Origin of the sequence: Micromonospora sp. CPCC 206171 (assembly GCF_036906755.1) — a bacterium.
Lineage (GTDB): Bacteria > Actinomycetota > Actinomycetes > Mycobacteriales > Micromonosporaceae > Micromonospora > Micromonospora purpureochromogenes.
Genome location: NZ_JBAKHT010000003.1, coordinates 1 through 57,671, shown reverse-complemented (window position 1 = coordinate 57,671; position 57,671 = coordinate 1). Strand labels below are relative to the sequence as shown.

Genomic DNA, 57,671 nt, shown 5'->3' with positions numbered 1-57,671 from the left:
GGAATCTTGCTGCCATCTTCGCTACTGAATTCGCGGCAGACAAGGCCTGTGGCGACTGTTTCCGTGCGGCCGGTCGTCGTCTACGCTGCCGACGTGGAGCCGAGAGCCTTCTATGTCGCCGGTCGCCCCGTTCACGGTGAGGGCGAGCTGACCGTCACCCACCCGTACGACGGCCGGACGGTGGGGCGTACCACCCTCGCCACGGCCGACCAGGTCGAGGCCGCCGTCGCGGCGGCGGCCGGCGTGGCGGCGCAGGCCGCGGCCCTGCCCGCGCACGTACGGGCGGCGGCCCTGGACCACGTCTCCCGGCGGCTGGCGGAGCGGGCCGAGGAAGTCGCGGCGCTGATCACCGCCGAGAACGGCAAGCCGGTCAAGTGGGCGCGGGCCGAGGTGGGGCGCGCGGTGTCGACGTTCCGCTGGGCGGCCGAGGAGGCGCGGCGCTTCTCCGGCGAGTTGCAGCGCCTGGACACCGACCCGGCGGCGACCGGGCGGATCGCCCTGGTGCGCCGGGTGCCGCGCGGCCCCGTGCTGGGGATCGCGCCGTTCAACTTCCCGCTGAACCTGGTGGCGCACAAGGTCGCCCCGGCGATCGCGGTGGGCGCACCGATCATCGTGAAGCCGGCCCCGGCGACGCCGCTGTCGGCGCTGCTGCTGGGGGAGATCCTGGCCGAGACCGAGCTGCCCGAGGGCATGTTCTCGGTGCTGCCGCTGCCCAACGAGCGGGCCGCCGAGCTGGTCACCGACCCGCGGCTGCCGGTGGTGTCGTTCACCGGTTCCGGCCCGGTGGGCGCGGCGATCCGCCGTTCCGTGCCGGAGAAGCACGTGACGCTGGAGCTGGGCGGCAACGCGGCGGCGGTGATCTGCGAGGACTGGGCCGCCGACGAGGACCTGACCTTCGCCGCGCACCGGATCGCGATGTTCTCCAACTACCAGGCCGGGCAGTCGTGCATCGCCGTGCAGCGGGTCTTCGTACACGAGTGGCTGTATGACGGCTTCCTGCCCCGGCTGGTCGCGTCGGTGCAGGAACTGCGGGTGGGTGACCCTGCCTCCGGGTTGACCGACGTCGGGCCACTGGTGTCGGAGGAGGCAGCGCAGCGGGTGGAGGCGTGGGTGGACGAGGCCGTCATCGCCGGCGCCACCATCGAGGTGGGCGGCCGGCGCGACGGCGCCACCTACCCGCCGACCGTGCTCTCCGGCGTGCCGTCCTCCGCGAAGGTCTGCACGGAGGAGGTCTTCGGGCCGGTCCTGGTGGTCGCCCGGGTCACCGACGACCGCGCCGCGTTCGCCGCCGTCAACGATTCCGCGTACGGGTTGCAGGCGGGCGTGTTCACCCACCGCCTGGACGTGGCGTTCGAGGCGGCGCGGGTGCTGGAGGTCGGCGGGGTGATCGTCGGGGACGTGCCGTCGTATCGCGCGGACCAGATGCCGTACGGCGGGGTCAAGGGGAGTGGCGTGGGGCGCGAGGGGCTGCGCAGCGCAATGGAGGACTACACGGAGCCGCGAGTGATGGTGCTGACCGGGGTGGCGCTTTAGCCGCCGGTGCCGGTCGGTGTGGACTCGCCTGGAGCGGCGCTGGCCGGGTGTCGGTGCTCGAAGCGGTCACCACGTTGAGCGGTATGCCTGTCAGGCATATTTATGCCTCTGAGGTATATCGCTCAGGCGGCATATAACCGCCGCTCACCAGGTGCCGTCGTCGCAGACCCGGGCCGGGGCCAGGCCGAGCAGGAGCGTGGTGAGCGCGGCGTCGATGTCGTCGCCGAGGAACCACTCACCGGCCTGGTCCAAGGCGAAGATCCGGCCGTGCTCGTCCACCGCGAGGATGCTGTCCTGCCGTTCGGAGCCGATCGGGAACAGTCGCACGCCGAGGACGGCACCGAAGTCGGCGAGGGTGTCGGCGGTGTGCGCCGCATGGAGTGGATCGATGCCGAACCAGGAAATCCACACCTCCCGCCCCGGGCCGCGACGGCCGGACGTCAGACCCGGAAACCGCGTGAGCGCTTCCTGAGCAGCCGGAAGTTCCGGATGCCCACTGGATCGCTCCAGCGTCTCGAGGATCGCGATCCTGGCGATGTCTGCGTCTCCGCGGCCCGGCCGCCAACCGCCATCGACAAGCGCACTCGCCACCTCCGCCGGGAATCGGCCCGGCTCCGGTGAGGTGCGGGTTTCTGGTCGCAGCTCCCGCGTGTACGCCAGATCCGACCACCCGATCACCCCGAAGTGCACCAGGAAGTTCAGGCAGGAATCGCATGCTCGCTCCGCCGGACCGGCGGCCGGGTCTCCCGGTTCCCTTATGCGGAAGGCCTGGAACGGGGATTCGAAGAGAAGCAGCTCCGCCTCCCGCATCGTCAGTGGGGCCTCGCCAGCGGCGGCGCGGCGGTGGTCGTACTCGTGGAGGACGTCGGAGACGACGATCAGCTCGGCGTGGCGGTCGCCGCCCCGTACCAGGTGCCCGGCCGGCAGGTCGTCCAGGTACGCGCGAACCAGCGGGTGGTGCCGTAGCTCGACGTCGCCCTTGGCGCCGTGGCCGAGGTACGTGCGGCCCTCGACGGTGAGGTGAGCGACCGTGGCGGGCGTCGGCAGCCGCCGGATCTCGCGGAGCAGCTGGCTGGCCGGGTTGACGGTACGCGGCGCCGGGCCGCCGGCGGGGCGACTGCGGCGGTACATCTGCTCGACTGCGGCGACCGGCACCCGTGGCCAGGTGGAGACCTCGCCGGTCTCCTTGTCCACCACCGTCGTCGGCAGGTCACCCGGCACGGTGTCGACGTCGGGGGCCACGACGGAACGGATCACGTACCCCAGGTCGAACTCGTCGATTCGCGGACGGCACTCGTAGCCGAGGCGCTGTGAGTCGCGGCGGGCCCACACCGTGGCGAGCTGCTCGGCCTGCTGGCGATCGATCACGAGCTGAAAACTACCGGACCCCCACGACTTCGTGGCACCCGGTATGGTTCGCCTGACTGAACGTGACCGGGGGAGGGTGACGTTGGCCGAAAGCGTTGACCGGGAAGCCAATCGCGCCCTCCGGGCGCGGTTCGACGAGGTGTACGGGCAGTACCGGCGGCTGCGGTCCGGTTTGGACGAACTGCAGACCAGGCTGGCGGAGCTGCGGATCACCGAACGCTCCGACGACGGGCAGGTGACCGCCACCGTGGGAGCCCGGGGCGAGTTGATCGCGGTGGAGCTCAGTTCGGCCGTCTACCACGACCGGGACGCGAAAGCGCTGAGCCGGAAGATCACCACGACGGTCCACCGGGCCACCGCTGCCGCCGTCGCCGCCACCCAGGAGTTGGTTGCCGGCTACCTGCCGGCGGGGTCCGGCTCGGTGGACTTCCTCCGCAGTGGCGACTTCGGCGCGCTGCTCGGCCGGGCCGACGCGGCGTTCGAGGGTGAAGGAGAACGGCGTGGCTGAGAGTCAGCTCTGGCTCGACCCGGACCGGGCCCGGCGCGGCGGCATCGACCTCCACCTCGCCGGCGAGGCGGTCGGCACCCGGTGTGAGCAGGTCGGCGGTCGCATCGCGGCGGCGAGCGCACAGCGCCCGTGGGGTCGCGACGACATCGGCACCGCGTTCGAGAAGAGCTACCGCGGTTACGAGGAGACGCTGCTGCGCGCGTGGGAGGGGGTCGGCCGGGCCTTGGCCGGGCTCGGTGCCGACGTCGTGTCGTCCGTCGAGGCCACAGTGGAGACCGACGCCGCGAGCGGCCGGCGGCTCGACGGGGTGTCCGGCCCGCACGACTACCGACGCTGACCTGCGGAGGACTGAGCCGTGAGCCTGCTGCCCAGCCCGATCCCGCACCCGCTCGACTACAGCCCCTGGGACCTGCCGGGCTGGGTCTACGAGGCACTCGACTGGGCCATCGGGGTGGAGTGGCCGGAGGGGGACGAACGCGCCGTCTGGGATCTCGCCGACCAGTGGTACGCCGTCGCCACGGCGCTCGCCGGGCCGCGCGACGACGCGATCGCCGCCGCGGCCGAGGTACGCAGCGGGTACGGCGGCATCGGCCTGGTGGCCGAGGCGTTCGACACCGCCTGGCGGCGGGTTGCCGAAGGCGACGAGGCGCCCCTGGTCGTCCTGCTCGCGGTCAGCGGCGAACTCGGCCGGCTGGTCGAGGAGTGCGGCTGCGACATCGAGGGCGCCAAGCTCGAGGTCTGGATCGAGTTGGGCATCCTCGTCGTCGAGCTGCTGGCGATCGCCGTGGCCAGCGTGGTGACCGCCGGTGCCGCCTCACCCGCCGTGGGGGCGGCGACCGCCGGCAGCCGGCTGGTGATCCAGCAGATCTTCAAGCGACTGCTGGCTCAACTCGCGAAGAAGGAACTGAAGCGGGGCCTCAAGGAGGCCGGGGAGCGGGCCGCCAAGGAGGTGGCTCGGGGCGGCATGCGTGGGCTGGGCAAGCGCGCCGTCAGGGGCGGCCTGGAGGAAGCGGCCGAGGAGTCCGGGATCAGCCTGGCTACGCAGGCGTACCAGAATTCCACCGGACGTCGGCACGGCCTGGACCTGGCCGACCTGGGCACGTCGGCGGTCGGTGGGCTCGTCGGCGGCGCGGTGGCGCCGCTGGCGGGGCTCGGCCGGCACGCCCACGGCCGCGGTGCGCGGATCGTCGAACACTTCGGCCGGGAGATGACCGGCGAGACCCTCGCCGAGGGCGCGGCGGGCCTGGCCACCGGCCAGGGCGTCATGTCGCTGGAGGACGCCGCCCGGGCTGCCGTCTCCGGCGCCACCGGTTCGGCCACCGGCCAGGTCGACGCGGCGGTGCGCGCCCGCGTCGACGGACAGTTGAGCGCGCTCGCCGCGCCGCTCCCGCCCACGGAGCTGCCTCTCGTGTCGCCGGCGGCGGCTGCGGGCGACCTGCCCTCGCCCCGCGACGGATCGTCCTCCGAGGCGGGCGCTTCGGCGTTGTCCGGCGGATACGGAACGGGCGCGCCGGTTGCCGCCTTGCTCGCGGATGCCGCTCCGCCCGCACCGCAGCCTGACCGGGATCCAGTGGCGGTCAGTCGGGGGGACACAGTCCCGGCTGGGGAGGACGGGTCGGCGTCGGGTCGCGGGGTGTCGGCGACCGTCACCGTGGATGCCGGGGGGCCGATTCAGGCGGGGCACGGACCGTCGTCGGACAGCCCCACGCTCTCGTCGGTCACCGCCGAACGCCCGCCGTCCCCGCAGATCGGCGAGCTGCCTGCCACCGTGGCTCACTCCACCACCACATCGACGGCTGTCAACCCGGCGACCTCCGCCCCGGTGACCACCGGCCCCGTGGCCACCTCCGCCGCCGCGGTGACGCCCACCACGCTTACCTCTCCGGCCACCATGGCGACGTCCGGCACAGTGACGACGTCCGCCACCGTGACGTCGTCCGGCACCATGATGTCGACCGGCAGCGTGGCGACCAGCGTCTCTCCGGCCAACGCGAACGGGTCTGCCTCGATGCACCCGCCGGTGGCTGCCGCCCACGGCAGCCCTCCGGCCGTCACCCCGCCACCGGTGCAGCGGCCCACCCCGGTGGGTGCGGAACCGCCGCCTCGGCAGGGTCCAGGGAGGCAGCAGGACGGTGACGTCGGCAGCCGGAACCCGTTTTCGTCGCTGGAGGCGCTGGCGCCGGAGACCTCGTCGCTTCCCGAGGCGCAACCCTCGCCAGGTCCACCGGGACCGGCCACCGAACTGCCGCTTCCGAGGACCCCCGAGTGGTACGCCGCGAAGTGGGCGGCCGAGCGGGAAGCCCTTGAGCGACGCCGCTACCAGGGCTACTTCGAGTCGCAGCGAGCCTGGTACGAGGACAAGCGGCGGTTCGACGCGGCCAGCCGCCGTCAGGATGTGGCTCGGACCCACGAGGAAAGGGCACGGCGGTCTGCCCGTCGCGCAATCGAGTTGCAACGCGAGGGTCGCGTCGAAATGGCGGACTGGTTCCAGCGGCTTGCGAACCAGGACCAGCGCGACGCGTTCGACGAGCAGGGTCTGGCCGATGACATCCTGGCCGGCAAGGTCGTGCCGGACGAGGTCTTCATCGACACCCCGGCCGACTTCCAGCGGATCAACGACGACGTCGCCGACCTGGCCCTCGGTGCGGTCGAGACGAGCGACCGGTCGGCGCTGACCGGTGCCGACGACGACCCGCCGCCGATCGACCGTTCCCGCCGGTACGGGCAGTGGGGTGGGCTACGCCCGCCGCTGGCACTGCACCAGACCGACCTCGAACGGCAGATGCCCCGCCACCCCGACGGCAGCGTCGTGCGTACCGCCGATCCCCGGCAGGGCGGGTGGTTCGCGCTCGCCAACGACGGCGGGCCGCAGGCCGACCCCACGCGCGGCATCAACTGCCTCGACTGCACGCTGTCGCTCTTCGAGACCTGGGTACACGGCCGGCCGCGGGTCTCCGCGCCGCGTACCTTCGACGGCTACGCCGCGGGCGACATCCGCTCTCCGATCATGGGCGAGAAGAACGGCCCGCGGCGGGTGGAGCAGATCACCGGTGGACGTTTCCAGCAGCTGGTGGGCCGTCGGGAAGGGGCGACGGACAGTTCGGCTCTGCGCGACGCGGTCGACCGGGGCTTCGAGAACCTGCGCGTCCAGCTGAAGATCGGCGGCCACGGCAGCTACGCGTTCCTCATCACCGAGTGGGAGAACGGCGGGTCGCACGCCTGGGTCGCCCTCAACCAGAACGGCACCATCCTCTACCTCGACCCGCAGAGCGGCGCGGTGTACGACCAGCCCCTCTACCGCCACCGAGGTGTCGCCGACCCGGACAACGTGGTCAGCGTCGACGCCCTCGTGCTCGGCGGCGACGGCCGGCCGATGCCGTTGGGTGGGCTGGCCCGGGGACAGTTCAGCGTCCTCCCCGACTATCCGCCGACACCGGAGGACGAGGCCGGGTACGGCGACCCGTACCTGAACCGCCTCCACCTGCTGGACGGTCCTCGTGGAGCGGATAGCACAGGGACATCACACGGTGCAGGGGGCGAATCCGCCCCCTCGCCGCAGGTTTCTGCCGAGCAAACCGCCGATCCAATGGCCCAGCTCGCCGCTGTTGACCGGAAGGTGTTGAATGACCTGCGTCGGCGGGCCGAAAGTGTGGCTGATGCGGTTGAAGCCAGTCTTGGCGCAGTTTGTGAGCGTGTCACCGCGGTACTTGGCGGCGATTGTGTTGTCACAATGCGCGATCAGGAGTTCAGGCTGAAGTCGTCGCACTCTCTGGCCCGCAAATTCCTCGACGAGGCGGTAGCGCTTGGAATGACGGCAGAGGAATTCAGCAACGAGGTCAACGACGTGCTGAGATTCTGTCTGGTTTTGCCTGCTGCTGACCACTACGCTACTGCAATCGGGCAGGTTCTGGACGAGTTGCGGCGTGATGGCTTCCATGTGGAGGACCAATCATGCAAGAACTTCTGGCGTGCCGGGAACCGCTTCTACGGCTTCAACTGCACGGTGCGCTCACCAGCAGGGCAAGCATTCGAGCTGCAGTTGCACACCGAGTCCTCCAGGGCTGCTTGGCTAGGGACGCATCACGCCTATGAGGTTCTCCGTCGTTCTGATAGCCCGGCAGTCGACCGACTCGAGGCACTTCTTGAGATGCTGGCGGTGAACAAGCGGGCTGGACTGCCCGACGAGGTCCCGTCTGAGTTGGAGGCAAGGTTTCCGACGAAGGACGGTAGCTTCGCGAAGTGGATCACCGCGTACCCTGCGACATGGTCGGCCTATCGGAGGAGTCTCGAAATGGAGGGATTGACCTTCACGGACGTGGCTCATCGCTTGGGGCTGACACGGCTCGATTTTCCCATCGCGCCGGAGCTGGAACATCGAATGGAGCAGGCCAGTGTTGACCTACTACGTTCTCTACCGTGACGAGGAGCGGACCAAGCCTTCGGGCGTTTTCGTGGTCGACGAGGCGAAGGGGCACGCCGTGATTTGGGATCACCGACAGGGGTGCTGGTCATACAACCCCGACCTTGCCTTCCGCTTCCTAGCCGACTATCGGAATATTGACCGTTTTAATACGCTCGATCGCGCGGCCATGGAGCGTGTTGCCGTCCAGGTAACTGGTGGCTCCGCTCTGCCAAGCTCAGAGGCGATCAAGCGCATGTTCGAGGCTGCGGGCTGAGGTTGAACGCGGTACCCATTCTTGGGCAGTTCGGCGGCTTGCCCTGCGTGCGAAAGCGGGAACTCCGGGAAAGTGCCTGCCTCCGGTGCCACGCGTTTCTTAAGAGGCTGCGGCGCCTTCGGGTGGCAACTCATTTCCGGATTCTCCTGATCCGAGCGGGCGGAAATGCCTTGCCAGCGCCCGATGGCTGGGCCAGGGTCGGCCCATGACGGACCCGCACGCCGACCCCCCGCCGCCCTCCCCACCCGCTCCTTCGGCTGGTCGGACATGTTCCTCAAGCCCGAGGACGACCCCCGCTCCACCGGCGGCTTCGACGACGAGCGGAGCGTCCTGGTCGGCTACCTGCGTGACCACCGGCTGACCCTGGAACTCAAGTGCGCCGACCTCGACGCCGAGGCGCTGGCCCGGCGCAGCGTGCCGCCGTCGACGATGTCGCTGCTCGGCCTGGTCCGGCACATGGCCGAGGTGGAGCGGGGCTGGTTCCGCCGCACCATGGCCGGCGAGGACGCGCCGCGGATCTGGTGCACCGAGGAGGAGCCCGACGCCGACTTCGACGGCGCGGTCGCCGACCCGAAGGTGATCGAGGAGGCGTGGGCGGCGTGGCGTGCGGAGGTCGCGTACGCCGAGCGGTTCGTCGACGAGGCTGCCCACCTGGGCGTCAAGGGACACCGGGGAGATCTGACCATCTCGCTGCGCGAGCTGCTGGTGCACATGATCGAGGAGTACGCCCGCCACAACGGCCACGCCGACTTCCTTCGCGAGCGAATCGACGGCCGCGTCGGCCAGTGATCTGGACGAGCGGTGCGGGCGGCCCGCGCAGCAGGCACGGCAGCGGGTGGTGAGATCCACATAGGCTCGGGTCATGACGAACTCCGGCATGTCGAAGCGACAGTCGACGGCATGGGCGAGCGGCCTTCTGCTGGGCCTCGTCATCGGCTTGGCGATCTTCGGGGACACTGGCGGGGTGGCCTTCGGCGTCGCGATCGGTGTCGCCTTCGCGGTCGCCTTCGGCGGCACCCGCACGGACGAGCGGCCGGACAAGGCCGGCACCGGCGAATAGCGACGGCCACCAGCTCCCGCCACGCGGCGGGAGTCGGAATGATCCACACCAGGTACGCGATGTTGCGGTGTCCGTCGCTGGGAACACCGCAACATCGCGTACCTGGAGTCGATCAAGTCCGAGCAGCAGGCGCAGCCCGGAGCGGAGACGCCCAGCGGGAACGGGAAGGGGCGCCGGTGCGGGTGGACACGCCGAGGACGGTCGCGGAGGCGGTGGCCGTACAGGATCGGTTGCGGCCGCTGGCGGACCTGGTCGGGCCCGGTCCGCGCCGGCCCGCGACGGTGGCCGGCCTCGACGTCGCGTACGCGGAGAGCGGTAACCTGCTCGCGGCGGCCGTCACGGTGCTGGACGCCGCGACCCTGGCGGTGGTGGACCGGGCGGTGCGCGTGGGGCGGCCGGCGTTCGAGTACGTGCCGGGGCTGTTCGCCTTCCGGGAGCTGCCGGCGTTGCTGGCCGCCCTCGACGGGCTGACGGTGCGGCCGGAGCTGCTGGTCTGCGACGGGCACGGGCTGGCCCACCCGCGCCGGTTCGGGCTCGCCTGTCACCTGGGGGTGGTGACCGGGCTGCCGGCCATCGGGGTGGGCAAGACGCGGCTGGTCGGTGAGTCGGCGGAGCCGGGGCCGCGGCGCGGTGACAGCACGCCGCTGGTCGACGGGGGCGAGACCGTGGGGCGGGTGCTGCGGACCCGGGACGGCGTCAAGCCGGTCTTCGTCAGCGTCGGGCACCGGATGAGCCTCGACAACGCCGTCGACCAGGTGCTCGCGCTCACCCCGCGCTACCGGCTGCCGGAGACCACCCGCACCGCAGACCGGCTCTGCCGCGAAGCCCTGGCCGCCGCCCGCACCTGACTCCACAGGAAGGGCGCCCGGCGTGATCCAGGACACGGCGGGCAGGGTAATCCGGCACACATCTGGGGCGCTCAATGGCAAGAGGCCCACTCGGCCCGGTAGTAGCCTGAGCGCCGGACTCCAGCGGGGGAGAGACGGTGAGGTGGAGATGTCCGTGCGTCGGCAGGTCGTACGGCTGGTGACGGCTGCTGCGCTGCTCGGCGGCCTGCTCGTCGTCGGCGCCGCCCCCGCGTACGCCGACTCCGACCGGGTCGGGGTTCGCGCGGCGAGCAGCTTCAGCGCGGGCGGTTCCCCGGGCGGCGTCTCGATGGAGGTGCGCAAGCGAACGGAGGGCTGCGTGCTGCTGCGCAGTTCGCTCGGGTTGCAGCTCACCGGGTTGAATCCGGACCAGGTGCGGGTACAGGTCAACATCGGGGGCCGCTGGTTCCCGGTGGCCGTCTCCGGCGGCGGTGGCAGCGTCGCCACCGGCCGTACCTCGCCGGCGAATGCCACGTTGTGCAAGGGGAAGAGCATCACCGTTCGCTACCGGGTCGCATTCGTCGCGGGCGCGCCGGCGGGCAGGTTGGAGGTGGTCGGTGAGGCGACGACCGCCGTCGGCCGGTTGATCGGCCGGGGCGCCGACACCTCCCGGGTGGGTGGCCGCCTCGCCGCGAGCCCGTCGCCGACCCGCAAGCCCACCCCGACGCCCACCCCGAGCGCGACCGAGACCCCGGCCGCCGTCCCGGACGAGCCGACCCAGGCCGCCCTCGCCGCTCCGAACACCGGCCAGGCCACCGCCGCTGCCGAAGAGTCCTCCGGAGGATCCATGATCATGTGGTTCGGCATCGCCCTGGTAGCCATCGGCGCCGGGTTGATCGCTCTGCTCATCCGCAACAACCGCAAGGACCGCGGGCCCGCCGACGAGCAGGCGTACCCGGCCGTCCCGCTGCCCCGCAACCCCGGCCCGACCACCTACCGCTCCGGCGGTCAGGTGCCGGGCGCGACCCCCGCGCCGACCCCCCAGGGGTACGGCCAGCAGCCCGCCCCCGCGCGCCCCGCCGGCCTGTACGGCGGCGCCGGCGCGTACCCGACCGTTCCGCCCGCCCCCCGTCCGTCCGGCGGGGTGTACGGCGCGCCGACCTCGGGCCCGCCGGCCACCACGCCACCGGCGCCGCAGCAGCCCGCCACGCCGCCGGCGCCACAGCCCGCCACGCCGCCGGCCGCCCCGCCCGACGGTGAGGCGACCACCTTCATGCCCCGCCTCCCCGGCTAGGACGGGGCGGACCCGGCCGCTCCGTTAGGCTCAGGTTCGTTGACGACCTGCTGTCGAGGAGTGAACCCGGTGTCTGACCTGTCCCAGATCGTGAAGGCGTACGACGTCCGAGGGACGGTGCCGGACCAGTGGGACGAGCGCACCGCCGAGGCGCTCGGAGCCGCCTTCACGCAGGTGCTCAACGACACCGCCGAGCCGGGCGACGCCGTGCTGATCGCGCACGACATGCGAGCCACCGGCCCCGCCCTGGCCAGCGCCTTCGCCACCGGCGTGCGCGCCGAGGGCCGTACGGTGATCGAGCTGGGGCTGGGCTCCACCGACATGCTCTACTACGCCTCCGGCGCGCTGGGCCTGCCGGGCGCGATGTTCACCGCCAGCCACAACCCGGCGCAGTACAACGGCATCAAGATGTGCCGCTCCGGCGCCCGCCCGATCGGCCAGGACAGCGGCCTGGCCGACATCCGGGACCGGGCGCAGGCGCTGCTCGCCGCCGGTGAGCGGGTGGCCGGCGAGCCGCCCGCGCCGGCCCAGCGGCGCGACCTGCTGCCGGACTACGCCGCGCACCTGCGCAAGCTGGTCGACCTGTCGAGCATCCGGCCGCTGAAGGTGGTCGTCGACGCGGGCAACGGGATGGGCGGCTACACCGTGCCCACCGTGCTCGGCGAGGCCGCCCTGCCGGCCCTGCCGCTGGAGATCGTGCCGCTCTACTTCGAGCTGGACGGCACCTTCCCCAACCACGAGGCCAACCCGCTCGACCCGAAGAACCTGGTCGACCTCCAGCGCGCGGTGGTGGCGCACACCGCCGACATCGGGCTCGCCTTCGACGGCGACGCCGACCGCTGCTTCGTGGTCGACGAGCGCGGCGAGCCGGTCTCCCCGTCCGCGATCACCGCCCTGGTGGCGGCCCGGGAGCTGGCCAAGCACCCCGGCTCCACGGTGATCCACAACCTGATCACCTCCCGCGCGGTGCCGGAGATCATCCGCGAGCACGGCGGCCAGCCGGTGGTGGCCCGGGTCGGCCACTCGTTCATCAAGGCCGAGATGGCCCGCACCAACGCCGTCTTCGGCGGCGAGCACTCGGCGCACTACTACTTCCGGGACTTCTGGTTCGCCGACACCGGCATGCTCGCCGCCATGCACACCCTGGCCGCCCTCGGCGAGCAGTCCCAGCCGCTGTCGATCCTGGCCAGCATCTACGAGCGGTACGCCGCCTCCGGTGAGATCAACTCCACCGTGGCCGACCAGGCGGCGAAGGTCGCCGAGGTACGCGCCGCGTACCCGGAGGCGGAGGTCGACGAGCTGGACGGCCTCACCCTGCGCTTCCCGGACGGCGCCTGGTTCAACCTGCGCCCCTCCAACACCGAGCCGCTGCTGCGGCTCAACGTGGAGGGCCCGACCGAGGAGCGGATGATCTCGCTGCGCGACGAGGTGCTGGAGCGCGTTCGCCGATAAGATCGCCTGCGCCGGTCGGCACCGCCGACCGGCGAGACCGCACACGTGGAAGGAGCCGCACCGTGGCCCTGGACCCGCAGTTGCTCGAGATCCTCGCCTGCCCGGACACACACCACGCCCCGCTGGACTACGACGCGCAGGCGCAGACCCTCACCTGCACCGAGTGCGGTCGCGTCTTCGAGGTACGCGACGACGTGCCGGTGCTGCTGCTGGACGAGGCGCGCGGCGGCCCGGAGGCGCAGCGGTGATGGACGGTACGGCCGGGGTCAGCGGCCGGCGGGTGGCCGACGAGTCGGTGCTGGACAACCCGGACACCTTCAGCGAGCAGGACCCGGGCGGCATGCTGCGGTTCACCGCCTCGGCCGGCGCCCAGGTGCGCGAGTCGGCCGCCCTGGCCGCCGAGGCCAACCTGTCGCTGCTGGAGGACGACCTCCGCCCCCGGGCGGTCGTCATCGCCGGCATCGGCACCGCCGGGCGTACCGGTGACGTGCTCGCCACGGTCGCCGGTCCGCGCTGCCCGGTGCCGGTCATCCCGCACCGCAGCGCCGGCGTGCCCGGCTGGGTCGGCGCGGCCGACGTGGTGATCGCGGTCAGCGCCTCCGGTCGCAGTCCCGAGGCGCTCGGCGCCGCCGAGGCCGCGCACCGCCGGGGTGCCCGGCTGGTCGCCGTCGGGGCGCCCGACTCGCAGCTCCAGTCGGTCGCCGAGCGGGCCCGTGCCCCGTTCATCCCGGTGCCCCGGCGTGCCCCGGCCCGGGCCAGTCTCTGGGCACTCACCGTGCCGGTTCTGCTCGCCGCCCGTACGCTCGGCCTGGTGAAGGTCAACGAGGCGGATCTGGCGGAGACCGCGGCCCGGCTGGACGCCGACGCCGACCGGTGCCGTCCCACCGCCGAGTCCTTCGTCAACCCGGCGAAGTCGCTGGCCCTCGGGCTGGCCGGGTCGATCCCGATCGTCTGGGGGTCGTCCCCGCTGGCCACCGTCGCGGCCCGGCGCTTCGGCGACACGCTGTCCGCCAACGCCCGCTACCCGGTGGTCACCGGGGCGCTCGGCGAGGCCGGCCGCGGGCGCGTCGGCCTGCTCGACGGCGTCTTCGGCGGCCTGGTCGAGTCGGCGCGGGACATCTTCGCCGACCGGGACGAGGCCGAGGGCGACCCGACCCGGCTGCGGCTGGTGCTGCTGCGCGACGGCGGGCTCAACGCCGAGGACGACACCGACGAGCCGCTCGCCGTCGAGGAGCGTCGCGCCGAGGCCGTGCAGACCCTCGCCGAGCGGCGCGGGGTGCGCTGCGACGTGGTGACCGCCGAGGGCGGCTCCGCGCTGGAGCGGCTGGCCTCGCTCGTGGCCGTACCCGACTTCGCCTCGGTCTACCTGGCCCTGGCCCACGGCCTGGACCCGATGGCGGTCCCGGCGATCACGGAGATGAAGGAGCTGTCGAACCAGTGAGCGAACGCAAGGGGCGAACTGTCCTGCTCAGCGGCGTGGCGACCGATGTCGCGCGGCGGAACGGAGCGGGAGCGTGAGCGCGAACGGCGGGACCAAGGCGATCGTCGCCGCCCTGCTGGCCAACGTGGGCATCGCCGTCACCAAGTTCATCGCGTTCCTCCTGACGGGTTCCTCGTCGATGCTGGCGGAGTCGATCCACTCCGTCGCCGACTCCGGCAACCAGGGTCTGCTGCTGCTCGGCGGTAAGCGGGCCAAGCGCGAGGCCACCCCGCAGCACCCCTTCGGGTACGGCCGGGAGCGCTACATCTACGCGTTCATCGTGTCGATCGTGCTGTTCAGCGTCGGTGGTCTCTTCGCGCTCTACGAGGCGTACCACAAGTGGCACGAGGGCGGTGGCATCGAGGAGTACAAGGCGGTGCCGGTCGTCGTGCTGGTGATCGCGATCATCATGGAGTCGTTCTCCTTCCGGACCGCCATCAAGGAGTCGAACCACATCCGGGGCAACCAGTCCTGGGTGAAGTTCGTCCGCCGGGCCAAGGCCCCCGAGCTGCCGGTGGTGCTGCTGGAGGACCTCGGCGCGCTGGTCGGTCTGGTCTTCGCGCTCTTCGGTGTCAGCATGACCCTGATCACCGGTGACGGGGTGTGGGACGCCCTGGGCACCGCGATGATCGGTGTGCTGCTGGTGACCATCGCGATCATCCTCGCCATCGAGACGAAGAGCCTGCTGCTCGGCGAGGGCGCGGAGTCGCACGACCTCGCCGCCATCGAGAAGGCGATCACCGAGGGCCCCGAGGTCGAGCGGATCATCCACATGAAGACGCTCTACCTCGGCCCCGAGGAGCTGATGGTCGCCGCGAAGATCGGCGTGCCGGCGTGCGACACCGCGGAGGAGCTGGCCCGGGGCATCAACACCGTCGAGGCGCGCATCCGCGCCGCCGTGCCGACCGCCCGGGTGATCTACCTGGAGCCGGACATCTACAGCGCCGCCGCGGAGCGCGCCGGCACCGGTGCGGCCTCGCACACCGCCGTACCGGGGTCGGAGACCGAGCCGGGCGACGTCGCCGGGCGGGCCGGAGGCTGAGCGTGGAGCTGCTGCACGGCCCGATCCGCGACTACGCCTGGGGGTCCCGCTCGGCCATCGCCGAGTTGCAGGGGCGCCCGGTGCCCAGCGACGGGCCGGAGGCGGAGCTGTGGCTGGGCGCCCACCCGGGCGCCCCGGCCACGGTCGAGCGCGGCGGCGAGCGGGCGAGCCTGCTCGACCTGGTCGCCGCCGAGCCGGGCCACTGGCTGGGCGAGCAGGTGGTCGACCGGTTCGGCACCCGGCTGCCGTTCCTGCTGAAGGTGCTCGCCGCCGACGCTCCGCTGAGTCTCCAGGCCCACCCCGATCCGGAGCAGGCCCGGGCCGGGTACATCGCCGACGGCGCGCGCGTCCAGGGGCGGCGCAACTACGTCGACCCGTACCACAAGCCGGAGCTGCTGGTCGCGATCGCGCCGATGGAGGCGCTCTGCGGGTTCCGCGACCCGGCGGACTCGGCGGACGTGCTCGCCGCGTTCGGCGTACCCGCGCTGGAGCCGGTGGTGGCCGCGCTGCGCACCGGACCGACGGGCCTGCGGGACGCCGTGCGCCTGCTGTTGACCTGGCGGGCGGCGCAGCGCGCCGGGCTGGTCGACGCGGTGGTGGCGGCGCGGGTCGCCGGCCCGGACGCCGAACTGGCCCGGTCGCTGGCGGCCGACTACCCGGGCGACCCGGGGGTGCTGGTGGCGTTGCTGCTCAACCATGTGCGGCTGGCGCCGGGGGAGGCGATCTGGATGCCGGCCGGCAACCTGCACGCCTACCTGCGCGGCACCGGGGTGGAGATCATGGCGGCCAGCGACAACGTGCTGCGCGGCGGGCTCACGCCGAAGCACGTGGACGTCGACGAGCTGCTGCGGGTGCTGCGCTTCGAGGTGCTGACCGAGCCGGTGGTCACGGCGCGGCCGGTGGCGCCGGGCGTGGTCTGCTGGCCGGTGCCGGTCGAGGACTTCGCGCTGCACCGGGTGACGGTGGACGCGGGCACGCCCGAGGCGCGGCTCCCGCTGCCGGGGCCCCGGGTGGTGCTCTGCCGGGCCGGCCGGGTCTCGGTGGACGACGGGACCGGCCCGGTCACCCTCGCTCCCGGCCAGGCCGCCGTCGGGCCGGCCGCCGCGGGCCCGCTGGTCTTCACCGGCGAGGGTGAGGCGTTCGTCGCCACCGCCGGCCTCCGCTGACGCGTTGTCGAGCTGGCTTCCGAGTCCCTGCGCCCACGACACGAGTCCGACTTTTCCGAAATAGCTTGACTCGCCTCTGGCGCAGTGTGACTCTATGGGTACGCAGCGTTGTCGCGACGAAGGTCCGGTAGCGCGCGGGGAACCAAACCGGGGGGATGCACGGGGCGGCCGGCTCGTGGACGGAAAGTCTGTCCATCACCGACCGCCCCGTGCGCTGTCTCCGGCGGCCGCCCGTGCGGGGCTGGACCATGCGCGTAAGGTGGAAGGTCGCGCAGCACACCCGTTCGACAGGAGCTTCCATGACCAGCACCCTCCCGGCGTCCACCAGTGGCGCGCGGCCGAGCACCCTCGCCGAGGGCGACTACAAGGTGGCGGATCTGTCGCTCGCCGAGTTCGGGCGCAAGGAGATCCGGCTCGCCGAGCACGAGATGCCCGGCCTGATGGCGATCCGCCGCGAGTTCGCCGACGCCCAGCCGCTCGCCGGCGCCCGGATCACCGGCTCGCTGCACATGACCATCCAGACGGCCGTCCTGATCGAGACCCTGGTCGCGCTCGGCGCGCAGGTCCGCTGGGCGTCCTGCAACATCTTCTCCACCCAGGACCACGCCGCCGCCGCGATCGTCGTCGGCCCGAACGGCACCCCCGAGGCCCCGGCCGGCGTGCCGGTCTACGCCTGGAAGGGCGAGAGCCTGGAGGAGTACTGGTGGTGCACCGAGCAGGTGCTCGCCTGGCCGGACGGCGCCGGCCCCAACATGATCCTCGACGACGGTGGTGACGCCACCCTGCTCGTGCACAAGGGCGTCGAGTTCGAGAAGGCCGGGGTCGTCCCGCCGGTCGAGTCCGCCGACTCCGAGGAGTACGCGGTCATCCTCGGGCTGCTGCACCGCTCACTCGCCGAGGACGGCCAGCGCTGGACCCGGATCGCCGCCGCCATCAAGGGCGTGACGGAGGAGACCACCACCGGCGTGCACCGGCTCTACGAGATGCACCGCGCCGGCACCCTGCTCTTCCCGGCCATCAACGTCAACGACTCGGTGACCAAGAGCAAGTTCGACAACAAGTACGGCTGCCGTCACTCGCTCATCGACGGCATCAACCGGGCCACCGACGTGCTCATCGGCGGCAAGATGGCGGTCGTCATGGGCTACGGCGACGTGGGCAAGGGCTGCGCCGAGTCGCTGCGCGGCCAGGGCGCCCGGGTCGTGGTGACCGAGGTCGACCCGATCTGCGCGCTCCAGGCGGCGATGGACGGCTACCAGGTCGCCACGCTGGACGACGTGGTCGAGCAGGCCGACATCTTCATCACCGCGACCGGCTGCTTCGACGTCATCACCAACGAGCACATGGCCCGGATGAAGCACCAGGCCATCGTCGGCAACATCGGCCACTTCGACAACGAGATCGACATGGCCGGCCTGGCCAAGCGCTCGGACGTCACCCGGGAGAACATCAAGCCGCAGGTCGACCTCTGGAAGTTCGACGACGGCCACGCCATCATCGTGCTCTCCGAGGGCCGCCTGCTGAACCTGGGCAACGCCACCGGCCACCCGAGCTTCGTGATGTCGAACTCGTTCGCCAACCAGACGATCGCCCAGATCGAGCTGTTCACCAAGACCGACGAGTACCCGATCGGCGTGTACGTGCTGCCGAAGCACCTGGACGAGAAGGTCGCCCGGCTGCACCTGGACGCGCTGGGCGCCAAGCTCACCCAGCTCACCAAGGAGCAGGCCTCCTACCTCGGTGTCGCCATCGAGGGCCCGTTCAAGCCGGAGCACTACCGCTACTGAGTTCCGCCTCGACGAGGACCGGGTCGGCCGCCGCGCGGCCGACCCGGTCCTTTTTCGCGTACGCCCACGGTCGGGTCCCCCGGCGCTGCGCGCCGGGCATGGCGGGGGGTCAGCGCGGGGTGCGGCGGGTGGGTCGGATCCAGGTCCACACGCACCAGGCCAGCCAGGCCAGTGACACCGCGGCGGCCAGCGGCCGCAGCCGCAGCGCGCTGAGCACCACGACCAGCGCCAGCACCGCCAGTCAGGGCAGCAGGCCTCTCACGATCGGCGTCCGGTGGCGTGCGGCTGGTCGGTGGTGGAAGTCATCAAGGGGCCTCGTCCCGTCCGTGAGCATCCGGCCGATCCTGTCACGGGACGGACAGGTGAACTCGTGGCGATCGACTTGACGGCACCCCGCGAGCAGGAGGAAGGTAAGTCTGCCCTAAGTTAACTGAGGCAACCCTCATCAACCCGGAGCATCGATGTTCGCCACGTACCTGATCGGCCTGCGTGAGGGCCTGGAAGCGACCCTGGTGGTCAGCATCCTGGTCGCCTTCCTGGTGAAGTCGCAGCGCCGGGACCGGCTGCCCCAGGTGTGGGCCGGCGTCGGTCTGGCCGTGGCGCTGTCGGTGCTCTTCGGCTGGCTGATCGAGTACACCTCCACCTCGCTGCTCGCCCGCTCGGAGGACCGCGAGCTGTTCGAGGCGGTGACCTCCGTCGCGGCCGTGGTCTTCGTGACCTGGATGATCTTCTGGATGCGCAAGGCCGCCCGGACGATCGCCGGCGAGCTGCGGGGCAAGCTCACCGAGGCGCTCGCGGTCGGCTCGCTCGCGGTGGCCGGCATGAGCTTCCTCGCGGTGATCCGGGAGGGGCTGGAGACCGCCCTCATCTTCTACTCCGCCGCCCAGGGCGCGGCGGGAGACAGCGGCCCGCTGCTGGCGCTGATCGGCGGCATCGCCACCGCCGTGGTGATCGGCGTCCTGCTCTACGCCAGCGCACTGCGGATCAACCTGTCGAAGTTCTTCACCTGGACCGGGGCGCTGCTCATCCTCGTCGCCGCCGGCATCCTCAAGTACGGCGTGCACGACTTCCAGGAGGCCGGTGTCCTGCCCGGCCTGAACGACCTGGCCTTCGACATCACCTCGGTGCTCGACCCGAGCACCTGGTACGCCGCCCTGCTCGCCGGGATGTTCAACATCACCGCAGCCCCGAGCGTGCTCGAGATGGTCGCCTGGGTCGCCTACGCCGTGCCGGTGCTGTTCCTCTTCCTCCGCAAGCCGGCGGCCGCCGGCAAGCCGGCCGCCCCGGCCGCGACGCCGACTCCGCCCGCGACCGGCCCGGCCGGTGAAGCCGCCCCGGCCACAGCCGCCGCCCCGGCCGGTGAACCCGCCGGTTCCGACATCGACCGCCCGGCCTCCGCGCCGCAGCGCGCCTGAACCCACCTGCTCCGAGGAGACAGAAACTGATGCGTACCACCCGCTTCCTGGTGCTCGCCGCCACCGGCGTGCTGGCCGTCACCGGTGTGACCGCCTGCAGTGCCGACAAGGAGCAGGACGGCGCGAAGGGCGCCAACGCGGTGAAGGTCAAGGCCAGCGACACCACCTGCGAGGTCGACGTCACCGCCCTCGACGCCGGCCAGGCGACCTTCACCATCACCAACTCCGGCAGCAAGGTCAACGAGTTCTACGTGTACGCCGCCGGTGACCGGGTGATGGGCGAGGTGGAGAACATCGCCCCGGGGCTCAGCCGCGAGCTGCGCGTCGAGCTGCCCGCCGGGACGTACGAGACGGCGTGCAAGCCCGGGATGAGCGGCCGGGGCATCCGGGGCGCGCTGAAGGTCAGCGGCACCGCCGCGACCGTCGCGCCGGACGCCGCGCTGGCCCAGGCCACCGCCAGCTACCAGCGGTACGTGGCCAGCCAGACCGGTGCCCTGCTCACCAGGACCGAGGAGTTCGTCGCCGCGGTCAAGGCCGGCGACGTGGCCAAGGCCAAGGCGCTCTACCCGGTCGCCCGCACCTACTGGGAGCGGATCGAGCCGGTGGCGGAGATCTTCGGCGACCTCGACCCCAAGATCGACGGCCGCGAGGAGGTCATCGAGGAGGGGATGGAGTTCACCGGCTTCCACCGGATCGAGAAGGACCTCTGGCAGTCCGGCGACATCAGCAAGGACGGCCCGATCGCCGACCGGCTGCTCGCCGACGTCAAGGAGATCGTGGCCAAGGCCAACGCCGAGAAGCTCAACCCGCTCCAGCTCGCCAACGGCGCCAAGGAGCTCCTCGACGAGGTGGCCAGCGGCAAGATCACCGGCGAGGAGGACCGCTACTCGCACACCGACCTCTGGGACTTCAGCGCCAACCTGGAGGGTTCGAAGGCCGCGATCGCCGCGCTGCGCCCGGCCCTGGAGCAGCGCTCGCCCGAGCTGGTCACCCAGCTCGACACGGAGTTCGCCAACGTCGAGAAGGCGCTCGGGCAGCACCGGGCCGGCGACGGCTGGAAGCTGCACACCGAGCTGAGCAAGGACCAGCTCAAGGAGCTGTCCGACAGCATCAACGCCCTCGCCGAGCCGATCAGCAAGGTCGCCGCCGTCGTCGCCCGATGACGGCCGGTCCGACAGGAGAACCGATGAGCGAGCAGAGCAGCGCGTCCACCACGTCCGCCGAGGCTCCCCGGGGCGGGTTGTCCCGGCGGCGGGCCATCACCCTCGCCGGGGTGGGGGTCGCCGGGGTTGCCGGCGTCGCCGCCGGCGCGGGTGCCCTGCTGGTCCGCGACGCCGACCAGGCGGTGGCGGGCGACGTGGCGGCCGGCGCGGTGCCGTTCCACGGCGAGCACCAGGCCGGCATCACCACCCCCGCCCAGGACCGGCTGCACTTCGTCGCGTTCGACGTGATCACCAAGGACCGGGCCCGGCTGGTGGCGCTGCTCCAGGAGTGGACGGCCGCCGCGGCGCGGATGACCGCCGGCCGGGACGCCGGGGTGATCGGCGCGGTCGACGGCATGCCGGAGGCCCCGCCGGACGACACCGGTGAGGCGCTCGGCCTGCCGCCGTCGCAGCTCACCCTCACCATCGGCTTCGGCCCGACGCTGTTCCGGGACGCGCAGGGCCGGGACCGGTTCGGCATCGCCGACCGGCGGCCCGCCGCCCTGGCAGACCTGCCGCACTTCGCCGGGGACGCGCTGCGCCCGGAGATCTCCGGTGGCGACCTCTGCGTCCAGGCCTGCGCCAACGACCCGCAGGTGGCGGTGCACGCCATCCGCAACCTGGCCCGGATCGGCATGGGCGTGGTGAGCGTCCGCTGGTCGCAGCTGGGCTTCGGGCGTACCTCGTCGACCTCGCGGGACCAGGCGACGCCGCGCAACCTCTTCGGCTTCAAGGACGGCACCGCCAACCTCAAGGCGGAGGACGCCGCGCTGCTGCGCGAGCAGCTCTGGGCCCAGCCCGGTGACGGGCCGGACTGGATGACCGGCGGGTCGTACCTGGTCACCCGGAAGATCCGGATGCAGGTCGAGACCTGGGACCGCACCTCGCTGGTCGAGCAGGAGCAGATCGTCGGGCGGACCAAGGGCGTCGGCGCGCCGCTGGGCCGCCGCGACGAGTTCGACGAGCCGGACTTCGACGCCAAGGGCGACGACGGGGAGCCGGTGATCGCCGACAACGCGCACGTGCGGCTCGCTCACCCGAGCCGCAACAACGGCGCCCGGTTGTTGCGCCGGGGCTACAACTTCGTGGACGGCTCCGACGGGCTGGGTCGCCTCGACGCCGGGCTCTTCTTCATGGCGTACCAGCGGGACCCGCGCAAGCAGTTCGTGCCGATCCAGACTCAGCTCGCCCGCAACGACGTGATGAACGAGTACCTGCGGCACGTCTCCAGCGCGCTCTTCGCCTGCCCGCCCGGCGTCCGCGACGCCGCCGACTGGTGGGGCCGCTCGCTCTTCAGCTGACCGTTTCCCGCCGCCGTCCGGCCGAGCGGGCCATCGTGCCCGCCGCCGCTCCGCAGGGGCGTCAGGCCGGGGGTGCCGGCGGGCCCGATGCGGGGCGGGGGGCCGGGACGGCGGGGCGGAGGCCGGCCGGAGTGGCGTCCGAGGTTGCCGCGACGGGTACGGCGGGTGTGGCCGGGGCCGGTGCCAGCTCGGGCCAGAGGCTGGCGGTGAGCGTGCGGGCCCGCCGCAGCCGCAGCGCCCCGCGGCGGTTGCGTTCGGCCAGCACGGCGGCCAGCAGCAGCGGCTCCGGTACGCGGGCCGGCGGTGGCGGCGTCGTCACCGCGGCCACCTCGCTCCACAGTGCCCGCGCCAGCAGGGTTCGCGACGGCTCGGCGAACCGGTGCGCCCGGGTCAGGTACTGCCGCAGGGCCAGGGCCAGCGAATCGTCCAGCCGGGTCAGGTCCAGGCGGACCGCCCAGCCGGTCAGCGGCGGGATGATCATCGGGGCCGGCAGCCAGGGCTGCTGGGTACGGGTGTGCACCACCATCGTGCCGGCCACCAGGTCACCCAGCCGCCGGCCGCGCCGGTCGGTGAGCATCACCGCCACGCCGGCGACCCAGCTCAGCAGCGGCAGCACCAGACCGGGCCATTCCACGGAGACCCCGACCAGTGCCCGGCTCAGCGACTGCCGTACCCCGACCGGGCCGCCGTCGGCGCTGACCACCCGCAGCCCGACGGCCATCTTGCCCGGCGTACGGCCGTGGTTGAAGCGTTCGAAGAGCACCGGGTAGCCGACCAGCAGCAGCACCAGCAGGACGGTCGCCAGCGCGTTCAGCAGGGCGCCGTCCACGCCCGGCAGCGCGTTGAGCGACAGGCCCGCCAGCGCCATCCCGAGCAGCACCACCAGGACCAGCTGGACCGCGACGTCCAGCAGCAGCGCCAGCACCCGGGAGCCCAGCCGGGCCGCCCGCACGTCCAACTGGACGGCCTCGCCGCTGACCAGGCCGGCGTCGGCGCCCGTCGGGGAACGGTCGGCCGCGCCGGTCGCGGCGGGCACCGGTGGTTGCGCTCTCACCCGCACAGTGAACACTATGAGCGCCGGACGGGGGAGGACGAGTGGATCTCGACGCGTACGTCGCCGAGCACCAACACGAGTGGCGGCGGCTGGAACAGCTCTGTGACCGGCGGCGGCTGGACGCCGACGAGGTCGACGAGCTGGTGGCGCTCTACCAGCGCGCCGCCACCCACCTGTCCGCACTGCGCAGCCGCTCACCCGATCCGGGTCTGGTCAGCCGGCTCTCCCAGCTGGTGCTGCGCGCCCGGGCCCGGGTGACCGGGCGTCCCGGCGCGTCCTGGTCCGCAGTGACCCGGTTCGTCACCGTCGACTTCCCGGGCGCCGTCTACCGCGCCTGGCCGTGGTGGTGCGCGGTGGCGACCGGGTTCAGCCTGCTCAGCGGCTTCCTCATCTGGTACGTCGCCGGCCACCCCGACACCGCCGCGGCGTTCATCGGCCAGCAGGCGGCGGCCGACCTCGTCGAGTCCGGCTTCGCCGGCTACTACACCGAGTTCTCCGCGCCGACCTTCGCCTTCCACCTGTGGACCCACAACGCCTGGATCGCCGCCCAGTGCCTGGCGTCCGGTGTACTGGTGGTGCCGGTGTTCTACCTGCTCTGGCAGAACGCGCTCAACGTCGGCGTGGTCGGCGGCGTGATGGTCTCCTACGGCCGGGCCGACGTCTTCTTCGGACTGATCACCCCGCACGGCCTGCTGGAGCTGACCGGGGTCTTCGTCGCCGCCGGGGTGGGCCTGCGGACGGCGTGGGCGTGGATCTCCCCGCCGGCGCACCTGACCCGGGGCCGGGCCGTCGCCGAGGCGGGTCGCTCGGCCATCCTGGTCGCCGTCGGCCTGGTCGGGCTCTTCGCGGTCTCCGCGCTGCTGGAGGCCTTCGTCACCCCGGCGCCGGTGCCGATCGCGCTGCGCGTGGCGCTCGGGGCCACGGTCTGGCTGGGCTTCCTCGGGTACGTGGTGGTGCTCGGCCGTCGGGCGGTCGCCGCCGAATCGGTCGCCGCCGAGCGCACCGACCCCTGGCTGGCCGAACTGTGGCCCTCCACCGACCCCGCCCGCGCCTGGCACCGACCGACCCCGACCGCCGACCCCGCCGGTCGCTGACCTGACCCACACCACCCGGACCGTCGGGGAGTGCCGGGTGGGTCAGAGTTGGCCGAGGGCCTTGAGGCGGAGGTAGGTGTCGGCGACCATGGGGGCGAGGCGGTCCGCCGGGGCGTCCACCACGGTCACGCCGTACCGGGCGAGGGCGGCGCGCACCCGGTCCCGCTCGGCCAGCGCCCGCCAGCCCGCCGCCGCCGCGTAGGCGTCCTCGGGCCGGATCGGCGCGGCGGTGGTCAGCCGGGTGAGTACCGGGTCGTGCACGGCGGCCACCACCACCCGGTGCCGGGCGGCCAGCCGGGGCAGCACCGGCAGCAGGCCCTCGCCCAGCGCGCCGGCCTCCAGGGCGGTGAAGAGCACCACCAGGCTGCGCTGCCGCTCCCGGCGGAGGATCTCCCCGACGATCAGCTCGAAGTCCGTCTCCACCAGCGCCGGTTGCAGCGGCGCCAGCGTGGTCACCAGCTTGCCGAGCAGGGCGGGGCGTCCGCTGCCGGTGACCGTGGCCCGGATCGCGGCGTCCGCGGCGATCAGGTCGACCCGGTCGCCGGCCCGGGCGGCGAGCGCGGTGAGCAACAGCGCCGCGTCGATCGCGGTGTCCAGCCGGGGCTCGTCGCCGACGCGTACCGCCGAGGTGCGGCCGGTGTCCAGCACGCAGACCAGCCGGCGGTCCCGCTCCGGCCGCCAGGTGCGGACCAGCACGTCGGCCCGCCGGGCGCTGGCCCGCCAGTCGATCGAGCGGACGTCGTCGCCGACGACGTACTCGCGCAGGGTGTCGAACTCGGTGCCCTGGCCGCGTCCCCGGGTGACCTGCATGCCGTCGATCACGCGCAGCCGGGAGAGCTTCTCCGGCAGGTGCCGCCGGGAGTCGAAGCGCGGCAGCACCCGCAGGGTCCAGGCCGGGGTGACCGGCCGCCCGGCGCGCTGCCGGAAGGCCAGCCCCAGCGGGCCGAGTGAGCGCACCGCCAGGGCCACCGCGGGCCGGTCGCCGCGCCGGGTCGGGGTGAGCCGGCTGGGCAGCAGCGCGTCGCCGCCCGCCGGTACCGGCACGACCCGCTCCGGTGGGACGTCCGGCCGGGACCCGGCCGAGGGCACCCAGGCGTCGCGGACCTGGGCGCGCAGCGTACGGCCGGAGGTGTTGGTCAGGCGCAGCGCGACGGTGGCGGTGCCGCCGAGCCGGACGGTCCGGTCGCCCTCACGGGTGGCGGTGACCGCGTGCAGCGGGGCGGCCAGCGCCCAGTCCAGGGCGCAGAGCAGCAGCACCGCGCCGGTCATCGCGACGACCCCGAGGAACGGGTCCGGCCACGCCGGCAGGGTCAGCGCGCCCGCCAGCAGCAGGACGGCCGCCCGCCAGGTCATCGCGGCGTCGGCACGGTGGCGAGCACCGTGTCCAGCACCGCGTCCACGCCGACGCCCTCCAGCTCCACCTCCGGGCGCAGCCGCAGCCGGTGCCGCAGCGTCGGCCGGGCGGTGGCCTTGACGTCGTCCGGGGTGACGTGGTCCCGCCCGGCCAGCCAGGCCCACGCCTTCGCCGTGTTGAGCAGGGCCGTCGCGCCCCGGGGCGAGGCGCCCAGCTCCAGCGCCGGGGTGGCCCGGGTGGCCCGGCACAGGTCCACGATGTAGCCGAGGACGGGCTCGGCCACGTACACCCGGCCGACCGCCTCCCGGGCGGCGGCCAGGTCGGCGGCGGTGGCGACCGGCCGTACGCCGGCGGCGGCCAGGTCCCGCGGGTCGAAGCCGGCGTGGTGGGCCCGCAGCACGCCCAGCTCCTCGTCCCGGGTGGGCAGCGGCACGGTGAGCTTGAGCAGGAACCGGTCCAGCTGCGCCTCCGGCAGCGGGTACGTGCCCTCGTACTCGATGGGGTTCTGGGTGGCGGCGACGATGAACGGGTCCGGCAGCGGCCGGCGGGCGCCCTCGACGGAGACCTGCCGCTCCTCCATGACCTCCAGCAGCGCCGACTGGGTCTTCGGCGGGGTCCGGTTGATCTCGTCGGCGAGCAGCAGGTTGGTGAAGACCGGCCCCTCCCGGAAGGTGAACGCGGCCGTGTGCGGGTCGAAGATCAGCGACCCGGTGACGTCGCCCGGCATCAGGTCGGGGGTGAACTGCACCCGCTTGGAATCCAGGTCCAGCGCCGCGGCGACCGTCCGGATCAGCAGCGTCTTGGCCACTCCCGGTACGCCCTCCAGCAGCACGTGCCCCCGGCAGAGCAGCGCGATCACCAGGCCGGTGACCACGGCGTCCTGCCCGACGACCGCCTTGGCCACCTCGGCGCGCAGCCGGTGCAGGGCGGCACGGGCGTCGTCCGCGCCGGCGGTCGCGGTCGCGGCGGATGCGACGGGGTGGGTCACCGGAGGTCTCCTTCGGTCGGGTGGTCGGGGGGTGCCGCGACCGTACGGGTCACCCGGTCCAGCGACCGGGCCAGTGCCAGCAGTTCGGCGTCGGAGGACGGCTCCCCGCCGTACAGCAGCTCGTGCGCCTCGTCGATGGTGTCGCCGGTCCGCGCGGCGACCAGCGCGGCCACCTCCGCGGGCGGTGCGGTGGCGGGCAGGTTGAGCCGGGCGGCGAGCCGGTCGAGCGCGGCGGCGCGCAGCGTGTCGGCGGCCGGGCCACGGGCGCGGGCGCGCTGGTAGAGCCGCGCCCGGCCGAGAACCGTCTCGGCGGAGCGGACCCGCACCGGCAGCGGCTCGGCGACCGGCGGACCGAGCCGGCGGGCCCGCCAGAGCACCACCAGCAGCGCGGCCAGCGCGAGCTGCACCAGCAGCGCCCAGAACCAGGCGGGGAACGCCGCCCAGAGCGGGTTCTGCGGGTCCGGCGGTTGGGCCTGTCCCTGGTCCTGCTCGTCGCCGTCGGCCGGGTCGTCGCCCTCCGACGGGTCGCCGGAGTCGCCGGAGCCGCCCGGGTAGCCGTCACCGGGCTGCCCGCCGTTGCCGTCACCGCCGTTGTAGGTGGTCGAGCCGCCGGGAGTGGGCGACCAGGCGGGTTCGCCGCTGCTGCCGGTGCCGAAGTGCGGGGGCGGGGCGGGTCCGTCCAGGTCGAGCCAGACCACCCGGCCGTGGCCGCCGAGCAGCCCGGTGGCCAGCGCCTGGTTGCCCCACTCGCCGATCCGGTCGTTGCGGAACGGGTCGCCGGCGCCGATCACCACCACGTCGGCCGCCCACGGCAGGTGCACCAGCCCACCGGAGTAGCAGGTGCGCAGGGTGGCCGCGAGGTCGGCCCGCGGGGCGTACCGCTGGAGCCGGGCGGCGGCGGTGCCGGCCCGGGCGGCCTCGGGCAGCGGGCACGGCACCCCGTCGGCGTCCGGGGCGACGGCCCGGGTGGCCCAGCGCCGGTCGGCCCGCGCCACCGGCAGGTCCACCGACTCCAGCACCCGCAGGGACGGGTCGACCAGGACCAGCCGGCGGCCGGCCGGCAGCTCACCCAGCGCGCCGACGGTGTCCGGGTGCAGCAGCTCCGGCTGCGGTACGAAGAGCGTCGCCGGCCCGCTGTCGAGCGCCACCAGGGCGCGCAGGGTGTCCGTCTCCCGCTGCACGGTGACGCCCTGCCCGCGCAGCGCCTCGGCCAGCCGGCTGCCGCCGTCGTCGTTGGTCGCCACCGGGGAGAGGTAGCCGCGCTCGGTGGCGTCCGGCTGGTCGACCGCGTGGGTGACCACGGTGATCGTGAGCAGCACGGCGGCCAGCGCGAACGGGATCACCAACCGGTGCCAGCGGCGTCGCCGCCGGGGCGGGGGCGGGGCGGTCGAGGTGGCGGCCGGCGGTGCGGCGGTGGCGGTCATCGCGGCTCCTCCGGACCGCCGGCCAGCACCCGGTCCAGTTCGTCGGCGAGCTCCCGCATCCGCCGGTCGTGCTCGGCGGAGGCGGTACGCCGGGCGTACCAGAGCTCGGAGAAGATCGTGCCCGCGGCGCGGAGCGTCGGGTCGACCGGGGGCCGGTTGCGGGCCGCCGCCTCGGTCAGCTCGGTGACGGTCATGCCGGGGCGCTGCTCGACCGCCCCGGTCGCGACCAGCCGGCGGACCATGCCGCGCAGCCGTTCCCGTACCGCCTCGGCGAAGCGGCCCTCGGCGGCCAGCCGGTCGGCCAGGGAGAGCGCCGGCCCGGGGGTCGGTGCCGCGTCGCCCGCCCGGGGCCGGGGCAGCTCCGGGGTCCCGGCGGCGGGCCGGGTCGGCCGGCGCCGTCGCCAGCGGGGCAGTCGGAAGCGGAGCCGGGGCAGCCGGAGCCGGGGTGGCCGGAAGCGGAATCGGGGCAACCGGAGGCGGAGTCCGGGCAGCCGGAAGCGGCGTCGGCGGCGCCGGAGCCGGGGCAGCCGGCGCGGCACCCACGCCGGCCAGTGGTACCAGGCCAGCGCGGCCAACCCGGCGGCCAGCAGGAGCAGGAGCGCCGCCAGCGGCAGCGGCAGCAGGTCGCCGAGCGCGGCGGTGGCCTCGGTCCACCAGCGGCTGAAGCTCATCGGTCGGCCGCCAGCAGGACGGGCTCGGCGAGGCCGGCCGGGGAGCGGGCGAGCCGGATGTCGAGGCCCTCGGTGCGCATCCGGTTGTCCAGGTGGATCACCGCGTCCAGGCAGGCCAGCGCCGGGTAGGCGACGGTGTTCACGCCGGCCCAGACCGTGATGGCGGCGACCTGGGCCAGGGCCGGGTCGTCGAGATCGATCAGGTCGAGGGAGTCGAGCCCGGTGAGGACGCCCAGGCCGAGGCCGACCCGCAGGATCCACCAGCCGAGGTAGCCGAGCAGCCGGACGGCGCCGGCCTGCCCGCCGCCGCGCCCGGCGAGCCGCGCCGCGCGGCCGACCGCCCGCTCCACCGGCACCCGGTCCACCGCCAGCGCGGCCGCGACGGAGCCGAACAGGGCGTATGCGAGGAACCAGAGGGGGCCCATCAGGCCGGCGAGCATGACGACGAGGCCGACCAGGAGCGCGAGGAGCAGGGTGGCGCCGTAGCGGGCGTCCCGGGGGCGGAGCAGTTCGCGTACGCCGGCGCGGCGGCCGAGCAGCGCGGCGCCGGCGGCCCGGGCGGCCGGGTTGCCGAGCAGCGTGACGATCACCGCCTCGCTCGCCGCGCCCAGCGCCAGCAGGAACCACAGCGCAGGGAACCCGTCGACGCCCAGCAGCCAGCTCGGCGGCTCGACGCCGGCGGCCAGCCGCAGCGGGTGGAGCAGGAGCTGCTCGCCGACGGCGAACAGGGCGCCCAGCGGGAGCAGCAGCCGGCCCTGGGTACGCAGCAGCAGCACGGCCGAGTCGAGCAGCTCGCCGACGGTGAGCGGGCGCCTCGGGAGCACGGCGGTCGGGCCGACGTCGGGCACGCGTACTCCTGCTCCTGACGGGTCTCGGTGGCGGGCGGCGGGGCACCCGGGGGATCATGGTGACACGGCCCGTCCGATCGGGTGGACCCGCACGCCGCGCGGCCCTCACAGATGACCTTCGGCGGCGGTCTTCCGCGTGGGACGTGCGGTGACACCACGCTCGGCAGTACCGTGCCGGGTGACGCCGATCCCACCGAACTGAACGGGGATGGAAACATAAATCCCATGAGAGCCCGGGTACTGGTGGTCGACGACGACCCCGCGCTCGCCGAGATGCTCGGCATCGTCCTGCGCAGCGAGGGTTTCCTGCCCTCGTTCGTCGCCGACGGGGAACGGGCGTTGGCCGCGTTCCGGGACAATCGACCCGACATCGTGCTGCTCGACCTGATGTTGCCCGGTATGAGCGGTATCGACGTGGCCCGGGCGATCCGGACCGAATCCGGCGTGCCGATCGTGATGCTGACCGCCAAGAGCGACACCGTTGACGTGGTCCTCGGCCTGGAGTCCGGCGCCGACGACTACGTGGTCAAGCCGTTCAAGCCCAAGGAGCTGGTCGCCCGGATGCGGGCCCGGCTGCGGCGCGGCGAGGACGTCGCCCCGGAGATGTTGACGATCGGGCCGCCCGGCAACCAGATCACCATCGACGTGCCGGCGCACACGGTCAGCCGGGACGACGAGGAGGTGAAGCTGACGCCGCTGGAGTTCGACCTGCTGGTCGCGCTCGCCCGCAAGCCGCGCCAGGTCTTCACCCGCGAGGTGCTGCTGGAGCAGGTCTGGGGCTACCGGCACGCGGCCGACACCCGGCTGGTGAACGTGCACGTGCAGCGGCTACGCGCCAAGATCGAGCCGGATCCGGAGCGCCCGGAAATCATCCTCACCGTTCGGGGCGTGGGCTACAAGGCGGGTACCGGATAGCCTGGTCGCACCGTGACCAGCTCCCCGACCCCCCACTCCCGCACCCCCGCCGGCTGGCGACCCGCCGCGCGGGTGCTCTGCCGTGCCCTGGTGGCTCAGGGCCTCGGCCTGCACCAGACCTGGCGGCGGTCGTTGCAGGTGCGGGTGGTCACCATCACGCTGGTGGCCTCCAGCCTGCTGGTCGGCGGCTTCGCCTACCTGATCGCCGACAAGATCACCAACATCCTGGTGGAGAACGCCCAGACCGACGTGCTGCTGCGGCTGCGCAGCGGCAGCGACTACTCGGCGAAGCAGTTCAACCTCTACAGCCAGCCGCAGGAGGCCCAGCTCCAGGACACCATCGAGGGCACGGTCAACTACCTGGCCGGGGGCGACCCGCAGCAGGCCAGCGGGGTGGTCGTGGCGATCACCGCGGACAGCTACGCGGGGATCATCGAGACCCGGACCTCCCCGGCGACGGACGTCCGGCCGCTGATCAGCCGGGAGCTGCGGGCCGCCGTCGCGGACGGCAAGGTCGCCCACCAGGTCCGCACCGGCCGGCTCGGGGGCCCGAGGACCAAGTACCTGGTGTACGGCTCGCCGGTGCCGACCCGCTTCGGCCAGCTGGAGCTCTACTACCTGGTGCCGCTGACCCGGCAGGACGCCACCGCCGCCGACGCCCGGGCCACCGTGCTCGCCACCGGGGTGGCCCTGGTGCTGCTGCTCGGCCTGCTCGCCGCCCTGGTCACCCGCCTGGTGGTGACCCCGGTACGGGTGGCCGCCCGGACCGCGCAGCGACTCTCCGCCGGCCTGCTCGACCAGCGGATGGTGGTCAACGGCGAGGACGACCTGGCCCTGCTGGCCGCCTCGTTCAACCAGATGGCGACCAACCTGCAACGGCAGATCCTCCGGCTGGAGGAGATGTCCCGGTTGCAGCGCCGGTTCACCTCGGACGTGTCGCACGAGCTGCGTACCCCGCTCACCACCGTCCGGATGGCCGCCGACCTGATCTTCGCGGAGCGCGACGAGTTCGACCCGGCCGTCGCCCGCAGCGCCGAGCTGCTCCAGGCCGAGCTGGACCGGTTCGAGGAGCTGCTCACCGACCTGCTGGAGATCAGCCGCTTCGACGCCGGCTTCGCCATGCTCGACGCCGAGCCGACCGACCTGGTGCCGGTGGTGCACCGGGTCGCCGACCGGCTGGCCGGCCTGGCCGAGCGGGCCGGCGTGCCGATCCACCTCGACGTGCCGACCACGCCGGTCATCGCCGAGGTCGACCCCCGCCGGGTCGAGCGGGTGCTGCGCAACCTGGTCGGCAACGCGGTCGAGCACGGCGAGGCGAAGCCGGTGTTGATCACCCTCGGCATGGACCAGACCGCCGTCGCGATCACCGTGCGCGACCACGGCGTCGGGCTCAAGCCGGGGGAGGAGAAGTTGGTCTTCAACCGCTTCTGGCGGGCCGACCCGTCCCGCGCCCGGCAGACCGGCGGGACGGGCCTGGGCCTGTCGATCAGCCTGGAGGACGCCCGGCTGCACGGCGGCTGGCTGGAGGCGTGGGGCGCGCCCGGGCAGGGCGCCCAGTTCCGGCTCACCCTGCCGGCCCGCGCCGGGGACCGACTGACCACCTCGCCGCTGCGGCTGGTGCCGGCCGACGCCGCGTTGCCGTTCGGCGGCCCGCGCCCCGGCGAGCTGCTGGCGATCGGCCCCGTCGGCGAGGGCACCCTGGCCATCGGGCCGGCCCCGGCCGCCGGCGACGACCGGTCGGAGGTGCGTTCGTGATCCTACGGATGGCGGCACCGCGCGGGCGGACGCTGGCCGGGGCGCTCTGCGCCACGCTGCTGGCCGTGGCCGGTTGCGGCATCCCGGAGCACACCGAGGTGCAGGTGGACGGGTCCGGGCCGGCGGTGGCGGCCGGCTCGTCCAGCTCCCGCCGCAGCGAGCCGCCCGCCCGCGCGGCCGCCGGCAACGACCGGGAGACCTTCGTCCACAACTTCCTCTCCGCCGCGGCGGGCGAGCCGGACCGGGCGTACGCCCGGGTCAAGCAGTTCATCGCGCCGGAGAACAAGAGCCGCCTCCAGGACAAGCAGGGCAGCGAGGTCGCGGTCAACGTGATCCGGCTGACCGAGAACCCGGTGATCACCGAGAACGCCAACGGGCTGTTCTTCGTGCTCCTGCGGGTGCAGCAGATCGGCGTGCTGCGGTCCAACGGCGTCCTGGCGCCACCGGTGGCGACCGAGCGGGAGTACCGGTTCACCCTGCGCGGCGCCGTCTCGCCCGGGCAGCAGGGCACCGAGGAGGCCGGCCTCTTCGTCACCGACCCGCCGAACGTGCTGCTGCTCAGCGAGCGGGCGCTGCGGGAGTACTACCAGACCAGGCCGGTCTACTTCTGGAACTCCGACCAGACCCGCCTGGTCGCCGACCAGCGATACCTGCCGCTGGCGGTGCCGGACGAGCGAAGGGTCAGCGAGGTGGTCAAGTGGCTGCTCGCCGGCCCGTCGGAATGGCTGCGTCCGGCTGCCCGGCCCCTGCCGGACCGCACCGCGCTGATCAACAACGCGATCGAGACGGGCGGCCGCTGGGAGGTCACCCTCGAACTGCCGGGTGACGACAACCGCGAGCTGGGCAGGATCGGCATCCAGCTCGCCTGGTCGCTGCCGGAGCTGGACGGCCAACTCCAGCTCACCACCCGCAACCAGTCCCGGGTGGCGATCGCGGACCTCGAGCAGCACCGCCTGGCGCACCCGCTCTACCCGGTCGACGTCACCCCGCAGCGGTTCACCGTCTACGACGGCGCGGTCCACGGGCTGAACTTCCCGGGCGAGGCCAGCGGGGTGGTGCCGCTCATGCCGGCCGACAACCGCAACGTCGTCTCGGCCGGGATCAGCCGGGTCGAGGACAGGACTTTCGCCGCTCTGGTGGTCAGCGCCCCGGGCGGCCGGCAGCGGCTGGCCGTCGGATCCGGCACCGCCACGGTGGAGGGCGTCCACCGGGGCACCCAGACCTTCGGCGCGATGGGGCGCCCGATGTGGCTGCGCTCGCTCGACCCCGGCCAGCCGTACGGGCTGGTGGCCGCGGACGGCCAGCTCTACCGCTTCGACGACCGGGCCCGGACGGTCCCGGTGCCGCTGACCGTCTCCGGCCGGGTGACGGCGGTGGCCGGCTCGCTGGACGGGCACCGGCTCGCCCTGGTGATCGGCGGCCGGCTGCACCTGGCGGCGGTGAACCTGGCCGGCGGCCTGGTCTCGGTCGGCCCGGCCCGCGCGGTGGCCACCTCGCTGCGCGACCTGTCCGCGGTCGACTGGGCGGACGAGAACACCCTGGTCGTGGCCGGTACGGCGGACCGTTCGGCGGTCTACTACGTGAGCACCGACGGTGCGCTGGAGACCGCGCTGGTGGCCGACGTGGGCGCCCGGGTGACGCACCTGGCCGCGTACCCGACGAACCCGGTGGTGCCGCTGCCCAGCGCGCTGATCATGTACGAGGCGAACGGAGTCGCCTACCGGTATCCCTCGCCGGACACCATCCGGCGCGACCAGGTGCTGGAGGTGGCGCCGCCACCGGCCGGCGTCCGCCCGGGCAGCCCGACCGCCCCCTTCTTCCTGTACTGAGGGCGTCGTGCGGGCGGTGGGGCTCTGGGCGGACCTGACCGACCTGGTGCTGCCGAGCGGCTGCGCGGGCTGCCGGCGGACCGGTTCGGCGAGCCGGCGGGGGTTCTGCCCGGCCTGCGCCGACGCGCTCGGCGCGCTGCGCCCCGCCCCGGCGCGCCCCACCCCCGCCCCGCCCGACCTGCCGCCCTGCCACGCCCTCGGCCCGTACGCCGGGCCGTTGCGGGAGGCGCTGCTGGCGTACAAGGAACGGGGTCGGCACGGCCTGGCCGGGCCGTTGGGCGCGCTGCTGGCCGAGGTGGTGGCCGACGCGGTAAGCCCGGCGCGGCCGGTGCTGCTGGTGCCGGTGCCGGACACCGCCGCGGCGGCCCGGTCCCGCTACGGCGACCACCTGGGTCGGTTGGCCCGGCACGCGGCCCGGCGGTTGCGCGGGGCGGGGTGGGACGTGCGGACGGCCCGGCCGCTGCGGGCGCTGCCCCGGCCCGACTCGGTGGCGATGGACAGCGCCGGGCGGGCGGCCGCGGCGGCGTCGGCGTTCCGGGCCCGCGCGGGCCGGGGCGGGCGCGAAGCCGCCGGGCGCAGCGTGGTGCTGCTCGACGACATCCTCACCACCGGGGCCACCCTGGCCGCGGTGGCCCGCACATTGCGAGGCCTGGGAATAACGCCAAACGTCGCGGCGGTGCTCGCCGCAACGCAAAAACGACGCCATTGGTAACGCTTCGTGTTTCCGTTTCACCCCTTGGTGTATGAGGTGTGAAATTCCTGAGCGTTCTCGACAACTGGGGGTGACTGCCGGCCGAACAGGAGTTAGCGTTTTCCTGTCGGGGGTAGGAGGTTTCAAACCCGCCCCCGGCGGTGGAAGGAGGCGTAGCCGTACCTGACCGGTCGACGCCGAAGGGATGCTCCCAGGGTCGGTCGACCGGATTGAAGATCAGACGACCATCCGAAAAAGGGAGGTCACGTGGACATCGTGGTCAAGGGCCGAAACGTCGAAGTGCCGGACCATTACCGGGTGCACGTAGCTGAGAAACTCGCAAAAATCGAACGCTACGACCACAAGCTCATCCGAGTCGACGTGGAGTTGTTCCACGAACGCAATCCCCGCCAGTCCGACACCTGCCAACGCGTGGAGATCACCTGTGTCTCCCGAGGGCCGGTGATCCGGGCGGAGGCCTGCACGAGCGACTTCTACAGCGCGCTCGACGCCGCCATCGCCAAGCTGGACACCCGGCTGCGCCGGGCGGCCGACCGCCGCCGCGTGCACCGGGGCCGGCACGCGCCGCTCTCCGTCGCCGCCGCCACCGCCGGTCTGCCGGTGGCCGAGCTGGCCGCGCCGCCCGGCGGTACGGCCACCGCGGTGGCCGACCGGGCCGAGGAGCCCGCCGACGAGTACGACGACCAGCCCTGGCACATCGCCCGGGCCAAGGTGCACCCCGCCGAGCCGATGACCGTGGACGACGCCCTGTTCCAGATGGAACTGGTGGGGCACGACTTCTACCTGTTCCACGACAAGGAAACCGGCCGGCCGAGCGTCGTCTACCGGCGGCACGCGTACGACTACGGCATCATCTCGCTCGACATCTGACCCCTGTCCACCCCTCGCAGCCGGTCACGGAGCCGGGTGGTTCGCCCATCCCGGCTCCGGTGGCCGCCGCGCGTTCAGCGCGGCTCGTCGGCGAGCAGCGCGTAGAGCACCGCGTCCGCCCGGACCGCGTCCCGGCCGGGGAGCCGACCCCGCATCAGCCCCTCCCGGCGGAACCCGGCCCGCTCCAGCACCCGCTGGGAGCCGACGTTGTCCGGCGCGGTACCGGCCCAGAGCCGGGCCAGCCCGACCGGCCCGAAGGCCCAGTCGGCGACCAGGCGCACCGCCCGGGTGGCCAGCCCCCGGCCGCGCGCCTCGGGCAGCAGGCTGTAGCCGAGCATCGCCTGGCCGGTGGCTGGCTCGTCATAGATCATCGCGCAGCCGCCGGCCAGTTCCCCGGTGCGCGCGTCGCAGAGTGCGAAGTCGGCCGAGCTGCCGACCAGCCATTCGCTCTCCGCGACGGCGCAGCGCCGCGCGATCGCCGCCCGGGTCGGTGGGGCCTGCCGTACCCGGCTCGCCACCACCTCGGGCAGCGTGTGCAGCCGGTACAGCGCGTCGGTGTCCGCCGGGGTCAGCCGGCGCAGCGTCACCACGCCGTCGCCGAGCCGGCCGTCCGGCAGGTCCGGCAGCGCCCGGGGCGTCGGGCCGGCGGGGTCGTCGGCGAGGCGTACCCAGGCCCACAGGTCGTGCCGCCCGCCGCCGCGCGTCGGGTTCGCGCCCCGGCGGACCCCCTCGTACCGGAAGCCGGCGGCGAGCGCCACCCGCATGCTCGGCGCGTTCTCCTCGTGGGTGAGCAGCTCCAGCCGGGCGGCGCCGGCGGCGAGGGCGTGCCCGGCCAGCGCGCGGGTGGCGGCGCTGGCCACGCCCCGGCCGCGCGCCCACGGCGCCACCCAGTAGCCGATCTCCGCCTGGCCCCGCGCCGGGACCGGCTGGCTCAGCCCGATCCCGCCGAGCAGCCGGTCGGAGGCGGGGTCCGCGATCGCGTACGCGGCGCCGCCGGTGGCCCAGGCGGCCGGCGCGCCCTCGGTGATCCACCACCGGGCGCTCTGCTCGGTGTACGGGTCGGGCATGCCGGAGATGAACCGTCGGGTGAGCGGGTCGGCGCAGGCGGTGGCGGTGTCCGCGACGTCGTCGAGGCGGAACGGACGCAGCCGGACCTCGTCCGCCTCGATCGTCTCCGGGGTCACCGGGCCAGGTCCTCGGCGGTCAGCGCGGCCACCCAGGCGTCGCCCCGGCCGCCGTCGCGGGCGGTCAGCCGGGCCCGGGCGGTGCCCTCGAACGAGAACCCGGCCTTCTCCGCGACCCGGCGGGAGGCGGTGTTGCCGACCAGCGCCAGCCACTCGATCCGGGCCAGGCCCAGGGTGGTGAAGCCCCAGGCGGCCAGCGCGCCCACGGCGGCGGGCATGTAGCCCCGGCCCCGGGCGTGCGGGGCGGTCATGAAGCCGACGTTGCCGACGAGCGGGTCGGGGCCGACGCGCAGGTCGACCGAGGCCACGTACCGGTCGTCGGGGTCGGCGACGGTGTAGTACGCCCCGGTGCCCCGGGCCCAGGCCGCGTCGACGAAGTCCCGCAGGAAGCCCTCCGCGTCCTCGCGCCGGTACGGGTGCGGCACGGTGGTCCAGCGGACCGTGTCGGGGTCCCGGCAGCTCTCGACGACGGCGTCGAGGTCGCGTTCCTCCATCGGGCGCAGCCGCAGCTCGGTGTCGCCCGCCGTGGCGAAGAGGACGGGCTGCGGCCGACCGAAGACGGCGGCCCGGCGGGCGTCGAGGGTGTCCGGGCCGGCCGGCCCGGGTTCGCCCGGCGTGGGCACCTCGCCGGGCAGCAGCGAGCCGATCCAGCCGGCCGTCCGGCCGCCCTCGGCCGGGTGGGCCAGCCGCAGCTCGCCGGAGACCTGGAAGCCGGCGCGCAGCGCGACCAGCCGGGAGTAGTGGTTGCCGACCTCGGCCTGCCAGACCAGCCGGCGCAGCTTCAGCGCGTCGAACGCCCAGCGGGCGACCGCCCGGGTGGCCCGTACGGTGACGCCCCGGCCGCGCGCCCAGGGCGCGGTCCAGTAGCCGATCTCGGCGGAGTCCAGGGCCCGGTCGATCGAGACGAGGCCGCAGGAGCCGAGCAGCTCGCCAGTGCCGGCGGCGCAGACCGCGAACGGTGCCCCGGTGCCCCCGGCCCAGGCCGTCGGGGCGATGCCGGTGACGAACCCGTGGGCGTGTTCCGGCAGGTACGGGCGGGGTACGGTGGTCCAGCGCTGGATGTCCGGGTCCTGGCAGGCGCGGTGCACGGCGTCCGCGTCGGCGGCCTGCCAGGGGCGTAGCAGCAGGCCGTCCTCGATGATCTCCACAGGCTCCATCCGAGCCATCGTGCCGGATCGTTCGCGGTGGGCGTAACCGGATAACCGCCGGTGGCGGCACCGCCTGCGCGATATGTCGGGTTCGCCGGGCCGGACCGCCGCCACCAGTGACCATCGCGCCGATGGAGCGCCTACGATGGTTCGAGACTGTCTAGGGGAGCGTTGATCCGTGTCGATTCTGGAAAAGGTCCTCCGCGCCGGCGAGGGCCGTATGGTGCGTCGGCTCAAGGCCATCGCCGCCGCCGTCAACTCGATCGAGGACGACTACGTCAACCTCACCGACGACGAGCTGCGCGGCCTGACGGAGCAGTACAGGGAGCGGCTCGCCGACGGTGAGACCCTCGACGACCTGCTGCCGGAGGCGTTCGCCACGGTGCGCGAGGCGGCTGCCCGGGTGCTCGGCCAGCGCCCGTACGACGTCCAGGTGATGGGCGGCGCGGCGCTGCACTTCGGCAACATCGCCGAGATGAAGACCGGTGAGGGCAAGACCCTGACCTCGGTCATGGCGGTCTACCTCAACGCCCTGTCCGGCAAGGGCGTGCACGTGGTCACGGTCAACGACTACCTGGCCCAGCGCGACGCCGCCTGGATGGGCCGGGTGCACGAGTTCCTCGGCCTGACCGTCGGCGTGGTCCTGCCCAACCGGCCGGCTTCCGAGCACCGCGCCGCGTACGAGTGCGACATCACCTACGGCACGAACAACGAGTTCGGCTTCGACTACCTGCGCGACAACATGGCCTGGTCGCGCGACGAGCTGGTCCAGCGCGGCCACAACTTCGCCGTGGTCGACGAGGTCGACTCGATCCTCATCGACGAGGCCCGGACGCCGCTGATCATCTCCGGCCCGGCCGAGCACTCCGCCCGCTGGTACTCCGAGTTCGCCGGCGTGGTGGCCCGGCTCCAGCCCGGCACCGACGGCGAGGGCGACTACGAGGTCGACTACGCCAAGCGCACCATCGCGGTCACCGAGCGCGGCGTGGCCAAGGTCGAGGACCGGCTCGGCATCGACAACCTCTACGAGTCGGTGAACACCCCGCTGGTCGGCTACCTCAACAACGCGATCAAGGCCAAGGAGCTCTACAAGCGCGACAAGGACTACATCGTCAGCGACGGCGAGGTCCTGATCGTCGACGAGTTCACCGGCCGCATCCTGCACGGCCGTCGCTACAACGAGGGCATGCACCAGGCGATCGAGGCCAAGGAGGGGGTGGAGATCAAGCAGGAGAACCAGACCCTGGCCACCATCACCCTCCAGAACTACTTCCGCCTCTACGAGAAGCTCTCCGGCATGACCGGTACCGCCCAGACCGAGGCGGGCGAGTTCAACAAGGTCTACAAGGTCGGCGTCGTGACCATCCCGACACACCGGCCGATGGTCCGGATCGACCGCGCCGACGTCATCTACAAGACCGAGCGGGCCAAGTTCAACGCGGTCATCGAGGACATCGCCGAGCGGCACGAGAAGGGCCAGCCGGTGCTGGTCGGCACCGTCTCGGTGGAGAACTCGGAGATCCTCTCCCAGTTGCTGCGCCGGCGCGGCATCCCGCACTCGGTGCTGAACGCCAAGTTCCACGCCCGCGAGGCGGAGATCGTCGCCCAGGCCGGCCGCAAGGGCGCGGTCACCGTCGCCACCAACATGGCCGGCCGTGGCACGGACATCCTGCTCGGCGGCAACGCCGAGTTCCTCGCCGCCAGCGAGCTGCGCCAGCGCGGCCTCGACCCGCTGGAGAACGACGAGGAGTACGCCAAGGCGATGGAGGAGGTCCTCCCCGTCTGGAAGCAGGCCTGCGAAACCGAGGCCGAGGAGGTCGCCGACGCCGGTGGCCTCTACGTGCTCGGCACCGAGCGGCACGAGTCCCGCCGGATCGACAACCAGCTACGCGGTCGGGCCGGCCGGCAGGGTGACCCGGGTGAGTCCCGCTTCTACCTGTCGCTGCAGGACGAGCTGATGAAGCGCTTCCGCGCGGGTGCGGTCGAGGCGGTGATGGAGCGCTTCAACATCCCGGAGGACGTGCCGATCGAGTCGAAGATGGTCACCCGCCAGATCAAGAGCGCCCAGGCGCAGATCGAGGGCCAGAACGCCGAGATCCGCAAGAACGTCCTCAAGTACGACGAGGTGCTCAACAAGCAGCGCCAGGTGATCTACGCCGAGCGGCTGCGGGTGCTCAACGGCGAGGACCTCTCCGACCAGGTCCGCAACATGATCGACGACGTGGTCACCGCGTACGTCACCGGCGCCACCAGCGACGGCTACGCCGAGGACTGGGACCTGGAGCAGCTCTGGTCCAGCCTCAAGCAGCTCTACCCGGTGGGCATCTCCATCGAGGAGATGGAGGAGGAGGCCGGCGGCGCCCGCGCGAGCATCGACGCCGACTTCCTGCTGGCCCGCCTCAAGGAGGACGCGCACGCCGCGTACGACCGGCGTGAGGAGCAGCTCGGCGAGGAGGCGGTACGCCAGCTGGAGCGGATGGTGCTGCTCCAGGTCATCGACCGCAAGTGGCGCGAGCACCTCTACGAGATGGACTACCTCCAGGAGGGCATCAGCCTCCGGGCGTACGCCCAGCGCGACCCGGTCATCGAGTACCAGCGCGAGGGCTTCGACATGTTCGCCACCATGATGGACGGCATCAAGGAGGAGACGGTCGGCTTCCTCTACAACCTGGAGGTGCAGGTCCAGGAGCCGGAGCCGGAGGCCGAGGAGGTCCAGCTGCTGGAGAAGCCGGTCGAGATCCGGGCCAAGGGTCTCAACCGCGCGCCGCAGCAGCAGGGCCTGCAGTACTCCGCCCCCGCCGTCGACGGCGAGGCCGGCCGGGGCACCCCGGTCATCGAGCACCCGGAGCAGCAGGCGCCCGCCCTGGGCGTCGGGCGTTCGGAGACTCCGGCCCGTCCGGCGGCGCCGGGGGCGTCCGGCGCGCCGCGTCGTCCGGCGGCCACCGGGGCGAGCGGTCAGGCCGTCGCGGCCAGCACCGCCCGGACCGGGTCGGTGCCGGCGGAGCGCGCCGAGGGCGGCAACGGCCCGTCCCGCAACGCGCCCTGCCCGTGCGGCTCCGGCCGCAAGTACAAGCGCTGCCACGGCGCGCCCAACGGCGGCGCCTGATCCTGACGCGGGGCCCCGCCCCGCCGAGTCGGTACGACGAGAGCCGCAGTCCCCCGGGACTGCGGCTCTCGCCGTCGGCTCCGCCGGCACCCTCGCGTGTCTGGAAGGGCCGGCCGTGCGGGGCCGCCTTCGCCGTTCCGGACGTGGCGGTGTCCGAGGCGCTCCGATGGCAGCATGTCGGCGTTCTGGAGTGGATCATGCCCGTCCGGGCACGCGGGCGAGGCGGTCAGAGCAGGGCGAGGTGGTCAGAGCAGGGCGAGGTGGTCAGAGCACCTCGAGGGCGGTGCAGAGCCAGCCGCCCCGGCGGTGTTCGAGGCGTACCGCCAGGGCCCAGGTGCGGCCGGCGCCGGCGAGCACCGCGGCGGCCTCGACGGCCGCCGACCGTGGCTCGCACACCCGGAGCCGGCGCAGGTGCACCACCGGCCGGCTCGACCGACGGCGGTGCGGACCGGTGCGGGCCGATGCCCGAGCCAGCTGCTCGGTCACCTCGGCGGCCCGTCCGGGCTCGACCAGGGACCGGAGCTGCCCGGGCGGGCGGTAGCCGTTGAGGATCTCCAAAAAGGTGGCGACGAACCGCTGGGCGGCCCGGCCGGCCTCGGGCGTGGCCGTGGCGAGGGCGCCGGGCGGCGGGCCGGAGCGGGGCCGTGGCGGCCCGGGGCGGGAGTCGTGCCGCCGGCCGGGCGGGCGGCCGGCGCTCTGGTGCGCGGCACCGAAGAGGTCGAGGGCGAGCTGGCCGGTAAGGCGGGGCCAGAGATCCGGCGACTCGTCGACGTAGGGCGGGTCGCTGACCGGGGCCGGGCGCAGCCGGACCGGGGGCCGGGCGGGACCGGGACGGCGGGAGTCGACCATGCTGCTCACCTCTGATCGTTACGTTTGCCTTCGTTTGCCTCCGACAGGCTTCGATAATCGGGCATGACAGTGCCCACCGTCAATGGCGGTCGGCGTCCGGGTGGCTACTCGGTGTCGCGGTCGGCGAGCGGGTTTCCGCGTACCCACTCGGCGGTTTCGGCGTACTTGCGTTGGATGTACTCCTCCAGCTGGACGCGCTCGACGCGCCACTGGCCGCGCCCGCCGATCTTGATTGCGGGCAGCTCTCCGCTGCGCACCATGTGGTAGACCTGCGAGTCCGACACGTTCAACTCGGTGGCCACGTCGGAGAGCAGGAGAAACCTCGGCTCCACGGATAACCCCCGGTGTTGACGTCGTTTGCCTCAGTTTGCCACCACCGGCCGGACCCGCCCAGCACCCACCCGGCCGACGGTGCGGTGCGGCAACTTCCACCGGGCCGGTGCGGGGTGTATGACGGTCTCGGCGTACGGCATGATCGGCGCCCGGGACCGGCAGACCCGCCGGTCCGCGAACGATCGGGGGATACGACGGTGAGCGACGAGCTGGTCCGGGTGTACGTCCCGGCGACCGTGCCGATGCTGGCCCGGCTGCGGGAGCAGGGGCTGTCGGCCGACCAGGCGCACGCCGTCACCCCCGCCCTGCGCGAGTGGTACGCCGAGGGCGACGAGGAGGAGCTGGAGTACGTCGCGTTCACCCGCGCCGCCCAGGACGCCCTCCAGTTGCTGCGGAAGGATCCGGCCGCGCCCCGGCGCCGGGTGGTGGTCTCGGTGGACCTGCCCCCGTCGGCGGTCGGCCGGGGCGACGGTGACCTCGGCTCCAGCACGGTGCGGCTCGACCAGCCGGTGCCGGTGCGGTCGGTGGCCGCGCTGCACGTCGACGGGGCGGACGCGGTGGACGACGTGGCCGCCGCCGTCGAGGTGGTCGCCGAGGCCCTGGCGGGCGACCCGGACGCCCAGTTCACCGTCGACAGTGCCGAGGACCACGAGCTGGAATGGTACGACCCCTCCGAGCTGGACCTGCTGCTCCGCGCCGCCTCCTGACCCCACCCGCCGACGGCCCACCCGTCGACCGTGTCGGCGTCGACCACCGCGGTCTCTGCCACCGCTGCGACCAACGCGGCCGTTTGCGGCGGGTTGGGGTGCCCCAGGCGCCGGAGACCCCAACCCGCCGCACACGGGGACGATCACTCTTCTCCACCGGCGACCCCGCCGGGGGCAGGGCCGGAGCGGACGCCTCAGTCCTCGGCCGGCTCCGGCTCGTCGTCGTGGGGCGCCGGGCCGAGGGTGCGGCCGAAGGCGACGAGCGCGGTCAGCGCGCCGACGAACAGCACCCAGATGCCGTTGTCGATCCTGGAGGTGCCGAGGCTGGTCTGGGCGACCGCGTCCGCCTCGCTCAGCGCGCTGGCCAGGTCGAGCAGGGTCCGGCCGCCGATCCGGATGATCACCTCGGCGAGCAGTAGGAGCAGGCCCGGACCGGCCCCGGCGACCAGGTACGCCGGCCAGCGCAGCGCCGGCGTCGCCGGGTCGCGGCCCAGCGCCCGGCGGCGGGCCCAGGTCAGGTAGCCGTAGGCGAGCAGGCCGGCGAGCAGGCCGGCGAGCAGCGACTCGGTGCGGGAGACCCACTTGGCGGCGCTCACCAGCGACGCCTGGGAGCCGTCGGCGCCGAAGAGGTCGAACAGCGGGTCACGGGCCCGGCTGAACGCCACCACGAAGACCAGCGTGCCCAGGGCGGCGGTGACCACAGCGCCGACCGGGGCGGCGTCGCGGGCGCCGGCCAGTGCCCCGCCGATGATGGCCGCGGCGGCGCTGGTGCCGGCGATCGTGTTGGTGGTCGCGTTGTCGGCGTAGGTCAGGTTGATCGCGAGGGCGGCGGCGAGCCCGACCAGCAGGCCGGTGCCGACCGCCACCACGAAGCGCAGGGTGGCCCGGTCGACGCCCCGCCGGGCCAGCAGCCCGGTCACCGCCAGGGCGACGGCGGTCCCGGCCACCAGGGCGGCCGAGATGACCCCGGGCAGGGCGAAGGCGGAGAGGCTGATCGCGGTGAGGCCGGCCGCCGCCGAGCTGATCGCCTCGCGGGTCGACCAGAGCATCGCCGCCAGCCAACCGACCGCCAGCAGGGCCAGCACGGGCGCGCCCGGAGCGCGCGCCGCGCGGGGGGCGTCGGCCACCGGCACGACCTGCTCGGCCTGGTCGACCTGGTCGGCCGGGTCGGTGCTGTCCGGCTGGTCCGACTGCGCGGCCGTCGAGCTGCCGGGCTGCTTGCTCATCGTGTCCCCTTCGACGGGCGCCCGACCGCAGCGGCGGGCCGGGGCAGGTCACCGGCCATCCAGCGTACGCGCCCGGTCCGGCTGGCCCCGCGCGCCCGCACCCGCCCCGCCGGCCTGCTTTCCTTCGGCCGAAAGGGCCGTTCGGGTACGGATCGCCGCCCGGCCCGCACCCGTACTTCTCGATCTATGGTTTCCAGGCGGGCGGGGCGCGATCGGCGGGGAGCGGGCGTGGGAGAATCGCCGGAGGTCCCGCCGCCGCGACGCCTCACCCGCGCGGTGCCCGGCGTCCGGCCGTCCGGTCGGTGCCCGCGGGTCCGATTTCGCCACCGCCGTCGAGATCGCACAGGAGCCTGTGATGGACGCCGTGTTCTCCGTACCCGAGCCGCGCAACGAGCCGGTACGCACCTACGAGCCGGGCAGCGCCGACCGGGAGCGGCTGCAGCGGCGGCTGACCGAACTCGCTGCCGAGCGGATCGACCTGCCGATGACGATCGCCGGCGAGCAGCGGATGGCCGGCGGCGAGTCGATCGACGTGGTCCAGCCGCACAAGCACGCCCACGTGCTCGGCGTCACCGGCCACGCCACCCACGACGACGCCCGCGCCGCCGTCAAGGCCGCCAAGGACGCCGCGCCGATGTGGCGCGCGCTGCCGTTCGAGGAGCGGGCCGCGATCTTCCTGCGCGCCGCCGAGCTGCTCGCCGGCCCCTGGCGGGACACGCTCAACGCCGCCACCATGCTGGGCCAGTCCAAGACCGCCGTCCAGGCGGAGATCGACTCGGCCTGCGAGTTCATCGACTTCCTCCGGTTCAACGTGCACTTCGCCCGGCGGCTGCTCGAAGAGCAGCCGATGTCGTCGCCGGGGGTGTGGAACCGCTTCGACCACCGCCCGCTGGAGGGCTTCGTCTACGCGGTCACCCCGTTCAACTTCACCGCGATCGCCGGCAACCTGCCCTCGGCGCCGGCCCTGCTCGGCAACACCGTGGTCTGGAAGCCGGGCCCGACCCAGCAGTTCGCCGCGCACTTCACCATGCGGCTGTTCGAGGCGGCCGGCCTGCCGCCCGGCGTGATCAACATGGTCACCGGGCGCGGCGAGGAGGTCTCCGACGTCGTGCTCGCCGACCCGGACCTGGCCGGCATCCACTTCACCGGTTCCACCAAGGTCTTCCAGCACCTGTGGCGGACCGTCGGCGAGAACATCGCCGGCTACCGGGGCTACCCGCGGCTGGTCGGTGAGACCGGCGGCAAGGACTTCGTGGTCGCGCACCCCAGCGCCGACGTCGACGCCCTGCACACCGCGCTGATCCGGGGCGCCTACGAGTACCAGGGCCAGAAGTGCTCGGCCGCCTCGCGGGCGTACGTGCCGCGTTCGCTCTGGGAGGGCGGGCTGCGCGACCGGCTGGCCGCCACCACGGAGTCGCTGACCTACGGCGACGTCACCGACTTCAGCAACTTCGGCGGCGCGGTGATCGACGAGAAGGCGTTCAGCCGGCACACCGCCGCGCTGGAGCTGATCTCCGGGGACGACACCTGCCGGATCCTCGCCGGCGGCACCGCCGACGACTCGGTCGGCTACTTCGTCCGGCCCACCCTCTTCGAGTGCAGCGACGCCGCGCACGAGACCTTCACCACCGAGTACTTCGGTCCGATCCTCGGCGTGCACGTGTTCGACGACGCCCGCTTCGACGACGCGGTCGCCCAGGCGGAGTCGATCGCGCCGTACGCGCTGACCGGTTCGATCTTCGCCAACGACCGCCGGGTGGTCGAGGCGGTCGCCGAGCGGATGCGGTACGCGGCCGGCAACTTCTACATCAACGACAAGCCGACCGGCGCGGTGGTCGGGCAGCAGCCCTTCGGCGGCGCCCGGGCCAGCGGCACCAACGACAAGGCGGGCTCCTGGCTCAACCTGGTCCGCTGGCTGTCGCCGCGGACGATCAAGGAGACGTTCGTGCCGCCGACCGACCACACGTACCCGCACATGGGCTGAACCGGCGACGGGCGCCGGTGGCGCTGCGCGCGCCGCCGGCGGCCGCCCACTCCGCCCGCACCTCAACGCGCCACTTTCCGGGAAAGCGGGGCCATTCGGCGCGTCATGGCCCCGCTTTCCGGGAAAGTGCAGGGCGGGTGGGGGGGTGGGGGGGTGGGGGCCGTCCGGTGGGGCCTGGACACCGTCCGGCCGGTACGCATCGATAGTCCTGGCAGCACTGTCGTCGGCCGACAGTGCACATTGGAAATCCTCCCGGGTGGCAAATCCGGAAATCCTGGACGCTGCGACGGCAAAGTGGCAGCTTAGAGGGCATGGCGGAATCCGGAGTCAACCCCACCGCGGCAGCTCTGCTGGGGCTGCTGCACGAGGGCCCGATGACTGGCGGCCAGCTGATGGCCGCCGCTGAGCGCCGACTGGCGCCGTACTGGTCGATGACCCGCAGTCAGGTCTACCGCGAGTTGCCGGTGCTGGCCGAGCGGGGTTTCGTGCGGCTGGGCAAGCCCGGGCCGCGGATGAGCCAGCCGTACGCGATCACCGCCAGCGGGAAACGGACATTTTCCCGCTGGCTGGCGGAGAACCCGGGTCGGGACACCATCCGTAACCCGATCGCGCTGCGGATCGCCTTCGGCGACCTGCACTCGGCCAGCCAGCTGAAGAACCTCTACGCCTCGGCCAACGAGTACCACACCGAGGCCCTGGCGCACGTGCGTGAGCAGGTGAAGAACGCCAAGAAGGAGGGCGACACCTACGACGCCAGCGCGCTGGAGTTCGCCGTCGCCTACCACAAGGCGGCGCTTTCCTGGCTCAAGACCGCCCCGGTCGGCTGATCATCTGCCCGGGTCGGCGGTGTGACGTGAGCGGACCGCCGCACGCACAGTACGCTTGTCTGTCGTGACCGCTGCCGATTACGCCGAACAGCTCAAGGAACTCGACGCCACCCTACGCAACATCGAGGCGGTGCTCGACCTCGACCGCCTGCACGAGGAGAAGGCCCGGCTCGAGGAGCAGGCGTCCGCGCCCGACCTCTGGGACGACCAGGCGAAGGCGCAGCAGGTGACCTCGCAGCTGTCGTACGTCAACGGCGAGATCGGCAAGCTCGGCAGCCTTCGCTCCCGGCTCGACGACGCCGGTGTCCTGCTGGAGCTGGCCGAGGCCGAGGCTGACCCGGGGGTCCTCACCGAGGTCGAGACGGAGATCGGCGGGTTGCGCAAGGCCATCCAGGAGATGGAGGTCCGCACCCTGCTCTCCGGCGAGTACGACTCCCGGGAGGCGCTGGTCGCCATCCGGGCCGGCGCCGGCGGGGTGGACGCCGCCGACTTCGCCGAGATGCTGCTGCGGATGTACCTGCGCTGGGCCGAGCGGCACGGCTACCCGACCGAGGTCTACGAGACCTCGTACGCGGAGGAGGCCGGCCTGAAGTCTGCCACCTTCACCGTCAAGGTCCCGTACGCCTACGGCACCCTCAGCGTCGAGTCGGGCACCCACCGGCTGGTGCGGATCAGCCCCTTCGACAACCAGGGCCGCCGGCAGACCAGCTTCGCCGGGGTCGAGGTGCTGCCCGTGGTGGAGCAGACCGACCACATCGACATCCCCGAGAACGAGATGCGGATCGACGTCTACCGGTCCTCCGGCCCGGGCGGGCAGAGCGTCAACACCACCGACTCGGCGGTCCGGATCACCCACATCCCCACCGGCATCGTGGTGACCTGCCAGAACGAGAAGTCCCAGCTGCAGAACAAGGCCTCCGCGCTGCGGGTGCTCCAGGCCCGGCTGCTGGAGCGCAAGCGCCAGGAGGAGCAGGCCAAGCTCCAGGGCCTCAAGACGGACGCCGCCGGCTCGTGGGGCGACCAGATGCGCTCCTACGTCCTGCACCCGTATCAGATGGTGAAGGATCTCCGAACCGAGCAGGAGACCGGCAATCCGTCCTCGGTCTTCGACGGGGACCTGGACAGCTTCATCGAGGCCGGCATCCGCTGGCGCAAGCAGCAGCAGCTCGCCAACGACGCTGCGTGATCAAGCGGGAGCGGAGCGCGTCGTCGATCTCCTGGTGGGAGGGGCAATCGATGACGCGCCTCGCACAGGTGGGGCGTAGGACTTGGCTCAGCGGTTACACCGCGTAGACTCACGACCCGTGATTCAGCTTGAGCAAGTGACGAAGACGTACCCGAAGGCGTCCCGGCCTTCGCTCGACAACGTGTCCGTCTCGATCGAGAAGGGCGAGTTCGTCTTCTTCATCGGTCCATCCGGCTCCGGCAAGTCCACGATAATCAAAATGCTGCTGCACGAGGTCAGCCCCAACAAGGGCCGGGTCGTCGTCAACGGCAAGGACGTCACCACGATGCGTTCCTGGAAGCGACCCCACTTCCGGCGCTCGATCGGCTGCGTCTTCCAGGACTTCCGGTTGCTGCCCAACCGCACCGCCTACGAGAACGTGGCGTTCGCTCTCGAGGTGATCGGCAAGACCAAGGCGGTCGCCCGCCGGGTCGTGCCCGAGGTGCTGGAGCTGGTCGGGCTCGGTGGCAAGGAGCACCGCTACCCGCATGAGCTCTCCGGTGGTGAGCAGCAGCGCGTGGCCGTCGCCCGGGCGTTCGTGAACCGTCCGCTGATCCTGCTGGCGGACGAGCCGACCGGAAACCTGGACCCGGACACCTCGATCGAGATCATGCGCCTGCTGGACCGGATCAACCGCACCGGCACGACCGTCGTGATGGTCACGCACGACTCCAACATCGTGAACCAGATGCGCCGTCGCGTCGTCGAGATCGAGAGCGGCCGCATCGTGCGCGACCAGGCCCGCGGCGTCTACGGGTGAGCCGGCGCTCCACCCCTGCCGTACACCCTGACGACGAACACCTCATGCCGGAGAGCCGGAGGAACACCCGATGCGGATGAAATACGTCCTGTCCGAGGTACTGGTCGGACTGTGGCGCAACGTCACCATGACCATCGCCATGATCATCACCATGGCGGTGTCGCTGTTCATGCTGGGCGGCGCCGGCCTGCTGTACCAGAAGGTCGGCGACATGAAGGACCTCTACTACGAGAACGTCGAGGTCTCGATCTTCCTGGCGACCGACGTCAGCGAGCAGCAGCGCAACGACCTGGACGCCAAGCTCAAGAGCGACCCCCTGGTCAAGGAGGTCCTCTACGTCAACAAGGACGAGGCGTACAAGCGGTTCCAGGAGATGTACCAGGACGCCCCGGACCTGGTGAACGCCGTCAAGGCGGACCAGCTGCCCGAGTCGTTCCGGCTCAAGCTGGTGAACCCGGAGCAGTACAAGAACATCTACGACCAGTACAAGGACACCGAGGGGGTCGACGAGATCGTCGACCAGAGCCGGCTGCTGGACAAGGTCTTCGGCGTCCTCACCGGCATCCAGACCTTCGCGCTGGTCATCGCGGTGTTCATGGCCGCCGCCGCGCTGCTCCTGGTGGCGAACACCATCCAGGTCGCCGCGTACAGCAAGCGGCGTGAGGTCGCGGTCATGAAGCTCGTCGGCGCGTCCAACTGGTTCATCCAGGCGCCGTTCGTGCTGGAGGCGGTGGTCGCCGGTCTGATCGGTTCGATCCTCGCGCTGGTGTTCATGGCGCTCGGGAAGTACTTCGGCGGCAGCGGCTCGCTGTCCGCCCTGGAGGGCCTGATCACGCCGGTCTCGTGGGGCGACATCCTGCTGATGTTCCCGATCATGGCGGGCGTCGGCGCGCTGTTCAGCGCGATCACCGGCTGGATCACGCTCCGCTTCTACCTGCGGGTCTAGGTACCCGACGGCTCCGCCGAGGGCCCTTCCGCGCCGGAATAAACGGCGCGGGAGGGTCCTTGTCATTCGGGTAGCATGATCTCTGCCCCGCGGCCGGTCGCACCGGTCGTGGGTCACCAGGAAAGGGGGTGGTGCCGATGCCACGGGAAAAGGGTCGCAAGGTGGTCGCCTCCAACAAGAAGGCGCGCCACGACTACGCCATCCTCGACACGTACGAGGCGGGCATGGCGCTGACCGGCACCGAGGTCAAGTCGCTGCGGGCCGGTCGGGCGTCCCTGGTCGACGCGTTCGCCCAGGAGCGCAACGGCGAGCTCTACCTGCACAGCATGCACATCCCGGAGTACACCCAGGGCACCTGGACCAACCACGAGCCCCGGCGTACCCGCAAGCTGCTGCTCAAGCGGCTGGAGATCGACCGGCTGATCGGCAAGACCCGCGAGGGCGGGTTGACCATGGTGCCGTTGCAGGTCTACTTCTCCGACGGCTGGGCGAAGGTGGAGATCGCCCTGGCCAAGGGTAAGAAGTCGTACGACAAGCGTCAGGACCTCGCCAAGCGGGACGCCGACCGGGAGATCGCCCGGGTGGCCGGCCGGCGCGGCAAGGGCATGGACGAGTGATTTGTCCGCTCTGTCCCGGCCGGCACGCCGGCTCGGGGCTCGGGATGAAACCCGTTGCGGCAGGCGTTAGGCTTATCAGTGCCACCACGAAGGTGGCCCACCGAGGGGGTGACTGGTTTCGACTTCGTACGTTGCGGCAGGGGAAGCGAGCCGAGGAAGCCGACGTCGTCTCGAGAATCGTTCGTCGGAAACCAATAAGCGCCAAGAACAATCGCGCTGACTTCGCTCTCGCCGCCTGAGGCGAGTAGTGAGTCTGTCGGCCTGGGAACGCCTTCGTCCCAGTCAGCCGGCATCAGCTAGGAGGCTGGCCAATCGGACCCGGTCGCGGGGTCCGTGCGGCGAGATCAATCAGCGACTGGGCCCGTCACACCAACTTGCTCGCGTGAGCGGTGGGGCCGAGTAGAGGCATAGCGAGCTGCGCTCGGAGAAGCCCTGACAAACCGGCGAAGGACCCGGGTTCGATTCCCGGCACCTCCACCACCTCATGTGCGCCCCGGTCCATCGGACCGGGGCGCACAGTCGTCTCCGGATACTTGTCGGGCCACCAGGGATACTTCTGGGGCCGCTGGGACCGATGGGGCCAATGAGGCGTTCCGGCCCCCTGGACAGCGCCCGAACAGGGGTTCACCATCGCTGTACGCGGTAGCACGCAGCGCGGGAGGTGCCCATGGTCACCGGTCCGATCCAGCAGCCGTCCGTCGCCCCGCCGGCGGTCCGCCCGCCCGCCGCGCGCCGGCCCAGCCCGCCCGGCGACCTGCCCGCCCTGGCGCGGGCGCTCGCCGTACCGCCGGGGGAACCGCGCTGGCGGGAACGGGTCATCGTCCACCTCGCCCCGGTCCGCCGGGGCTTCGCCGAACACGTCCGGATCACCGAGGGCCCGGCCGGCCTCTACGCGGAGGTGCTCGCCCAGGCGCCCCGGCTGCACCGCGGCGTCCGGCTGCTCACCCGGGAGCACGCGGCCATCGTCGCGGCGCTGGCCGACCTCCAGCGGGCCGTCGAACGGCCCGGGGTGTGCGCCGAGGAGCTGCGCCGGCGCACCGACGACCTGCTGCGGGCGCTGTCCCGGCACCGGCAGCGCGGCGCGGACCTGCTCTGGCAGGCGTACCAGACGGACCTCGGCGGGGAGACCTGACCGGCGGGAACCGGTCCGTGCCGGGCGGCGTCCAAGTACGTATGCGTCGATTCCTCGCCCTGCTGGGCCTGCCCCTGGTGGCCATCGCGGCCGGCTGCGCGCCGGCCGGCTCCGATCCGGCCGGGCCGTCCGCCGGCCCGGACCACCGCTGGGGGGCGTTCCACCAGCGGGCCGCGGAGGTCGCCGAGAACTGGCGCCCCGCACCCGCCTGGCGGAGCGGGTACGTGCCGCTGCAGGACCCGACCGTGCTGGTCGGCGACCCCGGGTTCACCGCCGACACCGAGACCGCCTTCCTGGCCGGTTGGTACCGGGATCAGATCGAGCTGCCGGCCGCCCGCCCCGCCGACGGCACGATCCGGTTTCCCGACGGCACGATGACCACGCCACTGCTCAGCGCCGCAGAGGCGTACCGGCAGCTGGACCAGGGCGACCCGCCGCCGTGCGATGGGCGGCCGAAGGCGCCCGGTCCGACGATCGAGCCGGGGCCGGACGGCTCCGTCTCCAGCCCGGTCGCCACCGCCTGCGTCCCGCTCACCGTCACCGCCGTCCGGCTCGGCACCGCCTCGGTCCGGACCAGCCGCGGCATGGCCGACGTACCGGCCTGGTTGTTCACCGTGGAGGGACTGGCCGCCCCGGTGGCCCGGGTGGCCGTCTCGCCGCAGTCGGTCACCGCGGTGCCCGAGCCGGCGGCTCCCGCCCGGCCCGCCCCCGCCGACATGGTCGGCGCCCAGCACACCGAACGGGTGGACGGCACGCGGCTGACCTACGTGCTCGGGGTGGGCGCCTGCGACACCGGGATCACCCCGCTGGTGCAGGAGCGCGAGGACGTGGTCGTGGTCGGTGGCGGGGTGGTTCGGGCCAGCGGCGTCTGCACCGACCAGCTGAAGCTGGAGCCGGTCACCGTCACCCTCTCCGCGCCGCTCGGCGGCCGGCCGGTGCTCGACGTGCTGACCGGGCGGGTGCTCACCCAGCGGGCCGGCTGACCGGTCAGAGGATCCGGGGCAGCTCGCCGCTGATCGGCGCCGGGAGCACCGTCGGACCCTCGGCGCGCAGCGCGTCGGCCAGGGCGTCGGGCAGCTCGTCCGGCGTGCCGACGACCCTGGTGGCGCAGCCGTACCCCTGGGCGATCGCGGTGATGTCGAGGCCGGGCAGGTCCAGCCCGGGCACGCCGGGGGTGTGCTTCAGCTCGGCGAACGACTTGAGGATGGCGTACTGGCGGTTGACCGGCACCAGCACCACCACCGGCAGGCGCAGCCGGGCGGCGGTCCAGAGCGCCTGTACCGAGTAGTGGAACGAGCCGTCGCCGATCACCGCGACCACCGGCCGGCCCCGGCCGGTGTCCCGCTCGGCGAGGGCGATACCGACCGCCGCCGGCAGGCCGTACCCGAGCCCGCCGCTGGCCATGGTGAAGTACGACGCCGGCCGGTCCGTCGGCAGCCGGCGGCGCAGCGCGGCCAGGTTGGACGGTGACTCCTGGACCAGCACCCCGTCGGTGGGCCAGCAGGCGGCCAGCGCGGCGAAGAGCGTATCCGCGTCCGGCGGGTCGGCCGGCTCCGGCGGCTCCACCGCCGGCCGGGGCTCCGGCGCCGGTCGGTCGGCCGCCGGGAGCAGGTCCAGCAGCGCGGCGAGGGTCAGCCCGGCGTCGCCGAGCAGGCTGTCGCCGACCGGTGCCCGGGCGGCCTCGTCCGGGTCGTCGGTGACGTGCAGCAGCCGGGCGCCGTCGGGCAGGTGCGCGCCGGGGACGTGCGGGTAGTACCGGAACACCGGGGCGCCGACGACCAGCACCGTGTCGTGCCCGCGCAGCTTCTCCGCCAGCGGCGCGATGGCGAACGGCAGCACCCCCCGGTAGTGCGGGTGCCGCTCCGGGAACGCGGCCCGCTCCGGCGCCGGGGCGGACCAGACCGGCGCGGCCAGCCGCTCGGACACCGCCACCGCCAGCGGCCAGGCCTCCGCCCGGTCCACCGCCGCGCCGAGCACCAGCACCGGGGAGCGGCTGGCGGCCAGCAGCGCGGCGAACTCCCGCAGCCGCCCGGGGTCGGGCCCGAACCGGGTCGCCACGGTACGCACCTGGGGCGGCGGGTCCGCCGGCTGGTCCCAGTCGTCCAGCGGCAGGGAGAGGAAGACCGGCCCGGCCGGGGGCTGGGCGGCGCTGGCGTACGCCCGCATGAACGCCGCCGGGAGGTCCTGCGCGCGGACCGGCTCGTAGCTCCACTTCACGTACGGCTGGGGCAGCTCGGTCGGCGCCCGGCTGGTCAGCCGGGGCTCCGTCAACAGCATCTCCCGGCTCTGCTGGCCGGCGGAGACGATCAACGGCGTGCGGTTGTGCCAGGCGGTGACGAGGTTGCCCATGCCGTTGCCGGTGCCCGGCGCGGTGTGCAGGTTGACGTGCGCCGGACGGCCGGTGGCCTGCGCGTACCCGTCGGCCATCGCCACCGCGGACGCCTCGTGCAGGGCGTGCACGTACCGGAAGTCCGCCGGGAAGTCCCGCAGGAACGGTTGCTCGGTGGAGCCGGGGTTGCCGAAGACGGTGGTCAGGCCGAGGGCGCGGAGCAGCTCGTAGGTGGTGTCCCGGACGGTCGCCATCGCCCCCCCGCCTCCCTGTCCCGGCGCGTGCCGGCGCCCACCGCGACAGAGGCTCCCGACCTGCCGAATCTATCGGGGGCGGGGGGACAAGTCGGGCGCTTTGCCGCTCACCGGGCCGGGTGCATCCGGCCGGGGAGGCTCAGGGCAGCGGGAAGGGGGTCTTGATGCCGTCCAGGGCGTGCCCGCACGGGCAGTCCCGGTCGGTCGGCAGCGCCCCCACCGCGTCCAGCAGCACCCCGCGCAGCCGGTCGGTGTTCTCGGCGAAGACCCGGAACACCTCCTCCTGGGTGACCGACTGGCCGGCCTCCACGCCGGCGTCCAGGTCGGTGACGAGCGCGATCGAGGTGTAGCAGAGGGCCAGCTCGCGGGCGAGCACCGCCTCCGGGTGGCCGGTCATGTTGACCACCGTGCCGCCCATCGAGGCGTACCAGCGGGACTCGGCGCGGGTGGAGAAGCGCGGACCCTCGACCACCACCACCGTGCCGCCGTCCACCGCCGCCACGTCCCGGCCGGCCGCGGCGGCCAGCAGCGTACGCCGCCCGACCGGGCAGTACGGGTCGCCGAACGGCACGTGCACCGCGCCCCGGTCGTAGTAGGTCTGGGCCCGGCCGCTGGTCCGGTCGATCAGCTGGTCGGGGACCACGAAGGTGCCCGGGCCCAGCTCCGGCCGCAGACCGCCGACCGCGCACGGGGCGACGACCTGGCGCACCCCGAGCGACCGCAGCGCCCACAGATTCGCCCGGTACGGGATCAGGTGCGGCGGGTACCGGTGGTCGCGGCCGTGCCGGGGGAGGAAGGCCACCGGCCGCCCGCCCACCTCCGCGACGGTGATCGGGTCCGAGGGCGCCCCGTACGGCGTCTCGACCATGTGCTCGGTGGCACTGTCCAGGAGCGCGTAGAGCCCCGACCCGCCGATCACCGCGATGTCCGCCGTCGGACCCATCGACCCTCCCTCGTTCCCGCTCGATCACCCGCCGGTCAGACCTTAGCCACCGCCCCGGGCGCAGGCTATGGTGCCAGGCATGGCGGTGACAGCGCGGACGGCCGACGGCAACCGGTTCCACGACCCGGCGCGCGGCTGACGGTGTCCGAGATGCAGGAGGAGGGACGGGCGATCGGCGGTCGAGCCATGGAGTCCATGACCGGGCGGCTGCTGGTCGCCACCCCGGCCCTCAAGGATCCGAACTTCGATCGCACGGTGGTGTTGCTGGTCGCCCACGAAGCCGGCGGGGCGCTCGGCGTGGTGCTCAACCGGGCGACCGAGGTGCCGGTCGCCGACGTGCTCGGTGACTGGAGCGACCTGGCCCGTCACCCCGCGGTGCTCTTCGAGGGCGGCCCGGTGCAGCCGGACTCGGCGATCTGCCTCGCCCGGATGCGGCACCCGATGCGCCGGCTGAAGGGCTTCCAGCAGATCTCCGGCGCGGTCGGCACCGTCGACCTCTCGGCGGACCCGGAGAAGCTGCGCGACGGCATCGGCGGCATCCGGGTCTTCGCCGGCTACTCAGGGTGGGGTTCGGGTCAGTTGGAGCAGGAGATCGAGGACGGCTCCTGGTTCGTCTTCGACGCGCTGCCGGGGGACGCCTTCGTCGACCGGCCGGACGACCTGTGGCCGATGGTGCTGCGGAGACAGGGCGGAATGATGGCGGCGGTCGCCCACTTCCCGCCCGACGTGGCGCTGAACTAGCCGCGGCGGGGTGGGGACCCCGCGAGATGACCATGCCGGGCAGCGTGTGTATAGTTCTCTGCGTGCCCGGGACACCGGGGACGACAGCAAGGGGCCGTGGCGCAGCTGGTAGCGCACCACACTGGCAGTGTGGGGGTCAGGGGTTCGAGTCCCCTCGGCTCCACCCTTGAGACCAGGGCGTTCGTCAGAGATGGCGGGCGCCCTTCGTCGTTCCTGTCGGCGAAGGTAGCCAAGCAGGTAGCGACGGCTACTGCCCCTCGTCCCCCAGCAGGTTCTTGATCACGTCGGCAGCCTGACGAGCTGAGCGGGCATGACCTGGCTGTGGATGTTCATGGTGGCGCCGATCTCGCAGTGACCGAGAGTTCCACGAGTATCCGGGCCACGTCCGCTCATGCCGATGTAAGTGCGCTGCTGTCGATTTGGGAGAGCTCAATATCCCCGGTCCCGCTCAAACGCCGCTATACACCTTCTCCGCGTGCCGGCTGTCGGCCTGGCGTCGGGAACCGAGTGTGAAAGCGACTCCGCCCAACGCAGCCGCCACCCCGCAGAGGAAGAGCGTCGTTCGATAGCCGAAGTGCTCGACCGCCACGCCGGACAGGATCCCGGAGACCAGGAGGCCGGCCGTGGACGCGTTGGCGAAGAGCGTGGTGGCGCGGCCGGTGGCCGGGGCGAGGAGGTCCTGGAAGTAGCGGATGCCGGCCGCCCCGACGATCGCGATCCCCACCCCGCGCAAGACCTGGCCGATCACGAGCATCAGCATGTCCGAAGAAACGACCGTCAGGGCGTAATAGCAGACGAAGGAGCCAAAGCCGCCGAGGATCAGGGCCCGCTGGCTGACCCGGGCGGGGACAACGGCCAGCACCAGCGTGGCCAATACCTCGACCGCGGCGCAGACGCTGAAGAGCATGCCGACCGACGCAGGTTGCTGATGCAGGGCACGCGTGACGAACAACGGCAGCGCCACACCGCCCGCGAACATCGCGGTGAAGAACAGGGTGACGCTCGCGGTGAGCAGGACAGGGGTGCCGCCCGGCGACGAGCTCGCAACCGCGACCGGCCCGGGCCGCGGCACGGCGAAAACGGTCAGCGCAGAAGCGAGAAACACCGCGGCGGCCGTCCACATCAGCCATGAATAGCCGCCCCGGGACAGCACGAGCGCGCCCAGCAACGGCCCGCCGGCCCACGCCAGGGACCAGGCCGAGCGCAGCAGCGGCGCGGAACGCTGCCCGGCGGCGCCCTCGCCGAGCACGGAGCGGGCCAGGGCGAACAACTGCGGGAAGGCCGCCCCTATCGCCCCGAGCACCGTCGCCGCCATCAACAGCAGCACCAGGAAGCCCGAGACCCGCGGCAGCAGCACATAACCCGCCGAGCCCAACAGGATCACGCCGATCGCGTACGTTCGCGCGGGCCGGCGGTCGAACAGCCGTCCCAGCCACCAGCCGATCGTGATCCCGCCGACAGCGAACACCGAGGCCCACACGCCGATCTGCAGCGGCGTCAGCCTGACCACATCAGCGCCGAAGAGCACGATGTAGGAATTGACCATCGAGTCCGCGATGCCGAGCAGGAGGACGGCGGCGAAGAGCGCGAAAGAGGGCACGTGATCTTCGTATCGGTCAGACCTCTCCGGCGACACTGATTAACCCAGATACGGGGATTGCCACTCTCACCGACCGCCTCAGTCCGTGCACTGATCTGGCACCCCTCTGTGTCAAGTGATGATCAAGAGGGGTGTTCTAGGCTGGGGTTCGGCGGG

General features: G+C 72.9%; 51 protein-coding genes, 1 tRNA gene and 1 other RNA gene. 37 read left to right on the top strand and 16 right to left on the bottom strand.

What is annotated here, in order from left to right; all coding sequences use genetic code 11:
* The first annotated feature begins 93 nt into the window (after positions 1-93).
* Positions 94-1,533 carry an aldehyde dehydrogenase family protein gene (locus V6U89_RS05345; RefSeq protein WP_334569500.1) on the top strand — a complete coding sequence of 480 codons (1,440 nt, stop codon included), beginning with the start codon at positions 94-96 and terminating at the stop codon, positions 1,531-1,533.
* A 144-nt stretch (positions 1,534-1,677) separates the two neighbouring features.
* Here V6U89_RS05345 and V6U89_RS05340 read toward each other — a convergent pair whose 3' ends face one another.
* On the bottom strand, positions 1,678-2,901 hold the full coding sequence (locus V6U89_RS05340) for an SUKH-3 domain-containing protein (protein ID WP_334569499.1): 1,224 nt from the start codon (positions 2,899-2,901) through the stop codon (positions 1,678-1,680).
* A gap of 76 nt (positions 2,902-2,977) precedes the next feature.
* Between V6U89_RS05340 and V6U89_RS05335 the strand changes: the two genes are divergently transcribed.
* From V6U89_RS05335 to ahcY, 14 genes are all read left to right on the top strand, one after another.
* Positions 2,978-3,409, top strand: a complete 432-nt coding sequence (locus V6U89_RS05335; protein ID WP_334569498.1) for a YbaB/EbfC family nucleoid-associated protein — start codon at positions 2,978-2,980, stop codon at positions 3,407-3,409.
* Positions 3,402-3,746, top strand: a complete 345-nt coding sequence (locus V6U89_RS05330; RefSeq protein WP_334569497.1) for a hypothetical protein — start codon at positions 3,402-3,404, stop codon at positions 3,744-3,746. Before V6U89_RS05335 ends, V6U89_RS05330 begins: the two co-directional genes overlap by 8 nt.
* Positions 3,747-3,764: 18 nt before the next feature.
* The gene (locus tag V6U89_RS05325) at positions 3,765-7,829 is read left to right on the top strand and encodes a toxin glutamine deamidase domain-containing protein (RefSeq protein ID WP_334569496.1); all 4,065 of its coding nucleotides are present in this window, start codon (positions 3,765-3,767) and stop codon (positions 7,827-7,829) included.
* Positions 7,801-8,085, top strand: a complete 285-nt coding sequence (locus V6U89_RS05320) for a hypothetical protein (protein WP_334569495.1) — start codon at positions 7,801-7,803, stop codon at positions 8,083-8,085. Before V6U89_RS05325 ends, V6U89_RS05320 begins: the two co-directional genes overlap by 29 nt.
* Positions 8,086-8,352: 267 nt before the next feature.
* Complete coding sequence (locus V6U89_RS05315; RefSeq protein ID WP_334569494.1) at positions 8,353-8,874, top strand: DinB family protein; 522 nt, start codon at positions 8,353-8,355, stop codon at positions 8,872-8,874.
* 73 nt (positions 8,875-8,947) lie between these two features.
* Positions 8,948-9,145 carry a hypothetical protein gene (locus V6U89_RS05310; RefSeq protein ID WP_334569493.1) on the top strand — a complete coding sequence of 66 codons (198 nt, stop codon included), beginning with the start codon at positions 8,948-8,950 and terminating at the stop codon, positions 9,143-9,145.
* A gap of 176 nt (positions 9,146-9,321) precedes the next feature.
* Entirely contained in the window at positions 9,322-9,993 is a 672-nt protein-coding gene (gene nfi / locus V6U89_RS05305; protein ID WP_442933869.1) for a deoxyribonuclease V, read from the top strand.
* Between the two features lie 148 nt (positions 9,994-10,141).
* Positions 10,142-11,245, top strand: coding sequence for a hypothetical protein (locus V6U89_RS05300; RefSeq protein ID WP_442933868.1), 1,104 nt, complete (start codon positions 10,142-10,144; stop codon positions 11,243-11,245).
* Positions 11,246-11,314: 69 nt separating this feature from the next.
* Entirely contained in the window at positions 11,315-12,697 is a 1,383-nt protein-coding gene (locus tag V6U89_RS05295; protein ID WP_334569488.1) for a phosphomannomutase/phosphoglucomutase, read from the top strand.
* Positions 12,698-12,759: 62 nt separating this feature from the next.
* Positions 12,760-12,945, top strand: coding sequence for a Trm112 family protein (locus tag V6U89_RS05290; RefSeq protein WP_088963849.1), 186 nt, complete (start codon positions 12,760-12,762; stop codon positions 12,943-12,945).
* Positions 12,942-14,138, top strand: a complete 1,197-nt coding sequence (locus V6U89_RS05285) for an SIS domain-containing protein (protein ID WP_334569485.1) — start codon at positions 12,942-12,944, stop codon at positions 14,136-14,138. The genes V6U89_RS05290 and V6U89_RS05285 overlap by 4 nt, the downstream gene beginning before the upstream one ends.
* Positions 14,139-14,211: 73 nt before the next feature.
* A complete protein-coding gene (locus tag V6U89_RS05280) occupies positions 14,212-15,219 on the top strand; it encodes a cation diffusion facilitator family transporter (protein WP_334569484.1) in 1,008 nt (335 codons plus the stop codon).
* Positions 15,220-15,221: 2 nt separating this feature from the next.
* A complete protein-coding gene (gene manA / locus V6U89_RS05275; protein WP_334569483.1) occupies positions 15,222-16,385 on the top strand; it encodes a mannose-6-phosphate isomerase, class I in 1,164 nt (387 codons plus the stop codon).
* Between the two features lie 299 nt (positions 16,386-16,684).
* Entirely contained in the window at positions 16,685-18,172 is a 1,488-nt protein-coding gene (ahcY, locus tag V6U89_RS05270; protein WP_334569482.1) for an adenosylhomocysteinase, read from the top strand.
* Positions 18,173-18,281: 109 nt separating this feature from the next.
* Here ahcY and V6U89_RS05265 read toward each other — a convergent pair whose 3' ends face one another.
* The gene (locus tag V6U89_RS05265; protein WP_334569481.1) at positions 18,282-18,407 is read right to left on the bottom strand and encodes a hypothetical protein; all 126 of its coding nucleotides are present in this window, start codon (positions 18,405-18,407) and stop codon (positions 18,282-18,284) included.
* A 226-nt stretch (positions 18,408-18,633) separates the two neighbouring features.
* Between V6U89_RS05265 and efeU the strand changes: the two genes are divergently transcribed.
* The 3 genes from efeU to efeB are packed head-to-tail and all read left to right on the top strand — an operon-like array spanning position 18,634 to position 22,090.
* On the top strand, positions 18,634-19,587 hold the full coding sequence (gene efeU, locus V6U89_RS05260; RefSeq protein WP_334569480.1) for an iron uptake transporter permease EfeU: 954 nt from the start codon (positions 18,634-18,636) through the stop codon (positions 19,585-19,587).
* Between the two features lie 29 nt (positions 19,588-19,616).
* Positions 19,617-20,750 carry an iron uptake system protein EfeO gene (gene efeO, locus V6U89_RS05255; RefSeq protein WP_334569479.1) on the top strand — a complete coding sequence of 378 codons (1,134 nt, stop codon included), beginning with the start codon at positions 19,617-19,619 and terminating at the stop codon, positions 20,748-20,750.
* 23 nt (positions 20,751-20,773) lie between these two features.
* Positions 20,774-22,090, top strand: coding sequence for an iron uptake transporter deferrochelatase/peroxidase subunit (gene efeB, locus V6U89_RS05250; RefSeq protein ID WP_334569478.1), 1,317 nt, complete (start codon positions 20,774-20,776; stop codon positions 22,088-22,090).
* Positions 22,091-22,151: 61 nt separating this feature from the next.
* Here efeB and V6U89_RS05245 read toward each other — a convergent pair whose 3' ends face one another.
* Positions 22,152-23,144, bottom strand: coding sequence for an RDD family protein (locus V6U89_RS05245; protein ID WP_334569476.1), 993 nt, complete (start codon positions 23,142-23,144; stop codon positions 22,152-22,154).
* A 41-nt stretch (positions 23,145-23,185) separates the two neighbouring features.
* Between V6U89_RS05245 and V6U89_RS05240 the strand changes: the two genes are divergently transcribed.
* Positions 23,186-24,238, top strand: coding sequence for a stage II sporulation protein M (locus tag V6U89_RS05240; RefSeq protein WP_334569475.1), 1,053 nt, complete (start codon positions 23,186-23,188; stop codon positions 24,236-24,238).
* A 42-nt stretch (positions 24,239-24,280) separates the two neighbouring features.
* On the opposite strand, the gene V6U89_RS05235 is transcribed toward V6U89_RS05240, so the two are convergent.
* Genes V6U89_RS05235 through V6U89_RS05215 form a run of 5 tightly spaced genes read right to left on the bottom strand, consistent with a single transcriptional unit; the run spans position 24,281 to position 29,523 of the window.
* Positions 24,281-25,591, bottom strand: a complete 1,311-nt coding sequence (locus V6U89_RS05235) for a DUF58 domain-containing protein (RefSeq protein ID WP_334569472.1) — start codon at positions 25,589-25,591, stop codon at positions 24,281-24,283.
* Complete coding sequence (locus V6U89_RS05230; protein ID WP_442933875.1) at positions 25,588-26,517, bottom strand: AAA family ATPase; 930 nt, start codon at positions 26,515-26,517, stop codon at positions 25,588-25,590. The genes V6U89_RS05235 and V6U89_RS05230 overlap by 4 nt, the downstream gene beginning before the upstream one ends.
* A 59-nt stretch (positions 26,518-26,576) precedes the next feature.
* Positions 26,577-28,004 (bottom strand): DUF4350 domain-containing protein, encoded by a 1,428-nt coding sequence (locus V6U89_RS05225; protein WP_334569470.1) that lies wholly within the window; start codon positions 28,002-28,004, stop codon positions 26,577-26,579.
* Complete coding sequence (locus V6U89_RS05220; protein ID WP_334569468.1) at positions 28,001-28,675, bottom strand: DUF4129 domain-containing protein; 675 nt, start codon at positions 28,673-28,675, stop codon at positions 28,001-28,003. The genes V6U89_RS05225 and V6U89_RS05220 overlap by 4 nt, the downstream gene beginning before the upstream one ends.
* Positions 28,672-29,523 carry a hypothetical protein gene (locus V6U89_RS05215; RefSeq protein ID WP_334569466.1) on the bottom strand — a complete coding sequence of 284 codons (852 nt, stop codon included), beginning with the start codon at positions 29,521-29,523 and terminating at the stop codon, positions 28,672-28,674. The genes V6U89_RS05220 and V6U89_RS05215 overlap by 4 nt, the downstream gene beginning before the upstream one ends.
* A 225-nt stretch (positions 29,524-29,748) precedes the next feature.
* Here V6U89_RS05215 and mtrA point away from each other — a divergent pair, with 225 nt between their 5' ends.
* The 5 genes from mtrA to hpf all read left to right on the top strand — a co-directional run bounded on the left by mtrA (position 29,749) and on the right by hpf (position 35,604).
* Positions 29,749-30,438 (top strand): MtrAB system response regulator MtrA, encoded by a 690-nt coding sequence (mtrA, locus tag V6U89_RS05210; protein ID WP_334569464.1) that lies wholly within the window; start codon positions 29,749-29,751, stop codon positions 30,436-30,438.
* 72 nt (positions 30,439-30,510) lie between these two features.
* Complete coding sequence (gene mtrB / locus V6U89_RS05205) at positions 30,511-32,193, top strand: MtrAB system histidine kinase MtrB (RefSeq protein WP_334569818.1); 1,683 nt, start codon at positions 30,511-30,513, stop codon at positions 32,191-32,193.
* Positions 32,194-32,201: 8 nt separating this feature from the next.
* Positions 32,202-34,022 (top strand): LpqB family beta-propeller domain-containing protein, encoded by a 1,821-nt coding sequence (locus V6U89_RS05200; protein ID WP_334569817.1) that lies wholly within the window; start codon positions 32,202-32,204, stop codon positions 34,020-34,022.
* A 7-nt stretch (positions 34,023-34,029) separates the two neighbouring features.
* Positions 34,030-34,734, top strand: a complete 705-nt coding sequence (locus tag V6U89_RS05195; protein ID WP_334569463.1) for a ComF family protein — start codon at positions 34,030-34,032, stop codon at positions 34,732-34,734.
* Between the two features lie 246 nt (positions 34,735-34,980).
* Positions 34,981-35,604 carry a ribosome hibernation-promoting factor, HPF/YfiA family gene (hpf, locus tag V6U89_RS05190; RefSeq protein ID WP_334569462.1) on the top strand — a complete coding sequence of 208 codons (624 nt, stop codon included), beginning with the start codon at positions 34,981-34,983 and terminating at the stop codon, positions 35,602-35,604.
* 74 nt (positions 35,605-35,678) lie between these two features.
* Here the strand turns inward: hpf and V6U89_RS05185 are convergent, their stop codons facing one another.
* Both V6U89_RS05185 and V6U89_RS05180 read right to left on the bottom strand, forming a co-directional pair.
* Positions 35,679-36,788 (bottom strand): GNAT family N-acetyltransferase, encoded by a 1,110-nt coding sequence (locus V6U89_RS05185; RefSeq protein ID WP_334569461.1) that lies wholly within the window; start codon positions 36,786-36,788, stop codon positions 35,679-35,681.
* Entirely contained in the window at positions 36,785-37,945 is a 1,161-nt protein-coding gene (locus tag V6U89_RS05180) for a GNAT family N-acetyltransferase (protein ID WP_334569460.1), read from the bottom strand. The genes V6U89_RS05185 and V6U89_RS05180 overlap by 4 nt, the downstream gene beginning before the upstream one ends.
* Before the next feature lie 169 nt (positions 37,946-38,114).
* Between V6U89_RS05180 and secA the strand changes: the two genes are divergently transcribed.
* Positions 38,115-41,042 carry a preprotein translocase subunit SecA gene (gene secA / locus V6U89_RS05175; protein ID WP_334569459.1) on the top strand — a complete coding sequence of 976 codons (2,928 nt, stop codon included), beginning with the start codon at positions 38,115-38,117 and terminating at the stop codon, positions 41,040-41,042.
* Between the two features lie 264 nt (positions 41,043-41,306).
* On the opposite strand, the gene V6U89_RS05170 is transcribed toward secA, so the two are convergent.
* Together V6U89_RS05170 and V6U89_RS05165 are read right to left on the bottom strand one after the other, a co-directional pair.
* Positions 41,307-41,891, bottom strand: a complete 585-nt coding sequence (locus tag V6U89_RS05170; protein WP_334569816.1) for an Rv3235 family protein — start codon at positions 41,889-41,891, stop codon at positions 41,307-41,309.
* Between the two features lie 104 nt (positions 41,892-41,995).
* On the bottom strand, positions 41,996-42,223 hold the full coding sequence (locus V6U89_RS05165; RefSeq protein ID WP_334569457.1) for a helix-turn-helix domain-containing protein: 228 nt from the start codon (positions 42,221-42,223) through the stop codon (positions 41,996-41,998).
* Positions 42,224-42,421: 198 nt separating this feature from the next.
* Here V6U89_RS05165 and V6U89_RS05160 point away from each other — a divergent pair, with 198 nt between their 5' ends.
* Positions 42,422-42,931: a DUF6912 family protein gene (locus V6U89_RS05160; RefSeq protein ID WP_334569455.1), complete on the top strand. Its 510-nt coding sequence runs from the start codon at positions 42,422-42,424 to the stop codon at positions 42,929-42,931.
* A gap of 194 nt (positions 42,932-43,125) precedes the next feature.
* On the opposite strand, the gene V6U89_RS05155 is transcribed toward V6U89_RS05160, so the two are convergent.
* Complete coding sequence (locus V6U89_RS05155; protein ID WP_334569453.1) at positions 43,126-44,157, bottom strand: hypothetical protein; 1,032 nt, start codon at positions 44,155-44,157, stop codon at positions 43,126-43,128.
* A 355-nt stretch (positions 44,158-44,512) separates the two neighbouring features.
* Between V6U89_RS05155 and pruA the strand changes: the two genes are divergently transcribed.
* From pruA to V6U89_RS05110, 9 genes are all read left to right on the top strand, one after another.
* Positions 44,513-46,141, top strand: coding sequence for an L-glutamate gamma-semialdehyde dehydrogenase (gene pruA, locus V6U89_RS05150; RefSeq protein ID WP_334569451.1), 1,629 nt, complete (start codon positions 44,513-44,515; stop codon positions 46,139-46,141).
* A gap of 311 nt (positions 46,142-46,452) precedes the next feature.
* A complete protein-coding gene (locus V6U89_RS05145) occupies positions 46,453-46,968 on the top strand; it encodes a PadR family transcriptional regulator (RefSeq protein ID WP_088963825.1) in 516 nt (171 codons plus the stop codon).
* A gap of 64 nt (positions 46,969-47,032) precedes the next feature.
* Positions 47,033-48,154 (top strand): peptide chain release factor 2, encoded by a 1,122-nt coding sequence (prfB, locus tag V6U89_RS05140; protein ID WP_334569447.1) that lies wholly within the window; start codon positions 47,033-47,035, stop codon positions 48,152-48,154.
* A gap of 118 nt (positions 48,155-48,272) precedes the next feature.
* On the top strand, positions 48,273-48,953 hold the full coding sequence (ftsE, locus tag V6U89_RS05135) for a cell division ATP-binding protein FtsE (RefSeq protein WP_088969966.1): 681 nt from the start codon (positions 48,273-48,275) through the stop codon (positions 48,951-48,953).
* Between the two features lie 70 nt (positions 48,954-49,023).
* Positions 49,024-49,899: a permease-like cell division protein FtsX gene (ftsX, locus tag V6U89_RS05130; RefSeq protein WP_334569446.1), complete on the top strand. Its 876-nt coding sequence runs from the start codon at positions 49,024-49,026 to the stop codon at positions 49,897-49,899.
* 137 nt (positions 49,900-50,036) lie between these two features.
* Positions 50,037-50,516 carry an SsrA-binding protein SmpB gene (gene smpB, locus V6U89_RS05125; RefSeq protein ID WP_334569445.1) on the top strand — a complete coding sequence of 160 codons (480 nt, stop codon included), beginning with the start codon at positions 50,037-50,039 and terminating at the stop codon, positions 50,514-50,516.
* Between the two features lie 104 nt (positions 50,517-50,620).
* Positions 50,621-50,996, top strand: a transfer-messenger RNA (tmRNA) gene (ssrA, locus tag V6U89_RS05120).
* Positions 50,997-51,183: 187 nt separating this feature from the next.
* Positions 51,184-51,648: a hypothetical protein gene (locus tag V6U89_RS05115; RefSeq protein WP_154939244.1), complete on the top strand. Its 465-nt coding sequence runs from the start codon at positions 51,184-51,186 to the stop codon at positions 51,646-51,648.
* Between the two features lie 41 nt (positions 51,649-51,689).
* Positions 51,690-52,631 (top strand): hypothetical protein, encoded by a 942-nt coding sequence (locus tag V6U89_RS05110; protein WP_334569444.1) that lies wholly within the window; start codon positions 51,690-51,692, stop codon positions 52,629-52,631.
* 4 nt (positions 52,632-52,635) lie between these two features.
* On the opposite strand, the gene mdlC is transcribed toward V6U89_RS05110, so the two are convergent.
* The gene (mdlC, locus tag V6U89_RS05105) at positions 52,636-54,231 is read right to left on the bottom strand and encodes a benzoylformate decarboxylase (protein WP_334569443.1); all 1,596 of its coding nucleotides are present in this window, start codon (positions 54,229-54,231) and stop codon (positions 52,636-52,638) included.
* Positions 54,232-54,370: 139 nt separating this feature from the next.
* Complete coding sequence (locus V6U89_RS05100; protein ID WP_334569442.1) at positions 54,371-55,174, bottom strand: S-methyl-5'-thioadenosine phosphorylase; 804 nt, start codon at positions 55,172-55,174, stop codon at positions 54,371-54,373.
* Positions 55,175-55,324: 150 nt separating this feature from the next.
* Between V6U89_RS05100 and V6U89_RS05095 the strand changes: the two genes are divergently transcribed.
* Positions 55,325-55,915, top strand: a complete 591-nt coding sequence (locus V6U89_RS05095; RefSeq protein ID WP_154939236.1) for a YqgE/AlgH family protein — start codon at positions 55,325-55,327, stop codon at positions 55,913-55,915.
* Positions 55,916-56,005: 90 nt separating this feature from the next.
* Positions 56,006-56,078: transfer RNA gene (locus V6U89_RS05090), tRNA-Ala, on the top strand.
* A 285-nt stretch (positions 56,079-56,363) separates the two neighbouring features.
* Here V6U89_RS05090 and V6U89_RS05085 read toward each other — a convergent pair.
* Entirely contained in the window at positions 56,364-57,515 is a 1,152-nt protein-coding gene (locus V6U89_RS05085) for an MFS transporter (RefSeq protein ID WP_334569441.1), read from the bottom strand.
* Positions 57,516-57,671: the final 156 nt, after the last annotated feature.

What these genes read in the sequence shown, in the direction of transcription:
- V6U89_RS05315 (WP_334569494.1), top strand. Translation starts at nt 8,353, where the DNA reads ATGTTCCTCAAGCCCGAGGACGACCCCCGCTCCACCGGCGGCTTCGAC.
- V6U89_RS05310 (WP_334569493.1), top strand. Translation starts at nt 8,948, where the DNA reads ATGACGAACTCCGGCATGTCGAAGCGACAGTCGACGGCATGGGCGAGC.
- V6U89_RS05300 (WP_442933868.1), top strand. Translation starts at nt 10,142, where the DNA reads ATGTCCGTGCGTCGGCAGGTCGTACGGCTGGTGACGGCTGCTGCGCTG.
- ahcY (WP_334569482.1), top strand. Translation starts at nt 16,685, where the DNA reads ATGACCAGCACCCTCCCGGCGTCCACCAGTGGCGCGCGGCCGAGCACC.
- efeU (WP_334569480.1), top strand. Translation starts at nt 18,634, where the DNA reads ATGTTCGCCACGTACCTGATCGGCCTGCGTGAGGGCCTGGAAGCGACC.
- efeO (WP_334569479.1), top strand. Translation starts at nt 19,617, where the DNA reads ATGCGTACCACCCGCTTCCTGGTGCTCGCCGCCACCGGCGTGCTGGCC.
- efeB (WP_334569478.1), top strand. Translation starts at nt 20,774, where the DNA reads ATGAGCGAGCAGAGCAGCGCGTCCACCACGTCCGCCGAGGCTCCCCGG.
- V6U89_RS05235 (WP_334569472.1), bottom strand. Translation starts at nt 25,591, where the DNA reads ATGACCTGGCGGGCGGCCGTCCTGCTGCTGGCGGGCGCGCTGACCCTG.
- V6U89_RS05225 (WP_334569470.1), bottom strand. Translation starts at nt 28,004, where the DNA reads ATGACCGCCACCGCCGCACCGCCGGCCGCCACCTCGACCGCCCCGCCC.
- V6U89_RS05220 (WP_334569468.1), bottom strand. Translation starts at nt 28,675, where the DNA reads ATGAGCTTCAGCCGCTGGTGGACCGAGGCCACCGCCGCGCTCGGCGAC.
- mtrA (WP_334569464.1), top strand. Translation starts at nt 29,749, where the DNA reads ATGAGAGCCCGGGTACTGGTGGTCGACGACGACCCCGCGCTCGCCGAG.
- V6U89_RS05200 (WP_334569817.1), top strand. Translation starts at nt 32,202, where the DNA reads ATGGCGGCACCGCGCGGGCGGACGCTGGCCGGGGCGCTCTGCGCCACG.
- V6U89_RS05180 (WP_334569460.1), bottom strand. Translation starts at nt 37,945, where the DNA reads ATGGAGCCTGTGGAGATCATCGAGGACGGCCTGCTGCTACGCCCCTGG.
- V6U89_RS05170 (WP_334569816.1), bottom strand. Translation starts at nt 41,891, where the DNA reads ATGGTCGACTCCCGCCGTCCCGGTCCCGCCCGGCCCCCGGTCCGGCTG.
- V6U89_RS05155 (WP_334569453.1), bottom strand. Translation starts at nt 44,157, where the DNA reads ATGAGCAAGCAGCCCGGCAGCTCGACGGCCGCGCAGTCGGACCAGCCG.
- pruA (WP_334569451.1), top strand. Translation starts at nt 44,513, where the DNA reads ATGGACGCCGTGTTCTCCGTACCCGAGCCGCGCAACGAGCCGGTACGC.
- V6U89_RS05145 (WP_088963825.1), top strand. Translation starts at nt 46,453, where the DNA reads ATGGCGGAATCCGGAGTCAACCCCACCGCGGCAGCTCTGCTGGGGCTG.
- ftsX (WP_334569446.1), top strand. Translation starts at nt 49,024, where the DNA reads ATGCGGATGAAATACGTCCTGTCCGAGGTACTGGTCGGACTGTGGCGC.
- smpB (WP_334569445.1), top strand. Translation starts at nt 50,037, where the DNA reads ATGCCACGGGAAAAGGGTCGCAAGGTGGTCGCCTCCAACAAGAAGGCG.
- V6U89_RS05115 (WP_154939244.1), top strand. Translation starts at nt 51,184, where the DNA reads ATGGTCACCGGTCCGATCCAGCAGCCGTCCGTCGCCCCGCCGGCGGTC.
- V6U89_RS05110 (WP_334569444.1), top strand. Translation starts at nt 51,690, where the DNA reads ATGCGTCGATTCCTCGCCCTGCTGGGCCTGCCCCTGGTGGCCATCGCG.
- mdlC (WP_334569443.1), bottom strand. Translation starts at nt 54,231, where the DNA reads ATGGCGACCGTCCGGGACACCACCTACGAGCTGCTCCGCGCCCTCGGC.
- V6U89_RS05100 (WP_334569442.1), bottom strand. Translation starts at nt 55,174, where the DNA reads ATGGGTCCGACGGCGGACATCGCGGTGATCGGCGGGTCGGGGCTCTAC.
- V6U89_RS05095 (WP_154939236.1), top strand. Translation starts at nt 55,325, where the DNA reads ATGCAGGAGGAGGGACGGGCGATCGGCGGTCGAGCCATGGAGTCCATG.